At 66.2% G+C, this 54,486-nt stretch carries 55 protein-coding genes and 1 riboswitch; of the genes, 23 read left to right on the plus strand and 32 right to left on the minus strand.

Features of this window, described 5'->3' with window-relative positions; all coding sequences use genetic code 11:
- The 5 genes from ABZW16_RS19890 to ABZW16_RS19910 form a co-directional block, all read right to left on the minus strand.
- Positions 1–877: acyl-CoA dehydrogenase family protein (locus ABZW16_RS19890; RefSeq protein WP_354957402.1), on the minus strand; the 877-nt coding region annotated here is incomplete at its 3' end.
- Positions 874–3,024 (minus strand): biotin carboxylase N-terminal domain-containing protein, encoded by a 2,151-nt coding sequence (locus ABZW16_RS19895; protein WP_354957403.1) that lies wholly within the window; start codon positions 3,022–3,024, stop codon positions 874–876. The genes ABZW16_RS19895 and ABZW16_RS19890, both read right to left, overlap by 4 nt.
- A gap of 11 nt (positions 3,025–3,035) precedes the next feature.
- Complete coding sequence (locus ABZW16_RS19900; protein WP_354957404.1) at positions 3,036–4,634, minus strand: carboxyl transferase domain-containing protein; 1,599 nt, start codon at positions 4,632–4,634, stop codon at positions 3,036–3,038.
- On the minus strand, positions 4,631–5,833 hold the full coding sequence (locus ABZW16_RS19905) for an acyl-CoA dehydrogenase family protein (RefSeq protein WP_354957405.1): 1,203 nt from the start codon (positions 5,831–5,833) through the stop codon (positions 4,631–4,633). The genes ABZW16_RS19900 and ABZW16_RS19905 overlap by 4 nt, the downstream gene beginning before the upstream one ends.
- Entirely contained in the window at positions 5,830–7,542 is a 1,713-nt protein-coding gene (locus ABZW16_RS19910) for an acyclic terpene utilization AtuA family protein (protein ID WP_354957406.1), read from the minus strand. Before ABZW16_RS19910 ends, ABZW16_RS19905 begins: the two co-directional genes overlap by 4 nt.
- Before the next feature lie 183 nt (positions 7,543–7,725).
- Between ABZW16_RS19910 and ABZW16_RS19915 the strand changes: the two genes are divergently transcribed.
- Complete coding sequence (locus ABZW16_RS19915) at positions 7,726–7,869, plus strand: hypothetical protein (protein WP_354957407.1); 144 nt, start codon at positions 7,726–7,728, stop codon at positions 7,867–7,869.
- Between the two features lies 1 nt (position 7,870).
- Here ABZW16_RS19915 and ABZW16_RS19920 read toward each other — a convergent pair whose 3' ends face one another.
- The 4 genes from ABZW16_RS19920 to ABZW16_RS19935 form a co-directional block, all read right to left on the minus strand.
- Entirely contained in the window at positions 7,871–8,635 is a 765-nt protein-coding gene (locus ABZW16_RS19920) for an adenylate/guanylate cyclase domain-containing protein (RefSeq protein WP_354957455.1), read from the minus strand.
- Positions 8,636–9,162: 527 nt separating this feature from the next.
- Positions 9,163–9,921: an ABC transporter permease gene (locus ABZW16_RS19925; protein ID WP_354957408.1), complete on the minus strand. Its 759-nt coding sequence runs from the start codon at positions 9,919–9,921 to the stop codon at positions 9,163–9,165.
- On the minus strand, positions 9,921–10,865 hold the full coding sequence (locus ABZW16_RS19930; protein ID WP_354957409.1) for an ATP-binding cassette domain-containing protein: 945 nt from the start codon (positions 10,863–10,865) through the stop codon (positions 9,921–9,923). Before ABZW16_RS19930 ends, ABZW16_RS19925 begins: the two co-directional genes overlap by 1 nt.
- A gap of 405 nt (positions 10,866–11,270) precedes the next feature.
- A complete protein-coding gene (locus tag ABZW16_RS19935; RefSeq protein ID WP_354957410.1) occupies positions 11,271–11,585 on the minus strand; it encodes a hypothetical protein in 315 nt (104 codons plus the stop codon).
- 133 nt (positions 11,586–11,718) lie between these two features.
- Between ABZW16_RS19935 and ABZW16_RS19940 the strand changes: the two genes are divergently transcribed.
- Positions 11,719–12,906: a helix-turn-helix domain-containing protein gene (locus ABZW16_RS19940; RefSeq protein WP_354957411.1), complete on the plus strand. Its 1,188-nt coding sequence runs from the start codon at positions 11,719–11,721 to the stop codon at positions 12,904–12,906.
- A gap of 159 nt (positions 12,907–13,065) precedes the next feature.
- Here the strand turns inward: ABZW16_RS19940 and ABZW16_RS19945 are convergent, their stop codons facing one another.
- The 5 genes from ABZW16_RS19945 to thiO form a co-directional block, all read right to left on the minus strand.
- Positions 13,066–13,602 carry a hypothetical protein gene (locus tag ABZW16_RS19945; RefSeq protein WP_354957412.1) on the minus strand — a complete coding sequence of 179 codons (537 nt, stop codon included), beginning with the start codon at positions 13,600–13,602 and terminating at the stop codon, positions 13,066–13,068.
- 229 nt (positions 13,603–13,831) lie between these two features.
- Entirely contained in the window at positions 13,832–14,053 is a 222-nt protein-coding gene (locus tag ABZW16_RS19950; protein WP_354957413.1) for a hypothetical protein, read from the minus strand.
- A gap of 210 nt (positions 14,054–14,263) precedes the next feature.
- A complete protein-coding gene (locus ABZW16_RS19955) occupies positions 14,264–15,067 on the minus strand; it encodes a thiazole synthase (protein WP_354957414.1) in 804 nt (267 codons plus the stop codon).
- Positions 15,060–15,278, minus strand: coding sequence for a sulfur carrier protein ThiS (gene thiS, locus ABZW16_RS19960; RefSeq protein WP_354957415.1), 219 nt, complete (start codon positions 15,276–15,278; stop codon positions 15,060–15,062). Before thiS ends, ABZW16_RS19955 begins: the two co-directional genes overlap by 8 nt.
- Complete coding sequence (gene thiO / locus ABZW16_RS19965) at positions 15,275–16,372, minus strand: glycine oxidase ThiO (RefSeq protein WP_354957416.1); 1,098 nt, start codon at positions 16,370–16,372, stop codon at positions 15,275–15,277. The genes thiS and thiO overlap by 4 nt, the downstream gene beginning before the upstream one ends.
- 57 nt (positions 16,373–16,429) lie before the next feature.
- Between thiO and thiE the strand changes: the two genes are divergently transcribed.
- On the plus strand, positions 16,430–17,137 hold the full coding sequence (gene thiE / locus ABZW16_RS19970; protein ID WP_354957417.1) for a thiamine phosphate synthase: 708 nt from the start codon (positions 16,430–16,432) through the stop codon (positions 17,135–17,137).
- Between the two features lie 464 nt (positions 17,138–17,601).
- Here thiE and ABZW16_RS19975 read toward each other — a convergent pair whose 3' ends face one another.
- Positions 17,602–18,291: an NUDIX hydrolase gene (locus ABZW16_RS19975; protein ID WP_354957418.1), complete on the minus strand. Its 690-nt coding sequence runs from the start codon at positions 18,289–18,291 to the stop codon at positions 17,602–17,604.
- A gap of 114 nt (positions 18,292–18,405) precedes the next feature.
- On the opposite strand from ABZW16_RS19975, the gene ABZW16_RS19980 reads away from it, so the two are divergent.
- Genes ABZW16_RS19980 through ABZW16_RS19990 form a run of 3 tightly spaced genes read left to right on the plus strand, consistent with a single transcriptional unit; the run spans position 18,406 to position 23,149 of the window.
- The gene (locus ABZW16_RS19980; protein WP_354957419.1) at positions 18,406–19,788 is read left to right on the plus strand and encodes a hypothetical protein; all 1,383 of its coding nucleotides are present in this window, start codon (positions 18,406–18,408) and stop codon (positions 19,786–19,788) included.
- A gap of 41 nt (positions 19,789–19,829) precedes the next feature.
- The gene (locus tag ABZW16_RS19985) at positions 19,830–20,765 is read left to right on the plus strand and encodes a glutamate ABC transporter substrate-binding protein (protein WP_354957457.1); all 936 of its coding nucleotides are present in this window, start codon (positions 19,830–19,832) and stop codon (positions 20,763–20,765) included.
- Between the two features lie 5 nt (positions 20,766–20,770).
- Entirely contained in the window at positions 20,771–23,149 is a 2,379-nt protein-coding gene (locus tag ABZW16_RS19990) for a serine/threonine-protein kinase PknG (protein WP_354957420.1), read from the plus strand.
- A 285-nt stretch (positions 23,150–23,434) separates the two neighbouring features.
- On the opposite strand, the gene ABZW16_RS19995 is transcribed toward ABZW16_RS19990, so the two are convergent.
- A complete protein-coding gene (locus ABZW16_RS19995; protein WP_354957421.1) occupies positions 23,435–24,652 on the minus strand; it encodes an acetate kinase in 1,218 nt (405 codons plus the stop codon).
- Positions 24,653–24,802: 150 nt separating this feature from the next.
- Positions 24,803–26,875 (minus strand): phosphate acetyltransferase, encoded by a 2,073-nt coding sequence (pta, locus tag ABZW16_RS20000; RefSeq protein ID WP_354957422.1) that lies wholly within the window; start codon positions 26,873–26,875, stop codon positions 24,803–24,805.
- A gap of 94 nt (positions 26,876–26,969) precedes the next feature.
- Between pta and ABZW16_RS20005 the strand changes: the two genes are divergently transcribed.
- Positions 26,970–27,473, plus strand: a complete 504-nt coding sequence (locus ABZW16_RS20005) for a nitroreductase family deazaflavin-dependent oxidoreductase (RefSeq protein WP_354957423.1) — start codon at positions 26,970–26,972, stop codon at positions 27,471–27,473.
- A gap of 480 nt (positions 27,474–27,953) precedes the next feature.
- On the opposite strand, the gene fgd is transcribed toward ABZW16_RS20005, so the two are convergent.
- The gene (gene fgd, locus ABZW16_RS20010; protein WP_354957424.1) at positions 27,954–28,964 is read right to left on the minus strand and encodes a glucose-6-phosphate dehydrogenase (coenzyme-F420); all 1,011 of its coding nucleotides are present in this window, start codon (positions 28,962–28,964) and stop codon (positions 27,954–27,956) included.
- Between the two features lie 570 nt (positions 28,965–29,534).
- Between fgd and ABZW16_RS20015 the strand changes: the two genes are divergently transcribed.
- The gene (locus ABZW16_RS20015) at positions 29,535–30,290 is read left to right on the plus strand and encodes an HAD-IIA family hydrolase (protein ID WP_354957458.1); all 756 of its coding nucleotides are present in this window, start codon (positions 29,535–29,537) and stop codon (positions 30,288–30,290) included.
- A gap of 378 nt (positions 30,291–30,668) precedes the next feature.
- On the opposite strand, the gene ABZW16_RS20020 is transcribed toward ABZW16_RS20015, so the two are convergent.
- Both ABZW16_RS20020 and ABZW16_RS20025 read right to left on the minus strand, forming a co-directional pair.
- Positions 30,669–31,121 (minus strand): MarR family transcriptional regulator, encoded by a 453-nt coding sequence (locus ABZW16_RS20020; RefSeq protein ID WP_354957425.1) that lies wholly within the window; start codon positions 31,119–31,121, stop codon positions 30,669–30,671.
- Entirely contained in the window at positions 31,118–31,756 is a 639-nt protein-coding gene (locus ABZW16_RS20025; RefSeq protein WP_354957426.1) for a DJ-1/PfpI family protein, read from the minus strand. The genes ABZW16_RS20020 and ABZW16_RS20025 overlap by 4 nt, the downstream gene beginning before the upstream one ends.
- Before the next feature lie 26 nt (positions 31,757–31,782).
- Here ABZW16_RS20025 and ABZW16_RS20030 point away from each other — a divergent pair, with 26 nt between their 5' ends.
- A complete protein-coding gene (locus tag ABZW16_RS20030; RefSeq protein WP_354957427.1) occupies positions 31,783–32,010 on the plus strand; it encodes a hypothetical protein in 228 nt (75 codons plus the stop codon).
- Positions 32,011–32,025: 15 nt separating this feature from the next.
- On the opposite strand, the gene ABZW16_RS20035 is transcribed toward ABZW16_RS20030, so the two are convergent.
- Positions 32,026–32,472, minus strand: a complete 447-nt coding sequence (locus ABZW16_RS20035) for an RpiB/LacA/LacB family sugar-phosphate isomerase (RefSeq protein WP_354957428.1) — start codon at positions 32,470–32,472, stop codon at positions 32,026–32,028.
- 138 nt (positions 32,473–32,610) lie between these two features.
- On the opposite strand from ABZW16_RS20035, the gene ABZW16_RS20040 reads away from it, so the two are divergent.
- Positions 32,611–32,739: a hypothetical protein gene (locus ABZW16_RS20040; RefSeq protein ID WP_354957429.1), complete on the plus strand. Its 129-nt coding sequence runs from the start codon at positions 32,611–32,613 to the stop codon at positions 32,737–32,739.
- A gap of 102 nt (positions 32,740–32,841) precedes the next feature.
- Here ABZW16_RS20040 and ABZW16_RS20045 read toward each other — a convergent pair whose 3' ends face one another.
- A complete protein-coding gene (locus tag ABZW16_RS20045) occupies positions 32,842–33,954 on the minus strand; it encodes a HAMP domain-containing sensor histidine kinase (protein ID WP_354957430.1) in 1,113 nt (370 codons plus the stop codon).
- Positions 33,947–34,645, minus strand: a complete 699-nt coding sequence (locus ABZW16_RS20050) for a response regulator transcription factor (RefSeq protein WP_354957431.1) — start codon at positions 34,643–34,645, stop codon at positions 33,947–33,949. The genes ABZW16_RS20045 and ABZW16_RS20050 overlap by 8 nt, the downstream gene beginning before the upstream one ends.
- An 87-nt stretch (positions 34,646–34,732) precedes the next feature.
- Here ABZW16_RS20050 and ABZW16_RS20055 point away from each other — a divergent pair, with 87 nt between their 5' ends.
- Both ABZW16_RS20055 and ABZW16_RS20060 read left to right on the plus strand, forming a co-directional pair.
- A complete protein-coding gene (locus tag ABZW16_RS20055) occupies positions 34,733–35,353 on the plus strand; it encodes a D-alanyl-D-alanine carboxypeptidase family protein (RefSeq protein ID WP_354957432.1) in 621 nt (206 codons plus the stop codon).
- A complete protein-coding gene (locus tag ABZW16_RS20060; RefSeq protein ID WP_354957433.1) occupies positions 35,350–36,699 on the plus strand; it encodes a DoxX family protein in 1,350 nt (449 codons plus the stop codon). Before ABZW16_RS20055 ends, ABZW16_RS20060 begins: the two co-directional genes overlap by 4 nt.
- Positions 36,700–37,216: 517 nt before the next feature.
- On the opposite strand, the gene ABZW16_RS20065 is transcribed toward ABZW16_RS20060, so the two are convergent.
- The 3 genes from ABZW16_RS20065 to ABZW16_RS20075 form a co-directional block, all read right to left on the minus strand.
- Positions 37,217–38,431 (minus strand): O-succinylhomoserine sulfhydrylase, encoded by a 1,215-nt coding sequence (locus tag ABZW16_RS20065; protein ID WP_354957434.1) that lies wholly within the window; start codon positions 38,429–38,431, stop codon positions 37,217–37,219.
- Complete coding sequence (locus tag ABZW16_RS20070) at positions 38,428–38,844, minus strand: rhodanese-like domain-containing protein (protein ID WP_354957435.1); 417 nt, start codon at positions 38,842–38,844, stop codon at positions 38,428–38,430. The genes ABZW16_RS20065 and ABZW16_RS20070 overlap by 4 nt, the downstream gene beginning before the upstream one ends.
- 14 nt (positions 38,845–38,858) lie before the next feature.
- Positions 38,859–38,975: riboswitch (SAM riboswitch) on the minus strand.
- A 64-nt stretch (positions 38,976–39,039) separates the two neighbouring features.
- A complete protein-coding gene (locus ABZW16_RS20075) occupies positions 39,040–39,495 on the minus strand; it encodes a hypothetical protein (RefSeq protein ID WP_354957436.1) in 456 nt (151 codons plus the stop codon).
- Between the two features lie 406 nt (positions 39,496–39,901).
- Here ABZW16_RS20075 and ABZW16_RS20080 point away from each other — a divergent pair, with 406 nt between their 5' ends.
- The 3 genes from ABZW16_RS20080 (at position 39,902) to ABZW16_RS20090 (ending at position 42,711) form a co-directional block, all read left to right on the plus strand.
- Positions 39,902–41,317 (plus strand): FAD-dependent oxidoreductase, encoded by a 1,416-nt coding sequence (locus ABZW16_RS20080; protein WP_354957437.1) that lies wholly within the window; start codon positions 39,902–39,904, stop codon positions 41,315–41,317.
- 125 nt (positions 41,318–41,442) lie between these two features.
- A complete protein-coding gene (locus tag ABZW16_RS20085) occupies positions 41,443–42,315 on the plus strand; it encodes an amidohydrolase family protein (RefSeq protein WP_354957438.1) in 873 nt (290 codons plus the stop codon).
- A gap of 84 nt (positions 42,316–42,399) precedes the next feature.
- Positions 42,400–42,711 (plus strand): DUF4190 domain-containing protein, encoded by a 312-nt coding sequence (locus ABZW16_RS20090; protein WP_354957439.1) that lies wholly within the window; start codon positions 42,400–42,402, stop codon positions 42,709–42,711.
- A 94-nt stretch (positions 42,712–42,805) separates the two neighbouring features.
- Here ABZW16_RS20090 and ABZW16_RS20095 read toward each other — a convergent pair whose 3' ends face one another.
- Both ABZW16_RS20095 and ABZW16_RS20100 read right to left on the minus strand, forming a co-directional pair.
- Positions 42,806–43,288: a DUF456 domain-containing protein gene (locus ABZW16_RS20095; protein WP_354957440.1), complete on the minus strand. Its 483-nt coding sequence runs from the start codon at positions 43,286–43,288 to the stop codon at positions 42,806–42,808.
- A 267-nt stretch (positions 43,289–43,555) separates the two neighbouring features.
- Positions 43,556–44,143 (minus strand): helix-turn-helix domain-containing protein, encoded by a 588-nt coding sequence (locus ABZW16_RS20100; RefSeq protein ID WP_354957441.1) that lies wholly within the window; start codon positions 44,141–44,143, stop codon positions 43,556–43,558.
- Between the two features lie 132 nt (positions 44,144–44,275).
- Between ABZW16_RS20100 and ABZW16_RS20105 the strand changes: the two genes are divergently transcribed.
- Together ABZW16_RS20105 and ABZW16_RS20110 are read left to right on the plus strand one after the other, a co-directional pair.
- A complete protein-coding gene (locus ABZW16_RS20105) occupies positions 44,276–45,097 on the plus strand; it encodes an SDR family oxidoreductase (RefSeq protein WP_354957442.1) in 822 nt (273 codons plus the stop codon).
- A gap of 78 nt (positions 45,098–45,175) precedes the next feature.
- The gene (locus ABZW16_RS20110) at positions 45,176–45,868 is read left to right on the plus strand and encodes a CoA pyrophosphatase (protein WP_354957443.1); all 693 of its coding nucleotides are present in this window, start codon (positions 45,176–45,178) and stop codon (positions 45,866–45,868) included.
- Between the two features lie 420 nt (positions 45,869–46,288).
- On the opposite strand, the gene ABZW16_RS20115 is transcribed toward ABZW16_RS20110, so the two are convergent.
- Complete coding sequence (locus ABZW16_RS20115; protein WP_354957444.1) at positions 46,289–47,389, minus strand: CaiB/BaiF CoA-transferase family protein; 1,101 nt, start codon at positions 47,387–47,389, stop codon at positions 46,289–46,291.
- Positions 47,390–47,844: 455 nt separating this feature from the next.
- The gene (locus tag ABZW16_RS20120) at positions 47,845–49,347 is read right to left on the minus strand and encodes a PLP-dependent aminotransferase family protein (protein WP_354957445.1); all 1,503 of its coding nucleotides are present in this window, start codon (positions 49,345–49,347) and stop codon (positions 47,845–47,847) included.
- Positions 49,348–49,377: 30 nt separating this feature from the next.
- Here ABZW16_RS20120 and ABZW16_RS20125 point away from each other — a divergent pair, with 30 nt between their 5' ends.
- The 5 genes from ABZW16_RS20125 to ABZW16_RS20145 all read left to right on the plus strand — a co-directional run bounded on the left by ABZW16_RS20125 (position 49,378) and on the right by ABZW16_RS20145 (position 51,482).
- Entirely contained in the window at positions 49,378–49,725 is a 348-nt protein-coding gene (locus ABZW16_RS20125; protein ID WP_354957446.1) for a hypothetical protein, read from the plus strand.
- Between the two features lie 52 nt (positions 49,726–49,777).
- Complete coding sequence (locus ABZW16_RS20130; RefSeq protein WP_354957447.1) at positions 49,778–50,350, plus strand: methylated-DNA--[protein]-cysteine S-methyltransferase; 573 nt, start codon at positions 49,778–49,780, stop codon at positions 50,348–50,350.
- Positions 50,351–50,420: 70 nt separating this feature from the next.
- Positions 50,421–50,636 carry a type II toxin-antitoxin system VapB family antitoxin gene (locus ABZW16_RS20135; protein WP_354957448.1) on the plus strand — a complete coding sequence of 72 codons (216 nt, stop codon included), beginning with the start codon at positions 50,421–50,423 and terminating at the stop codon, positions 50,634–50,636.
- Positions 50,633–51,064 (plus strand): PIN domain nuclease, encoded by a 432-nt coding sequence (locus ABZW16_RS20140; RefSeq protein ID WP_354957449.1) that lies wholly within the window; start codon positions 50,633–50,635, stop codon positions 51,062–51,064. Before ABZW16_RS20135 ends, ABZW16_RS20140 begins: the two co-directional genes overlap by 4 nt.
- A 7-nt stretch (positions 51,065–51,071) precedes the next feature.
- A complete protein-coding gene (locus ABZW16_RS20145) occupies positions 51,072–51,482 on the plus strand; it encodes a cupin domain-containing protein (protein ID WP_354957450.1) in 411 nt (136 codons plus the stop codon).
- Between the two features lies 1 nt (position 51,483).
- Here ABZW16_RS20145 and ABZW16_RS20150 read toward each other — a convergent pair whose 3' ends face one another.
- A complete protein-coding gene (locus ABZW16_RS20150; protein ID WP_354957452.1) occupies positions 51,484–51,813 on the minus strand; it encodes a hypothetical protein in 330 nt (109 codons plus the stop codon).
- Positions 51,813–53,009 (minus strand): Rieske 2Fe-2S domain-containing protein, encoded by a 1,197-nt coding sequence (locus tag ABZW16_RS20155; protein ID WP_354957453.1) that lies wholly within the window; start codon positions 53,007–53,009, stop codon positions 51,813–51,815. Before ABZW16_RS20155 ends, ABZW16_RS20150 begins: the two co-directional genes overlap by 1 nt.
- A 198-nt stretch (positions 53,010–53,207) precedes the next feature.
- On the opposite strand from ABZW16_RS20155, the gene hsaA reads away from it, so the two are divergent.
- Positions 53,208–54,371 (plus strand): 3-hydroxy-9,10-secoandrosta-1,3,5(10)-triene-9,17-dione monooxygenase oxygenase subunit, encoded by a 1,164-nt coding sequence (hsaA, locus tag ABZW16_RS20160; protein ID WP_354957454.1) that lies wholly within the window; start codon positions 53,208–53,210, stop codon positions 54,369–54,371.
- The last annotated feature ends 115 nt before the right edge of the window (positions 54,372–54,486 follow it).

Consider the following 54,486-nt stretch of genomic DNA (forward strand, 5'->3'; position numbering starts at 1 on the left):
CCACCTCGACCTTCACCGCCGCGAGCGGATGCGAAATGCCCTGGTGCGCACCGATCGGCGTCTTCCACACCGTGCGTTCCCTAGCGTACTCGACGGCGCGTTCGATGGCATAGCGGCCCAGGCCCACGGCCATGGCCGCACCCATGATCCGCTCCGGGTTGAGACCGGCGAACAGTTGCATCAGCGCGGCATCTTCCTTGCCGACCAACGCATCCGACGGCAGCCGCACGTCATCGAGGAATAGGGTGAACTGGTGGTCCGGCTCGATAATGTCCATTTCCTGCGGCGTCTTGACGAAGCCGGGGGCATCGGTCGGCACGATGAACAGCGCGGGCTTGAGCTTGCCGGTCTTGTGATCCTCGGTGCGGGAGACGATCAGCACCGCCTCGGCCTGGTCGACGCCGGAAATGAAGATCTTGCGGCCGTTGAGGATCCAGTCCTCGCCGTCACGGCGCGCGGTGGTGGTGATCTGATGTGAATTCGAGCCGGCGTCCGGTTCGGTAATGCCGAAGACCATCTTGCCGCTGCCGTCGGCGAGTTTGGGCAGCCACTGCTGCTTCTGCTCGTCGGTGCCGTATTTGGTGATGATGGTGCCGCAGATGGCCGGTGAGACCACCATCAACAGCAGGCCCGCGCCCTGGGCGGACAGCTCCTCCATGACCAGCGAGAGCTCGTACATGCCCGCGCCACCGCCGCCGTACTCCTCGGGCAGATTCACCCCGAGGAAGCCGAGTTTTCCTGCCTCATCCCACAATTCGGTGAGCGGTTCGTGCTTGCGCGCCTTCGGCAGCACATAATCGCGGTAGCTGTACTTCGCGGCGAGCGCGGCCACCGCGGCCCGCAGCGCCTTCTGCTCGTCGGTTTCGATGAAGCTCATTGGTTCTCCTGGATTTCGGTGGGATCGACGACGGCGAGTAGGGCGCCGACATCGACCTGCTGGCCGACAGTGACATTGAGGGCACTGAGCACACCTGCGGCGGGCGCGGAGATGGTGTGCTCCATCTTCATCGCCTCCAGCCACAGAATCGGCTGGCCCTGTTCGACGGCGCTGCCGACCTCGGCGCCGATCCGGATCACGCTGCCCGGCATGGGCGCGAGCAGCGAACCGTATGCGACCTGATCGGCCGGATCGCTGAACCGCGGCTGCCTGCGCACCGAGACCGGTCCGAGCGGCGAATCGACGCAGACCAGATCCCCGTAGCGGGCGATATCGAATTGCCGACGCACCAGTCCGCGTTCACCCGGAACCGCGAGCACAACCCGGTCGGGTCCGGCTGCTACCAGTTCGAGGCCGTCGTGACCGTCCACCGTGACGCCGGTGCGGGTGAAACGGTAGCCGATGTCATGTGTTCCGCTGGTACGGCTTTCATACGACTTGTGCAGCGACTGCGACGGCAGGTTCCGCCAGCCCGCGGGCAATCCCCCGCCTACCCGGGCCGCCTTGCGATTCGCCGCGGCATCCGCGAGTGCGGCGGCCACGATCGACAGCGATTCATCGGCCTCCGAGACCAGCGGTGCGGACAGCGCGTCCAGTCCGTGGGTGTCGAAGAAGGCCGTATCGGTGTCTCCGGCGAGAAATGCCGGGTGGCGCAGCACACGGACCAGCAGATCGCGATTGGTGACCAGACCGTGAATCTTGGCGCGCTGCAATGCCGTTGCCAGCAGGCGTGCGGCCTCGGCGCGCGTCTCGGCGTAGGAGATGACCTTCGCGAGCATCGGGTCGTAGTGCACCCCGACAACCGAAGCGTCGACCACACCGGTGTCCAGTCGCACCCCCGGCCGGTCGAGTATGTCGAACTCGGTGAGCACCGACGGGATTTCGAGCCGATGCACCGTGCCGCTCTGCGGCTGCCACTCGTGCGCCGGATCCTCGGCATAGAGCCGGACCTCGATCGAGTGTCCACGCAGCGGCGGCGGGGCGGCGGCCAGGGCACCGCCCGCCGCGACCTCCAGCTGCGCGCGCACCAGATCCAGTCCGGTCGTGCATTCGGTGACCGGATGTTCCACCTGCAGACGGGTATTCATCTCCAGGAAGAAGAATTCGCCCGCCTCGTCGGCGAGGAATTCCACGGTTCCGGCACCGGTGTAACCGATCGCACCGGCGGCCAGCTCGGCGGCCTCGAAAAGCCGCTCCCGCATGCTCTGTCCATCGGCCATGCGCGCGGGCCCTGCGTGCGCGCGTACACCTTGCGGGGTACCGCTTTGACGGCCCCCACCGCGTGCCTCCGGGCCGGACGCGCGCATGGCGTCGATCCGCTCCACCAGCGGCGACGGCGCCTCCTCTAGCACCTTCTGATGGCGGCGCTGGATCGAGCACTCACGCTCGCCGACCGCCCAGATGGTGCCGTGGGTATCGGCCATGACCTGGACCTCGATATGTCTGCCGGTCTCCAGGTACCGCTCGCAGAACACCGTCGGATCGCCGAAGGCGGATTCGGCTTCCCGGCGCGCGGCCGCGATCTGGGATTCCAGATCGGCGAGGTCGCGCACCACGCGCATGCCGCGACCGCCACCACCGGCGGAGGCCTTGATCAGCACCGGCAGATGCGCGGGGGTGACCTCGGCCGGATCGAGTTCGGCGAGCACCGGAACACCGGCGGCGTCCATCATCTTCTTCGAGGCGACCTTCGAGCCCATCTGCTCGATGGCCTCCACCGGCGGGCCGATCCACACCAGTCCGGCCGCCTGCACCGAACGTGCGAATTCGGCATTCTCGGAAAGGAATCCGTAACCCGGGTGGATGGCATCGGCACCGGTGGCCAGGGCCGCCTCGATGATCAGCTCGCCGCGCAGATATGTCTCCGCCGGAGTGCTTCCCGGCAGGCGCACCGCCGCATCGGCCTCCGCGACGTGCGGTGCCGCGGCATCCGCGTCGGAGTAGACCGCGACCGTGCCGATACCCATGCGGCGGCAGGTGGCGAATACCCGGCGGGCGATCTCACCCCGGTTGGCGACCAGAACATTGCTAAGCCCACCCGCCACCCGGCCACCGCCCCTCACCGAATCGCTACGCGATGCTGTCATTGTTCGGCCCTTCACATCCGGAAGACGCCGAAGCCCTCGGCGCCCTTGACTGGGGCATTGTGGATGGCGGACAAGGCCATTCCCAATACCGTGCGGGTATCGCGGGGATCGATCACGCCGTCGTCGTAGAGCCGCCCCGACATGAACATCGGCAGCGATTCGGCCTCGATCTGCGCCTCCACCATCGCGCGCATCCCGGCATCGGCCTCCTCGTTGAACGCAATGCCCTTGGCCTCCGCGGCCGCCCGGCCCACGATCGAGATCACTCCGGCCAGCTGCGCACCGCCCATAACGGCGGATTTCGCACTGGGCCAGGCAAAAACGAACCGCGGGTCGTAGGCGCGACCGCACATGCCGTAGTGCCCCGCACCGTAGGACGCGCCCATCAGCAGCGAAATATGTGGCACCTTCGAATTCGAGACCGCATTGATCATCATCGCGCCGTGCTTGATGATGCCCTTCTGCTCGAATTCCTTACCGACCATGTAGCCGGTGGTGTTGTGCAGGAACAGCAGTGGCGTATTCGATTGGTTGGCGAGCTGGATGAACTGGGTCGCCTTCTGCGACTCCTCCGAGAACAGCACACCGCGCGCATTGGCGAGAATGCCGACCGGATAGCCGTGCAGTTCCGCCCATCCGGTGACCAGACTGCCGCCGTAGAGCGGTTTGAACTCGTCGAAATCCGAACCGTCGACAACGCGGGCGATCACCTCACGCGGGTCGAACGGAATCTTCAGATCGGACGGAACAATGCCGAGCAGCTCTTCCTGATCGTAGAGCGGTTCGATCACCTCGGCGCGGGGCGCGGGCCCCTGCTTCTTCCAGTTCAGCCGCTTGATGATGGAGCGGCCGATGCGGATCGCGTCCTGTTCGTCGACCGCCAGGTAATCGGCCAGACCCGAGACGCGCGCATGCATATCCGCGCCGCCCAGCGATTCGTCATCGGACTCCTCGCCGGTGGCCATCTTGACCAGCGGCGGTCCGCCGAGGAATACCTTGGAGCGCTCCTTGATCATGACGGTGTAGTCCGACATACCCGGGACATATGCGCCACCGGCGGTGGAGTTGCCGAAAACCAAGGCGATGGTGGGGATTCCGGCCGCGGACGCCCGGGTGAGATCCCGGAACATCCGCCCGCCGGGCACGAAGACTTCCTTCTGCGTCGGCAGATCCGCGCCGCCGGATTCGACCAGGCCGATCACCGGTAGTCGGTTCTGCATGACGATATCGTTCATGCGCAGGTTTTTGCGCAGTGTCCACGGATTCGAGGTACCGCCGCGCACGGTCGGATCCGGTGCGACGATCATGCATTCGACGCCCTCGACAATGCCGATTCCGCACACCACGCTGGCACCGACATGAAAGTCGCTGCCCCATGCGGCCAATGGGCACAGCTCCAGGAACGGCGAATCCTCGTCGATGAGCAATTCGATGCGTTCGCGCGCGGTCAGCTTGCCGCGCTTGCGGTGCCGGGCCAGCTTATCCGGGCCGCCGCCCGCGATGGCCTTGGCGAATTCGGCCTCGACCTCACCGAGTTTGGCGGTCATGGCCGTGGCCGCGGCCGCGTACTCCGGCGACGCGGTATCGAGCGTGGTTCGTAGTGTCGTCAAGACTGGTACCCCAATCGTTTCGCGGCCAAGCCGGTGAGGATTTCCGTAGTGCCGCCGCCGATGCCGAGAATGCGGATATCGCGGTACTGCCGCTCGACCTCGGATTCGCTCATATAACCGAGGCCGCCGAAGAGCTGCACGGCTTGGTTGACCACCCATTCGCCCGCCTCGACGGCGGTGTTCTTGGCGAAGCACACCTCGGCGATCAGATCGGTTTCCCCATCTGCGCTGCGCCGCACCACATCTCGGGTGTAGACCCGGGCCACATCGATGCGGCGAGCCATTTCGGTCACCGTATTCTGCACGGCCTGCCTGCTGATCAGCGGGCGGCCGAAGGTCTCTCGATTGCGCACCCATTCCAGGGTCAGATCCAGACAGCGCTGCGCTTGCGAATACGCCTGCACCGCGAGGCCGACGCGTTCGCTGACGAAGGCGCCCGCGATCTGATAGAAACCGGAATTCTCGGCGCCGACCAGATTCTCCACCGGCACCCGGACATCCACATAGGACAGTTCGGCGGTATCGGAGGCGCGCCAGCCCATCTTGTCGAGCTTGCGGCTGACGGTGAATCCCGGCGTGCCCTTCTCCACCACCAGCAGCGAAATCCCGCCGGAGCCAGGGCCACCCGTGCGCACCGCGGTCACCACGAAATCTGCACGCACACCCGAGGTGATGTAGGTCTTGGCGCCATTGACGATGTAGTGGTCGCCATCGCGGCGCGCGGTCGTGGTGAGATGGCCGACATCGGAACCGCCACCCGGTTCGGTAATGGCGAGCGAACCGATCTTTTCCCCGGCCAGGGTCGGGCGCGCGAAGCGTTCGATCAGATCCGCATTGCCCGAGGCGACAATGTGCGGCACCGCGATACCGCAGGTGAACAGGGAGGCGAACAGACCACCGGAACAACCGGCCTGGTGCATCTCCTCGCAGACGATCATGGCGTCGATGCCGTCACCGCCGGAACCGCCCGCGGATTCCGGGAATTGGATGCCGAGCAGGCCGAGCGCTCCGGCCTTCTTGTGCAGTTCGCGCGGAATCTCACCATTGCGCTCCCAGTCGTCGAGATACGGGAGGACTTCCCGCTCGGCGAAACCTCGTACAGTCGAGCGCAATTCGCGACGCTCCGGCGTATTCCACGGGTGCCCATCCGCCGCCCGGCCATCGCCCCCGGTCGAATCGCTTCGCGATACTGAATTCATAACAACTCCAACGGGATATCGATATGACGCGAGCGCAGCCATTCGCCGAGCCCCTTGGCCTGCGGATCGAATCGGGCCTGATAGGCCACCCCCTGTCCGAGTAGACCTTCGATAATGAAGTTCACGGCACGCAGATTCGGCAGCACATGCCGGGTGACGGTCAGCGGCGCGGCCTCGGGCAGCAATTGTTTGACCCGCTCGACCGTTAACGCATGCACCAGCCAGCGCCACTGTTCATCGGTGCGCACCCACACGCCGATATTGGCATTGCCGCCCTTGTCGCCACTGCGCGCCAGTGCGATCGTGCCGAGCGGGACGCGGCGAGTTTCGCTGGCGGGCAACGGTTCCGGCAGCTCGGGTGCGGCGACCTCGGCCAATTCCCTGGTATCCGATGCCGGCTCGATATCGACGCGGGTGCCCTGCGGCAGCACCGCCGCATGCGGCACCTCGGCAGCGTCGACGAATCCCGGCGTGTACACGCCGTACGGCGATCCATTGCCGGGCAGACTGGTGAAGTTGGTCCCCGGATAACTGGCCAACGCCAACTCGACCGCGACATTGGAGAAGCCGCGACCGACCTTGTTCGGATCCGGATCGCGAACCACGCAGCGCAGCAGGGCACTGGCCTGCTCCTCGGTTTCGGCATCCGGCCGGTCCAGTCGCGCCAGCGTCCAGGTCAGCTCGGCGGGCCGCACGGGCAGCCAAGACTCCAGCTGTCGTTGTGCGAGTGCGGCTTTCGCCTCGATATCGAGTCCGGTGAGGACGAACTCCACTTCATTGCGGAAGCCGCCGAGCGTATTGAGGGAGACCTTCAGCTGCGGCGGCGGCGCTTCGCCGGTCACACCGCCGATCAGCACCCGATCGGGGCCGTCCGAACTCAGCTCGATGCTGTCCAGCCGCGCGGTGACATCGGGCCCCGCGTAACGCGCGCCCTGGATCTCGTACATCAGCTGCGCCGCAACGGTATCCACGGTGACCGCTCCGCCGGTGCCCTGGTGTTTGGTGATGATACTGCTGCCGTCCCTGCGCACCTCGGCGATCGGGAAGCCGGGGCGGCCCAGATCGGCCAATTCGGTGAAGAACGCGAAATTGCCGCCGGTGGCCTGGGTGCCGCATTCGATGACATGTCCGGCCACCACCGCACCGGCCAACTGGTCGTAATCGGTTCGCCCCCAACCGAAATGGGCGGCAGCGGGGCCGACGATCACCGAGGCGTCGGTGACCCGTCCGGTGACCACGATATCCGCGCCCGCGTTCAGACATTCGACAATGCCCCAGGCACCGAGGTAGGCATTGGCGGTGAGCGGCGCACCGAGGCCGAGTTCGCCTGCCCGGCCGAGCAGGTCGTCCCCCTCGACGTGGGCGATCTTGGCGTCCAGGCCGAGATCCGCGGCGACCTTGCGCAGCTTCTCCGCCAACCCGGCCGGATTGAGTCCACCGGCATTGGTGACGATCTGGACATTGCGTTCCAGCGCCAGCCCGAGGCAGTCCTCGATCTGCCGGACGAAGGTCTTGGCATAGCCCAGGCTCGGATCCTTCATCCGGTCGCGGCCGAGGATCAGCATGGTCAACTCGGCGAGATAGTCCCCGGTGAGCACATCGAGCTGCCCGCCATCGAGCATCTCCCGCATGGCGCTGAGCCGATCACCGTAGAACCCGGAACAGTTGCCGATTCGGATCAGCTCCGGATCGGCGGCCAGCATACTCATCAGCTGGAAGGCCCTCCTGTGCGGCGAACCGTCCCGGCGCGCCGCGTTGCGCCGCCGGTGGAGTCCGCGTTCCCGGGTCCAGCATCACACTCGATCCAGAAAAAAGCAAGCACGCGTGCTTGTTAATTGGACATGTGGCCAGGTCACGGTATGAACGCCCTGGACGCCGGGCAGAATGGGCGAATGCCCTCCGTCATCCTGTTCGCCCTGGCCGGATTCCTCCTCGGCGGGGCCTACGCCACCTGGAAGACCACCCGGCCGCTTGCCATCGCCCTCGCGGTACTCGGCGTACTCGCGGCCGCGGCCGCGGCCCTGTGGTTGATGTAGATCAGCCTTTCGACAGCCGGAAGATCCGCAGGTCCTCGGGTACACCGCTCAACGGCGCCGCGAAGAAGCTGCGGCGGTACGGCTTGACCACGAATCCGAGTTCCCCCAACGTCTCCGGCGCCAGCGACTGCAACGTGGCCTCCGACAGCATGGTGTTGCCATTGCCTCCGGCCTCCATCACCCGCGCGGCGATCGTGACATCGACTCCGAGCCAGTCGCCGCCGATCTCGCGCGGTGTGCCGGTGTGCAGGCCGATCCGCATCTGCGGCCGATAGCCGCGCACGTCGACCTCGGCCAGATTGCGCTTGGCCTGCACGGCGGCGCGCAATGCGCGATCGGCCGAGGTGAATACGGCCATCACACCGTCGCCCATGCGCTTGACCACCTGACCGCCGCGATCGGCAATGGGCGGTTCGATGGCCTTGGCTACCACCCGCAACAGTTCGAGGGTCGCCTCATCGCCCGCTGAGAGCGACCAACTCGAGAACGCCACCAGATCGGTGAACATCACAGTTATTTCTTCGCTACCATGTCCGCGACCAACGCGCTCCAGCACGGCCTGCCAGACCTGCAGTGCGCCGAAGCCGATTTCCCTGGCCGCACTCGGCGCATCTCCGACCAACTTGTCCGCCGCACGCGCAACTGCACGCGCACCGCCCGGACCCGAAACCGACAGTGGGTCACCGAAAGACGGGTCACCGGGCAGCTGTTCGCGCGCCTTGCGCAGGGCACCGATGAGGTCCGGCCGCTGGTTCGCGGCATTCATCAGTGCGGAGAGCTGCCCGCGAGGAAATCCCGAACCGGAACGCCGCGGTGTGTCGTCCTCATCGGCGGGCACCAAGGGTATGGACACCTCGGGCGCTACACCGCCCTCGTCCTCCGGCTCCGACGCGGGCGCTGCACCGCCGGAAGGTGTTTCGGTCACGCCCCGAGCGTATCTCAGCCGACCAACCGTCGGCGGGTTACTTATTACCGCCATCTGCCACCCCTAGATCAGACTCAGCGGGCACTTCAGCGGGTCCACCGATAGATAACTCACTGGTTGCTGTTCCCGAGCGTAACGAGCATCGCTTCCCGATGGAAGCGACGCAAATCACAGTTTTCTGGAAATTCACAATGTCGCCCGGATTATCCCGAAATACACATCGGCCCGGTGTGGAAGGGGATTCACACACCGGGCCGATGACACCGTCCGCCGGGCAGTGGCGAACGGTGCACCGGGCGCGCGGACCTCCCGACAAGGTCGGCGCCCATCACCCGAGTGGCGAGGGAGGGCAACTCGGGTAGCCGATATCAGGCGTCGCGCTGGTTGACCACGAACAGCGCGGCGCCGAAGACGATCGCGACGAAGGCGGCGAAGTAGAGCAGGCTGCCCCACGGTCCCCAGTGCCAGTTCGCCGTCGATTCGGTGGCGCTGTAGAAATGGCTCGCGTTCGCGAAGGGCAGGAACGGCTGCACATTGCGCCCGAAGCTGCCGAAGGCGCCGAGCAGCGGCTCGATCAGCAAGGGCCACAAGACGATCAGTGAAATCGCCGCGGCCGACTGCCGCACCAGCACACCGATGCCGACCGCGAGGAGCACACTGAGCAGCGCGTAGATCGGGATGCCGTAGATCTCGCGCCAGGCATCGCCGCCGGAGAGCGTCAAATTGCTGCCCGCATCGCCGCCGACCGCCTTGGCGATCGCGAAGGCGGCGAAGGCCAGCACAATGGTGAGCACCGCGCCGTACACACCGACCAGACCGGCCTTGGTCGCGATCACCTTCGCGCGGTGCGGCGTCGCCTGGAAGGTCGTCCGGATGATGCCGAAGCGGTATTCGCTGGTCACCGTCAGGGTGGCCATGATCATCAGGACCATTACGCCGAATCCGCTGATCCCGCCGACCGCCGTGGCGACGGTCAGATCCAGTGCGTTCTCCTTGCCCGATGACGAGCGGGCCACCGCCGCGAACAGCGCGGCCAGGCCGAGGGCGAGCACCACCACAATGGCCGAGCACCACCAGGGCGACCTGGTCGAGGTGAGCTTGATTCGTTCCGCTGCCAGCACGCCCATCAGAGCGCACCTCCCATCACCTGGTCGAGACCTTCACCGTGGTACTGCACCGCGCCACCGGTCATCCGCATGAAGGCCTCCTCCAGCGAGGCCCGCTGCGGCGCCAGCTCGAACAGGGTGATGTCATTGGCGCCCGCGAGCTTGCCGACCGCGTCGCTGGTCACCCCGGCGACCACCAGCGCGGCGCCGTCCTGGCCCGCGCCGTCTTCACGAACGGTCAGACCGTTGGAGGTGAGCAGGCTGCGCAACTGCTCGAGCTGCGGACTGCGCACGCGCACCGACTGTTCCGAGGCACGCTCGATGAATTCCTGTGTGGTCGAATCGGAGATCAACTGACCGCGTCCGATCACCACCAAATGCTCTGCGGTCTGGGCCATTTCGGAAAGCAGATGGCTGGAGACCAGCACCGTCCTGCCCTCGGCCGCCAGCCGCTGCATGAAACGGCGGATCCAGAGAATGCCCTCCGGGTCCAGGCCGTTCACCGGCTCGTCGAACAGCAGCACCGGCGGATCGCCGAGCAGCGCACCGGCCAGGCCGAGCCGCTGTGACATACCGAGGGAGAAGCCGCCCGCGTTCTTGCCCGCCACCTCGGACAGGCCGACCAGCCGCAACACCTCGTCCACGCGGGACATCGCGATGCCATTGGAGGCGGCCATCCACTGCAGATGCGCGCGGGCCGAACGGTTCGGATGCACCCATTTGGCATCCAGCAGCGCGCCAACGGCGCGCAGCGGATGGTCCAGCTCGTGGTAGGGCTTGCCGTTGATCAATGCGGTGCCCGCGGTGGGCTTGTCCAGGCCGAGGATCATCCGCATGGTGGTGGATTTACCGGCGCCGTTCGGCCCAAGAAACCCCGTCACCTGTCCGGGTCGAACGGTGAAGGAGAGATCTTGAACCGCGACGGTCTGCCCGTAATGCTTGGTCAGGCCTCTCAGCTCGATCATGTTGACCAGCTTTCCTCATCGCGCGGCCACGCGCGTCATTAAATGGTGCCTAGTTCAATCATCCTCGAGGATGACGAAGGATCCGACCGGCCCCGAGCCGCATCAGGGAATCCCCCTGACCAATGCCCGTGTTAATGCGCCGGGCGCGGCGGGTCTTCGAACGGCCCGCCACGTACCAGCCGCTGTACGTCAGCGGATGCTGGCGCTGGCCGGTTTCGCGATCCGCGGCAACTGTGAGCCGCAAACCCATCGTTGTGTCCGGAGCCAACACCATGCCGTAGTCGACGGGCCTTGTCTACTCGTCGTCCTCGTCATCGCGGCCATTGGTCGGCCAGCAAACCGCGCCGACAAGCACCGCCAGCGGCAACCCAACCGCCACAGCCAATTCGAACGCAACCGTCCCGCTCACCGAAGCCATCCGGCAGGCGCGATCTCCGCCCAACGATGAAACGACAACCGCGGCAGCACGATCTCCACATTGGCCACACTCATGATCGCGTTCACCGCAAGCACATTCAGATGTTCGAGCGACGGTGTGATCACAGCATCTACATCAGCGCAGCGCACTTGGTCGATCAGCGGAAGCGGCGACAACTCCGGCGGCCAGACCAGCGCGTACCCCAGCCGCTGCGCCAGCCGCCGCACCTGCGCCACATCCCAGTCCGCCGCCGAACTGGTTTCGAGGTCGACCCATCCCAACGCAGTCGGCTCGTCTCGCATCGCATACCCCCTCATTCGCATGGTCGGCACCCGCCGCCGGGGACCGGAAATGTCAGCCCAACGGCGGGGTTGACCAGTAGCGTCGCCCCTCCGAGCGGCTGCGAAGCGCCACAGCGTGTGGCACTGTTGGGGTATGGATGAGATGGGGGTCGGCGCTCGCACCTCCAGGGCACGCAAGCTCGCGCGGCTGACGCAGATCCAGCTTGCGCAGAAGGCCAACGTCTCGCTGTCGCTGCTACGCAAAGTCGAACAGGGCGACCGGCCCGCGTCACCCGCGTTCATCGCCGCTATCGCCCGCGTGCTGGGAGTGAGCATCGGCGACTTGACCGGTCAGCCGTACACGCCCGACCACGCTGACGCGGCGGCACATGCCACCATTCCCGAGCTGCGGCGCGCGATCGTGGCATTCAACGACGAACCCCTCACCGGGCCAACCACATTCGAGGACCTGTCCGCTGCGCTCGATCGTGTGCGCGAGGGTATGCGCCGAGCCCGATACACCGATCTGACCGCAGATCTTCCGGACGTCATCCGTGGCCTGCACATGCTCGCCGACAACGAGAATCCCGGCCGCGAACTCGAAGCCATTCACTCGACGTTGGCCTACGCCTACAGCAAGGCCATGCTGTTCGCCTACCAGTACGGCTACCTCGACTTGGCGGGGCTGGCCGCGGAACGCTGCCGCTGGGCAGCCGAACGCAGCGGTGACCCGATCTGGCCCATCGCCGCCGAGTACAACCAGGCGTTGATCCTGCTCTACTCCGGCGCCTACGTCGCGGGCTCGAAAACGATCGAACGCGCCTACACCGCCAGCGAGCAACTGAACACCACACCGGATCTGCTCGCAGTGCGCGGCGCGCTGCACCTGCGCGGGTCGATCCTGTCCGCCCGCGCACTCAACGGCGATGCCGCAGATTCGCACCTACGAGAAGCCCGCGATATCGCCGAGGCAATCGGCGAAGACCGGTACCGCAACTACGGGACCGGATTCCGGCCCTCGAACGTCGCCATCCACTCCGTCGCTGTACCGGTCGAGTTGTCCGATGGGACCACCGCTGTGTCGCGGGCCGAACGCATCCACCTACCTGCCTCGGTGGCACCCTCTCGCGCCGGACACCACCTGATCGACGTGTCGCGCGCATGGCTGTTGCACGGCGACAAGCAGCGCGCACTCGGCAGTCTCGAGCAGGCGCGGATGGTGGCTCCGGAATTGACTCGCAACCACCCCCAAGTTCACGAAACCGTTCGCGTCATCGCTCACGCCCGACGCGGCACGGACACACTCGCGCGCTTCGCCCGCTGGGCCAACGTCAAGATCTGAGCTCGGCTACAGCCACAGCCGACCGCGACACCGAGAAGTTCGACAAGCTCCCGCTGCGTCAGGCCGCGCCGCTTCCGAACGATTGCAGGCGTTCCCCGAGATCCGCGCCCATGCCTCCAAGCCTACGGCGGCCGTACGAGTATGTGCGGCCTCCGGCGCTCAATTCATGCGCCTGAGTTGCGAATACCCGCGCGACGGGGCCGCCCCCCGATTCAGCGTTTGACGAGGCCTCGGCCAGAACCGCTTGGGAATGCGACCGGCCTGGCGAACCAGGTGACCGGCATGCACCGCAGCTAACTCGCCGAGCAGTCCCGGCATAAATTCCCCCTGCACTGCGTAGTCGCCGGTGCCCTGGCCTGGTGCCGCTCCCCAGCTAGCTCCTGCCGTATCGCCCCCTGGGTCCAGGGTGCGGTCGAAGGTAGTCGAACGGTGGTCGCCCAGGCCGTATTCGACCGCCGAATGACTACGCTCGGCGAGCATCTTGCCCTCGACGTAGGCACCGCATGCCATCGTGTCACCGACAATTAGGCCCTGCACGTACGGCGACAGCTGCAACGACCAGATCAGCCGGTTACCGCCGGTCGGGTTGCTGGCTCGCATAGACAGCGCCCCACGAACGTTCCACATCCCACCCCAACCAGCCCAACATCCGTCGAGAATGCGCTGATGCAGGCCCTTCTCGGTGTTTGCCTGCACCAGCGCATGGTGATCAAACGTCCAGGTGCTGGGGGGCGGGGCGGAATATCACCGCTGTTGTCTGCTTCGATATGGAAAGTCTTGCAACGCAACCACAGCCAGTCTTCACGCCGGAAGCTGCGGGCCTGCCTACGTAAGTTGCGGAAGAGAAAGTCGGGTACGTCACTCGTCGCGCCCAGCACGGCCCCAGCAAAACCCCTGTACGGCATCCATTCCTGGACAGCCAGGATCACTCTCTTCGGTACACCGACTTTGCGCGACATGTGCACTCCCCCTGCGGGATCGGCTCGACATCGACATCGACCGGTAGTCCCTCGGCGATCGTGGCTATATCGAGATCCCCGCGAGCGTCCGACAGGTGGAACCAAACAAGCGTGCTGTCGGTGTCATCGAGTTTGATCACGCCGGTGCCGTTACGCGGTTTCCAGCGCCACACTGTGCCGGTTTCCATCTTTTGCCCCCTCCTGTCGCGGCCTACTCGGTCGCATTCAACGATCGCTTGAAAGCACCTCGCGCCGAGACGGTCGTGACTACTCACCGAGCCTTTGCCGCCAAATCACCCGGGCATCGGCTGCGGCCACTGCGTCATTGAACAATGGTCGGATTCAGAGCTGACCGCGACACCGCAACCCGTGCGAGCGCCGAACCCTGGGCGATGGGGTCACTCCGACTCAGCGCGCGCCGGTGAGGAGGCCTGGGCCCAGAAGCGCTTGGGGATGCGACCGGCCTGGCGGGCCAGGTGACCGGCGTGTACCGCATTGCGCATGGCGGCCGCCATCAGGGCGGGGTGGCGGGCGCGGGTGACGGCGGTGGCGAGCAGGACCGCGGAGCAGCCGAGTTCCATGGCCAGGGTGGCGTCGCTGGCGGTGCCGATACCTGCGTCGAGGATCACGGGTACACCCGCACCTGCCACGATCATCTCGATATTGTGCGGGTTGCCGATGCCGAGTCCGGTGCCGATCGGGGCGCCCAGCGGCATGACGGCGGCGCAGCCCGCGTCCTCCAGTCGGCGGGCCAGGATCGGATCGTCGGTGGTGTAGGGCAGTACGACGAATCCGGCATCGACCAATTGTTCGGCGGCGGTGAGCAATTCGATCGGATCCGGGAGCAGGGTGCGCTCGTCGGCGATCACCTCGAGCTTGACCCAGTTGGTGTCGAGTGCCTCGGCCGCGAGCTGCGCGGTGAGCACGGCCTCGGCGGCGGTGCGACAGCCGGCGGTATTGGGCAGCGGCATGATTTCCAGCCGTTTGAGCAGGTCGAGTACGCCGGTGCCGCCGACCGCGTCGACCCGGCGCATGGCGACCGTGGTCAGTTCGGTGCCCGAGGCGAGCAGCGCCTCCTCCAGGACGGCAAGGTTTTCCGCGCCGCCGGTGCCCATGATGAGGCGAGAGCCGAACCTTTTGCCCGCGATCTCCAGTGCGCCGATTTCTGCCGGGGTGCTTGCGTTTTCCCGTGTGTCAGCCACCCTGAACCGCCGTCAGCACTTCGATCTGCCAGCCGCGACCGACCGGCTCGTCCCAGCGGGACTTCGGGAACACCGCACCGTCCACCGCGAGCGCGACGCCCTTGGACGGCAGCCCGAGGCGATCGAGAAGTTCACGCACCGTGAGCGATCGGTCGAATTCGTGGTCCTGCCCGTTCACGGTGACACCGATGGGGACCGAGGTCGAGGTCATCGAACTCCTCCTGCAGATGTGGCGAGCGACGGCGGGTGCGCCGTCGAAAAACGTTGGGGGTCGGCGGCTTTCGCGTCATCGAGAACTGCGCCGTCGAGCAGGCTCTGCACCGCGTCGACGGTGAGCGGGACCGCGAGCATGCCATTGCGGCCGTGACCGGTGGCGGTCACGATCCGGTCGGTGAGTCGCCCGATCAATGGGAGATTGTCGGGGGTGCCCGGCCGGGATCCGGCGCTGGCCTCGGCCAACTCGTATTCGCCGATGCCCGGCAGCACCGCCTCGGCGTCGGCGATCAGATCGCGGACCCCGGCGACGGTCACCGTCGTATCGAAGCCCGCCTCGTATTGTGTTGCGCCCACGACGATTCCGTCCGCACGCGGCACCAGGTAGACCTGCCTGCCGTGTACCCGCGCGCGGATCACCCGCCGCGGCGGCGGTGTCGCGCCCGGACGATGACGCAGGCGCAGAATCTCGCCCTTGACCGGGCGGACCTGCAGCTGCGGCCACAGCCGCGCCGAGGCCGCGCCGGCGGCGAGCAGGATCTGATCGTGTGCCAGCGCGTCCAGCGACTCGACCGTTTCCGCGCGCATTTCGACTCCGGCTGTCCCACAGGCCGTTTGCAGCGCGATGAGCAATTGCCGATTGTCGATGGCGGGTTCCGCGGCGGCGCGCAGACCGGTGCGCACGGTGCGCGCGAGCGCGGGCTCCAGCGCGCGGACACCGGCCCGGTCCAGTACCTCGAGTTCGTGGCCGTGGCCGCCGACCCATTCGGCCACCGTGCGCAGGTCCGCGGCGTCGGCGCCGTCCAGTGCGACGGTCAGGGTTTCATCGGCCACGAACACCGACATACCGGTCGCGGATTCGAGCCGGGCGGCGAATTCGGGCCAACGGGCCAGCGAGGCGGCCCCGAATTCGAGGACCAGATCCTCCCCCGGCCAACCCTCGGACAGCGGTGCGAGCATTCCCCCGGCAACCCAGGACGCTCCGGATCCGACGGCGGGATCGAATACGGTGACCGACCATCCCGCCTCGGCCGCCCGCCAGGCGGCGGCGAGTCCGATGACGCCGCCACCGACGACGGCCAGAGTCCGCATTGATTCCACCTGCCTTACTATTTTCATCCCCACGGTAGCGCGACTACGGTCGAGCACGTGCAACCCTCCCACCAGTACCGGCCGCTACCACCCAGGGAGCGTTTGGCTACCGCCCGGCTGTATCTCTGCACCGACGCCCGCAGGGAGAAGGGCGACCTGGCCAGGTTCGCCGAGGCGGCGCTCGCGGGCGGTGTCGACATCATTCAGCTCCGGGACAAGGGGTCGCCCGGTGAGGCGAAGTTCGGCCCGCTCGAGGCCAAGGCCGAAGTCGGCGCGCTGGCCGAACTGAAGGCCGCGGCCCGCCGACACGGTGCGCTGGTCGCGGTGAACGACCGGGCCGATATCGCATTCGCCGCCGGTGCGGATGTGCTGCACCTCGGCCAGAACGATCTGTCGCCCTGGTACGCGCGGCGCATCCTCGGACCCGATGTGGTGATCGGCCGCTCGACGAGCAGCCGGGCCCAGGCCGGACTCGCCGCGATCGACGAGCACATCGACTACTTCTGCACCGGTCCGGTATGGGCAACGCCGACCAAGCCCGGACGTCAGGCCGCTGGCCTGGACCTGGTGCGTTCCACCGCCGACGCCCATCCGGTCCGGCCGTGGTTCGCGATCGGCGGCATCGACGCCGAGCGGCTGCCCGAGGTCCTCGCGGCCGGAGCCGAGCGCGTTGTGGTGGTGCGAGCGATCACCGAGGCCCGCGACCCGGAGGCCGCGGCGCGTCAGCTCAAGTCCGCACTGTTGCAGAACGCTCACCTCGGCTGAGACGCGCTCAACCCGATCCCAGTGCGGCGATGATGTTCGATTCGGCCAACTCTCGAAGGATGATCCCGAGCAGACACCGCTCGGGAATGCTCAACGCGGCCGAAACCCACCGAAACCGCGATCTCGCAGCCCCGCGCTGCCCATCACTCGACACAGCCGACCTACAGACAGCGACCTCGAACCGACACCGCTCACGAACACTGAACGCGGCCGAAACCCGCCAAAAGCGCAATCTCCCCGCCCCGCGCTGCCCATCACCCGACACAGCCGACCTACAGACAGCGACCTCGAACCGACACCGCTCACGAACACTCAACTGGGCCGCGGCCCGCCGAGCACGCTGTCGTCACGACATTGCTCCGGGCTCGACCGCAGATCCGCTGTGTGGTGCGCGCGGGCCCGAGACCGCACTTGTGGCGACTTCCACGGCATGTTCGCGGAAGGTGTGCGCTGCGGCCGATCCCTCAGGACAGCAGTTGCACACGGGTGAGCGACAGGATCGGATCGACCGCATCCGGCTGCTCGACCGCCGCCGAATCCAGCTCTTGGTCGACAATTCGAGCGAACGTGCCCGGCCCGTCCGGTTCGGCGTGCAGCCAGACGAATCCCTGGTCGGCCAGGTCGACGGTGCGCGGCAGTACGGCCGCGACCGCATCGGCGTCATCGACATGCACCTCGTCGAGGCAGACGCGCGCCGGAGCCGCACGCAGCGCCGGCCAGGAAGCGGCGAATCCGGGGTGCAGCGGATGGCTGTCGACCTCGTCCTCCGGAACCCAGGCCAGCGCACTGCTCTCCCGGTTGCGACTGGTCGGCAGCGTCATCGCGGCATCGGCCACCACGGTGACGTAGGTCCAGCCGCTCAATGCGGTCGCGGTGACCCGCTCGCCGCGCACGCGCACATCGGCGGGATGGATACCCGCCTCCTCCCATGCCTCGCGGACCGCCGCGTGCACCGGGGTCTCGTGACTGTCGCGGGCGCCGCCGGGCAGCGCCCAGGTGCCGCCCTGATGACTCCACGGCGCACGGTGCTGCAACAACACCGCCGAACCGCCGCCGGTGAGCGGCGCCCGCAACAGCAGTCCGGCAGCGCCGAAGCGGCCCCAATGCCGCTGTCCGTCCGGACCGCGGGACCAGCCGTCACCGTCACCACGCATCTGGTTACCATCCTCATCCAGCCGAGGCGGGGGTATTGCACACGCCACGCCGCCGGTAAGACCACAATAAGCTCGCAGCAGGAGCACACGTGCGCACCAACCGGGGAGGTGGAGATGGCAGCGCTCGATTCGACAACGGCGGCCCGGCCGACGTCGGTCACCGCGGATACCGCGCCGGAGCGGCTCGATGTGCCGCGAGAGGCCGGACTGCGCGCTCATTTGGACCCAGCCAACCTACGGTCATTCGCGCTATCGACGCCCGGTCGGCTCATCGCCATCGGCTTGCTGCTGATCGGACTCTGTCTGGGCGCGGGCTTGGTGACCGCGGCGACTGTCAGCGACCGTCAGCAGGCACTGGACACCCTGCTCGACCAAACCGAGCCGGACGCAAACTCCTCCCATCACCTCTACACGTCGCTGTCCATCGCGGACGCCGCCGCGAGCACCGCGTTCATCTCGGGCGGCCTGGAACCGCAAGCCGTGCGCGACCGCTACAGCCAGGCGCTCGGCGAGGCGTCCGCGGAGCTGGTGACGCAAACAGGCCACGCGGCCGGACGGGCCACCGGCAATGACGATCCGGATACCCGGCTGCGCGCGGGCATAGCCACCGGCCTGCCGGTCTATTCGGGTCTGATCGAGACCGCCCGTGCGAACAATCGCAATGGCTATCCGGTCGGCGCGGCGTATCTGAGCGAGGCGTCGAATCAGATGCAGACCGTCCTGCTGCCGATGGCCGCCCAGCTGCAGAGCCATCGCTCCGATGCAGTCAGCACGGCCCAGCGCCATCACGTCCAACCGCCATGGCCCGCGATCGCCGTGCTGATCCTGGCGCTCGGCACGCTGGTCTGGGCACAGTTCGATCTGTCGAAACGCTGGCACCGCGTGCTCAATCCGGGACTGCTGCTCGCCTCCGCCGCGATGCTGGTCCTGTTGGCGTGGACACTAACCGCCGGATCGGTCTCGGCGGCGGAGATGATCGGCGGGCGGGACAATGGAGCGGTGCCCGCCTCCCGATTGACCGAGAGCCGGATCCTGACCCAGCAGGCCCGTTCGGCGGAGACGCTGAAGTTGGTGCGTCGCGATGCCAGCGGCGACTACGACCGGACCTATGAGGCCAGCGTCACCCGGCTCAACGAACTGCTCGGCGGCTATCCCGATGACGCGCCAGCGGCCGGAGAGATCGCCAATGCCCGGGCGGCACTCGGGCGTTGGCGGGCGGCTCATCAGCGGATGACCGACGCACTGGCGCACGGCGATTTCACCGGGGCGGCGACGGTGGCGACCGGACCCGGTTCGGCCGATGCCGCGGCGCAGGTGGACGCACTGGACCGGGCGCTCGGCCAGGGCCTGGACGAGACCCGCGATACATTGCGCGACGACATCTCCGGCGCGGCACTTGCGCTGGACTTCCTGGCCCCGGGTGCCCTGGTGCTCGGCATTCTCGCCGCGGCCTATGTCGGCCTCGGTATCTGGCCACGGCTTCGGGAGTACCGGTGAACCGGGCGCGCGGACTGCTCGCCGCGCTCGCCGCGACGGCCCTGCTCGCGGGTTGTACCTCCGGCTCGGATGCGACGATCACCCCGAAGACCGTCAAGTACACCGAGCCGCCGCTGCCCGCCCAGGCCGTTACGATACCGACGGATGCACCGGTCGCGCCGGAACGCGATGCACTGTGCGGCGATCCGACCGCCAGCCTGCGGCCCACCGGTGCCGGCGCGAGCGCCCACGGCCCGACCATCGACGCGATCCGAGCCCGCGGTCGCCTGGTGGTCGGATTGGACACCGGCAGTAACCTTTTCAGCTTCCGTGATCCCGTGAGCGGCAGCGTTGTCGGCTTCGACGCCGATATCGCCAGAGAGGTCGCCCGCGATCTGTTCGGCAGTCCGGATCAAATCGAATACCGCAGTCTCGGTTCGGCCGAGCGCGAGTCCGCGCTGCAGAATCACAGCGTCGACCTGGTCGCCAAGACCATGACGATCAACTGCGAACGGCGCCAGCGGGTCACCTTCTCCACCGTCTATCTGCAGTCGTATCAGCGCGTGCTCGTGGTGAAGAACTCCGGTATCCGCACGCTGGCCGATCTGGCTGGTAAGCGGGTGTGCATCGTCTCGGGCACCACCTCGCTGGACCAGATGCGTCGCAGCCAGCCCGCCGCGACCATCCTCACCGTGCCCACCTGGGCCGACTGTTTGGTCGTCCTGCAGCAGCGCCAAGTCGACGCGGTCAGCACCGATGACGCCGTCCTCGCGGGTCTCGCCACACAGGACTCGTCCTATACCGAAATGGTCGGCCCCAGCATCAGTTCCGAGCCCTACGGCATCGGAATACCAAAGGGCAATGACGACCTGGTCCGCTTCGTCAACGGCACGCTGGAGCGCATCCGCAACGATGGCACCTGGGTTCGGCTGTACCAGCAGTACCTCACCGCCCTGGGCCCGGTCCCAGCACCGCCCGCGGCTACCTATCAGGACTGACGGCGATGACGCCACCGCACGATGTCCCTTCCGAGGATTCCCCCGATTCGACCGAAACCGAGCAAAAGGAACCCGCCGAGCCGGCCCCGGAATCGGTTCCGAACTACCGCGCATCCGCCGAGCCGATCTGGCGCGAACCCGAGTCCAGCGAAACCGTTCGCCGCGACCACGTGGCCGCGGAACTCACCGTCGGCGTTTGGAACCCACCCGCGGAACCGACCTCCGCCGCAACCGTCCGCACCTCCGGCCGCAGCGCCCGCACCGCGCGCTCCCGGCCGACGACACGCAAACTCGGTGCCGGACTCGTCACGATCCCAGCGGTCCCGCCCGCCGATCCACGGACCGCGGTACTCGTCGATCCCGTTGTCGCCGAGGGCAGACGCTACTGTTGGCGCTGCGGCAGCCCGGTCGGCCGTGCCACCGCGATCCGACCGGCGACGACTGCGGGCACCTGCCAAATCTGCTGTGCGCCATATGATTTCCGCCCGTCACTGCACGAGGGTGATATCGTGTCGAGCCAGTACGCGATCCAGGGCTGTATCGCACACGGCGGGCTCGGCTGGGTTTACCTCGCGATCGACCGCAATGTCAGCGACCGCTGGGTGGTCCTGAAGGGTCTGCTGCACGCGGGCGATGCCGAGGCGCAGGCGGTGGCCGTTGCCGAACGCCAATTCCTCGCCGAGGTGGCACATCCCAGCATCGTCAAGATCCACAACTTCGTCGAACACGCCGGTCCGCATGGTGAGTCGATCGGCTACATCGTCATGGAGTACGTCGGCGGTCGCTCACTGCGCGACATCCTCGACACCTACCCGCGGCCGGAGCGGATGCCGGTCACCGAGGCCATCGCGTATCTGCTGGAGATCATGCCCGCGCTGGAGTATCTGCAATCGATCGGGTTGACCTATAACGACCTCAAACCCGACAACATCATGGTCACCGAGGATCAGGTCAAACTCATCGATCTCGGTGCCGTCGCAACCATCGGCGCCTACGGAAATCTCTACGGGACCAGGGGATTCCAGGCGCCTGAGATCGCCAGGACCGGTCCGACGGTGGCCACCGACATCTTCACGGTCGGGCGGACGCTGGCCGTGCTGACGCTGAACATGCCGATGGAGCGGGGACGCTACCTCGACGGCATTCCGGACCCCGCCGACCAGCCGATACTCCAGCGCTACGAGTTCTTCCATCGCGTACTGCTGTGTGCGACCGATCCGGATCCCGAGCGCCGCTTCCCCTCCGCCCGCGCCATGTCCGCCCAATTGGCCGGAGTACTGCGCGAGATCATATCCACGGAGACCGGCATCGAACATCCACAGCTGTCCACAGTCTTCAGTCCACAGCGTGGCGACTTCGGCACCGAGGAGCTGATCAGCCAGACCGACGCCTACGCCGACGGCATCGCCAGGAGCAAACTACTGCGCGCGGGCGAAGTAGCCACGGCCCTTGCGATTCCGCTCATCGACCCCGCCGACGCGACGGCCCCGGTACTCGCGGCCGCCGCACCGGTCGCGCCGCGGGATGCGCTCGCCGTATTGCAGGAGGCAAGGACGCGCGCCAAGGCCGATCCCGACGATGCGCTGGGCGCACTGGATCTGGAGCTGACCCTGGCCGAGGCCCGGCTCCGACTCGAACTCGGTGAATCGGCCGTGGTACGGCAGATGCTGTCGCGGGTCGCCGGCGATCACGACTGGCGCATCGACTGGTATCTGGGCCAGGCCCAACTGCTGGAATTGGATTTCGAGCGGGCCTACACCAGTTTCGATGCGGTACTCCAGGTGCTGCCCGGTGAGATTGCACCCAAACTCGCCCTCGCGGCCACCGCGGAACTTGTCCTGCAGCACTGGGATTCCGAGGATCCGCAGCAGTGGCACGCCTGCGCGGAGAAGTTCTACAGCACCGCCTGGCGCACCGACCACGCTGCAGTGAGCGCCGCCTTCGGCCTGGCCAGACAACTCGCGGTGGCAGGCCGGGTCGACGATGCGGTGCGCGCCCTCGACGAGGTACCTGCCGCCTCCCGGCACTACACCACGGCCCGGATGACCGCCGTGCTGCTGCTGCTCACCGCGGCGCCGAGCACTGAACTCCCCGAATCCACCCTGCACATTTCGGCCTCACGCATTCTCGACCTGCCGGCCGGCGAGGGCCGCGCGACCCAGATGCGCGTGCTCGTCCTCGGCACCGCGCTGGCCTGGCTGCAAGCAGGCAACACACCCAGAAGCGACGCAGCGACTCTCTTCGGCGCCCCCTTCACCGAGCGCGACCTGCGCGCGGGCATCGAAGCCGGACTGCGTGCCCTCGCCCGCACCGCCCCGGGCCGCAACCACCGCTACGCGCTGGTGGATCTCGCCAATTCGATTCGGGCCAAGACCTGGATGTGAAGGCCGCGAACAAAATAGAACCCGGCCGGGAGGGAAGTCCGGCCGGGTTCGGATCCAGGTTCGCAGAGCAGTCGGCATACCGACGATCCGGGAATCCGCGTGCGTCCCGCCCGCCCCGGGGGCAGCCGGAGCGGACACATCGAGAGTGGCGAGGGCATCGCGGTCCCGATCGCGGCGGATGGTCCGCCCCGGCTTCGGTGTCCGGTGCGAACCTGATCCGACACTCATCCTGACCGATCGAGTGTGAGGATTTCGTGAGGTTTTCCAGAGCCCGGGCCCGACCCCTCAGCCAGCACCCTGGGCTGCGACAACACGTTGCGCGGCGCGGGCGATCGCCAATTCCTCGTTGGTCGGCACGACCAGTACGGCCACCTCGGCGCCGGGTGCGGAGATATGGCGGGCCGTGTGTTCCCCTGCGGTGTTGCGAGCCGGGTCGACCTCGATACCGAACCGGGACAGCCCGGCCAGCGCGTCGGCACGCACCTGCGGACTGTTCTCGCCGACTCCGGCGGTGAAGGTGATGGCGTCGACGCCGCCCAGTTCGATCAGGTATGCGCCCAGGTAGCGGCGTAGCCGGTGGATATAGACGTCATAGGCCAGGCGAGCCGCGGCGTCGCCCGCGTCGATGAGCCGCTGCAGTTCACGGAAGTCGTTGACGCCGGACAGGCCCTTGAGTCCGGAGTTGCGGTTGAGCATTTCGTCGATCTGGTCGATATCCATATGCGCCGCGCGGACCAGATGCGCAATGATCCCGGGATCGAGATCCCCGCCCCTGGTACCCATCACCAGCCCCTCCAGCGGCGTGAGCCCCATCGTGGTGTCGATCGGGTGGCCACCGCGAATCGCCGACGCCGATGCGCCATTGCCGAGATGGAAGATGATCTGATTCAGCTCGGCCGGATCCCGCTCCAGCAGTGCGGCGACCCGGCCGGAGACGTACTCGTGCGACGTGCCATGAAATCCGTACTTCCGAATGCCCTGCGCGGCAGCGATTTTCGCATCGATGGCATAGGTTTTGGCGGCGTCGGGCAGGCCGTGGAAGAACGCGGTATCGAAGACCGCGACCTGCGGTACGCCCGGCAGCAGTTCGCGCGCGCTCTCGATACCCGCCAGATTCGCCGGATTGTGCAGCGGTGCCAGCGCGGACAGCTCGGATATCGCCGCGACCACGGCGTCATCGAGCAGCGTCGGCCGGTAGAACACCTCGCCGCCGTGCACCACCCGGTGCCCGACCGCGCGCACACCCGCGGCGGCCAGATCGTGGCCGGTTTCGGCGAACATGCCGAAGACCAGCCGCAGGCCCGCCGTGTGATCGGCGATCGGCCCGCGATGTTCGATGGTCCGGCCATCGACCTTGTGCTCGATCCCGGCGTTCTCCTCACCGATCCGATCGACCATGCCGGATGCGGCGACCACACCCGACTCCGGGTCCAGCAGTTGGTATTTGATCGATGACGAACCGGAATTGATCACCAACACCAGGTCATCGGCATCCTTGGTCATCATGCCTCCTGCATCTCGCGCGTTCCCCGCACGCTGTTGGCAACCACGGCGATGACCGCGCTCTTCCGCATCATGGCGCCCGTGTGTCGCGAACCACTGGTGTGGGAGCGGTGCGAGGCCGAGGTGCTCGCATCGAACGACGGCACCGGATCAGCCCTCCTGCGCCTGGATCGCCGTGATCGCAACGGTATTCACGATATCGGCGACCAGCGCACCACGGGACAGATCATTGACCGGCTTGCGCAGCCCCTGCAACACCGGGCCGATCGCGATCGCGCCGGCGCTGCGCTGCACCGCCTTGTAGGTGTTGTTACCGGTGTTGAGATCGGGAAAGACGAAAACCGTTGCTCGCCCCGCCACCTCGGAGTCGGGAAGTTTGGTGGTCGCGACGGTGGGTTCGATCGCGGCGTCGTACTGGATCGGGCCCTCCACCAGCAGATCCGGCTCGCGCTCGCGAACCAGTTTGGTCGCGACCCGCACCTTGTCCACATCCACGCCACTGCCGGACTCACCGGTCGAATAGGACAGCATCGCGACGCGCGGCTCGATGCCGAAGCGGGCCGCGGTGCGCGCCGAGGAGATCGCGATATCGGCCAGCTGCTCCGAGGTCGGATCGGGGACGACCGCGCAATCACCATAGGCGAGCACCCGATCGGCCAGACACATGAGGAACACACTGGAGACGGTTGCGACGCCCGGCACGGTCTTGATGATCTCGAAAGATGGCCGGATGGTGTGCGCCGTGGTGTGCACGGCACCGGACACCATGCCATCGGCAATGCCCCGGTGGACCATCATGGTGCCGAAGTACGAGATATCGGCCATGGTTTCGCGAGCGCGGTCGAGCGTCATGCCCTTGTGCTTGCGCAGTTCGGTGTACTCCGCGGCGAATTCGTCGAGATAACCCGAGGTGCGCGGATCGAGTACCCGCGCGGACGAGATGTCGACGCCGAGTTCCGCGGCGCGGGCGCGCACCGCCGCCTCGTCGCCGAGGATCATCAGATCCGCGATCTTGCGCTGCAACACCCGACCGGCCGCGCGCAGGATGCGGTCGTCGTCGCCCTCCGGCAGCACAATGGTCTTGCGATCGGCCCTGGCGCGTTCGATCAGCTGATATTCGAACATCTGCGGTGTCACCACCGAGGTATCCGGAATCTCGATGTGCTGCAATAACTCCGACGCGTCGACGTGCTGTTCCATCAGCGCCAGCGCGGTATCGACCTTGCGCGGACTGCCCGCCGACATCCGCCCGCGGGTGCGGTAGGCGGCACTCGCGGTGTCGTAGGTGCCCAGCTCGGTGGTGAGGATCGGCAGCTTCGGTTTGAGGCCGCTCATCAGCCTGGCGATCGCCGGATGCGGCAGCATGCCACCGTTCATGATGATGCCCGATAGCGACGGAAAGCCCTCCGCCTCATGTGCATTCACCGCACTGAGCAATACGTCGGAACGGTCCCCTGGTGCGACCACCACGACGCCGTCGACCAACCGCTCCAGAATATGTTCGGCGGTCATGCCGCCGACCATGACCTGCAATGCCTCGCGCTGCAGCAATTCCACATCGCCGCTGTACATTTTGCCGCCGATCGCGGTACACAGCTCGGCCACGGTCGGCGAAATCAGCAGCGGCACCTCGGGCAATGTCCACGACGGCACATCGAAGCCGCCCAACACCGCGCGGACCTCATCCAAATGCTCCGGATCGCAACGATTGGCAATAATGGCCACCAGATGCGCATGTTCGAGCGACAGTTCGCTCGCACACAGCTCGGCCAGCTGTTTGACCTCGTCCGGTGTGCGGCCCGAACCGCGGACCACCAGCAGCACGGGCGCGCCGAGGTTCACCGCGATGCGGGCATTGAAGCGCAGTTCGCTCGGGCTGGCCACATCGGTGTAGTCGCTGCCGACGATCACCACCGCGTCGCACAACTTCGCGACCTCGTGGAAGCGCATGACGATCTCACTGATCGCGGCATCCGGATCGGCATGCACCTGCTCATAGGTGACGCCGGTGGCCTGCCCGTAGTCGATATCGGCGGTGCTGTGCTCGAGCAGCAGCTCCAGGATGTAGTCCGGTTCGGTGGTCGAGCGGGTGATGGGCCGGAAGACGCCGACCCGGGCGGTGCTCGCGCACAGCATCTGGAGCATTCCGAGCGCCACCGTCGATTTTCCGGTGTCACCCTCCGGAGATGCGATGTACACAGCGGATGGAGCGGAATCGGCCATATTCGAGAGCTTAGTGAACCCGCGGCTACCTCGACGGTCCAGCGAGATCGCGATCACTCATGCTGTTGGCGACGCACCCGGATATAGTCCGGGCATGGCCGAGCAGTTCCCGAACCACCAGTGGGGTTCGAACACCAATCTTCTTGCCCGCGTGGCGAGTAAGTTCGCTGCCACCAAGCCCGGTTCATGGTTCATCCGGCAGATCACGCCGCTGGATCGGGCTGTGCTCGAGCGCACCGACGCCAAGTACACGATCCTCGGCCCGATCGGCGCACCGGTCATCCTGCTGACCACCATCGGCTGTAAATCCGGCCAGCCGCGCACCCAGCCACTGCTCTATGTGCACGACGGCGCCATGCTGTATGTGATCGGCAGCAACTTCGGCCAGGAAAAACATCCGGCATGGTCGGCCAATCTGCTGGCGAATCCGAAGGCCACCGTCGCCATTGCGGGTCAGCGCATTCCGGTCCGGGCCGAACTGGTCGAGACCGACAAAGACGCCATATTCGCCCGCTTTGTCGAGGTCACCGGCGCATACGACGCCTACCGCACCCGCACCACCCGCGACCTCCGCATCTTCGCCCTCACCCGGGGCTAGTCCGGGCCCGAACACAGCCGCACCCTTTACACCCGCACGTGCGTGCTAGAGCGAGCGCGAAGGCCGACAAAGAGTGCCGGAATCCCCGCGACCTGCGCAATCCAGTGCGGTCAGCACGGCAGCCTAGGAAGTCACACATTCTCGGCACGCCCAATCGACCGGGCCGAGCAACAGCCGAACCTCTACACCCGCACAAGTCCAGAAGCAATCGCGAAGGCCGACAAAGAGTGCGGGACCTTCGCAATCCAGTGCGGTGAGCACAACAGCCTGAGCGAGTCGCACGTTTATCGGCGCGGCCGATCGACCGGGCGGAACACGGTCGCACCATGTACACCCCAGCACAGGTGTCAGAGCGAGCGCGAAGGCCGACACAGGGTGCGGGGGGACCGCCGCGACCTGCGCTGTGTTGTGGGTGAGTGCGGCTCGGGCGAGTCGCGCGTCTCGGCGCGCCCATGGAAGCGGGCGCGCCGAGGCGATGGCTCAGCCCAGTGCGCGCAGACGGGGGGCCAGGTCGCGCTGGAAGAGGTCCAGGAAGCGACGCTGGTCGTGGCCGGGGGCGTGGAAGACCAGATGGTTGAGGCCCGCGTCGAGGTAGGGCTTGATCTGCTCGACGGCCTGGTCCGGATCGCTGGCGACGATCCAGCGCTTGGCGATCTGCTCGATCGGGAGGGCGTCGGCGGCGGCCTCCATTTCGATCGGGTCGGTAATGGAGTGCTTCTGCTCTGCGGTCAGCGAGAGCGGAGCCCAGAAGCGGGTGTTCTCCAGTGCCAGTTCGGGATCGGTGTCGTAGGAGATCTTGATCTCGATCATCCGGTCGATCTGCTCGACGGTGCGGCCGATCTTGGCCGCGCCCTCGGCGACGGCGGGCATCAACTTCTCGGTGTAGAGGTCCATGCCCTTGCCGGAGGTGCAGATGAAACCCTCACCCGCGCGTCCCGCATAGCGTGCCACCAGCGGTCCGCCCGCCGCGATGTAGATCGGGATGCCGCCCTTGGGCACGTCGTAGATCGAGGCGCCGACGGTCTTGTAGTACTCGCCGTCGAAATCGGTGCGCTCGCCGGTCCACAGTGCGCGCATGAGATCGACGGATTCGCGCAGCCGGGCGAAACGCTCCTTGAATTCCGGCCATTCGCCGGTGTAGCCGGTCGCGATCTCATTGAGCGCCTCACCGCTGCCGACACCGAGCATGATGCGGTCCGGGTACAGACAGCCCATCGTTGCGAAGGCCTGCGCGATGACGGCTGGGTTGTAGCGGAAGGTCGGGGTGAGCACCGAGGTGCCGAGTTGGATGCGCTTGGTGCGCTCACCGACCGCTGCCATCCAGGCCAATGAGAACGGTGCGTGCCCGCCCTTGTGCCGCCACGGCTGGAAATGGTCGCTGACCGTCGCGCTGTCGAGGCCGTGCTCCTCGGCCAGCACCGCGATTTCCACCAGTTCCCGCGGCCCGAACTGTTCCGCCGACGCCTTGTATCCGAGCTTGAGATCACCCATATGCGCCACTCCTGTCGCTTCGCTCAACGGTCGGTACGGGAGGTTCCGCACACCGTCGGCCGCATGCGTCCCGCGACCGCATCCCGGTACAACCGCAAGGGCGACACGGGAGTTCCCGCACCTCGATCGGCGTACCTGGGCGCTGCGCGATCGCTTCTCACACGGCCTCCCCTCGACCATAGTCAGCGCGGCTCGACCTGTGTGCAGGGCCATACCAAAGGCACACACCAACTCGACCGCCATTCCCGACGGGGCCACATCGAAAGCGGCAAGTCACGCAACCAATGGCACCCGCCATCGCCCGATAATTCGCTCATGCATATCGAATAGGCATCGCGCACAACCCACACCGTGTGCGGGATGCCCAGTGACTGTGCGTCGGCGGCAGACTCTCATGTTCGATGTGCGCGCCTCGATGGTGCGGTGCACGCGGTAGCTCGGTGGCGGCTCACTGCGGGATGGTGTGGGGATGGTCGCATCAGGATGGGTATTCGCCCGGTGGGCTGGCCGATAGCCGACAATTGACTCGTGACTACACCGGCTGAACCGATCCTGTCCTACCTCACCGATATGGATGGCGTGCTGGTGCACGAAGACCATCTGGTGCCCGGTGCCGATAAGTTCCTCGCGGAGCTGCGGGCCAATGAGATCCCGTTCCTGGTGCTCACCAATAACTCCATCCGCACTCCGCGCGATCTGCAGGCCCGCCTGCGCCACACCGGACTCGATATCCCGGAGGAGGCGATCTGGACCTCGGCGCTGGCCACCGCGACCTTCCTGAACGACCAGCGCCCCAACGGAACTGCCTATGTCGTCGGCGAATCCGGACTCACCACCGCACTGCACGAAATCGGGTATGTGCTGACCGATAGCGATCCCGACTACGTGGTGCTCGGCGAAACCCGCACCTACTCCTTCGAGGCGATCACCACCGCGATCCGCCTGGTCGAGCGCGGCGCGCGGTTCATCGCGACCAATCCGGACGCGACCGGCCCGTCCCGCGACGGTCTGCTGCCCGCGACCGGTTCGGTCGCCGCGCTGATCACCCGCGCGACCGGCAAGGAGCCGTATTACGTCGGCAAGCCGAACCCGCTGATGATGCGCTCGGCACTGCGCCGAATCGGCGCCCACTCCCAGTCGACCGTCATGATCGGCGACCGCATGGATACCGATATCGTCTCCGGCCTCGAGGCGGGCATGCGAACCATCCTGGTCACCACCGGCATCTCCAGCCGCGCATCCATCGAGCAATTCCCCTACCGCCCAACCCTGGTCGTCGATTCGGTCGCCGACCTGGTCGGCCGCACCGACAAACCCTTCGACTGATCCGGGCGGCAGTCGCACCCTTTGCCTCGATCCCCATTTCGTGCCGGCGTCCACAGGGGTGCGCCTATCGCGCGGGGTGCAGGGTGTGCGCGAGCGCATTGGACGGTTACGCGAGAGCAGGTCCAGCGGCCACCCGCGAGCGGCTCAGCGGTTACGCGCGAGCGGGTTCAGCGGTTACGCGCGAGCGGGTTCAGCGGTTACGCGCGAGCGGGTTCAGCGGTTACGCGCGAGCGGGTTCAGCGGTTACGCGCGACTACATGGCGCGGTTGCGCAAGTTGAGCGCGAGTGCGTTGCGCAGTTGCACACGAGCGCGCTCGGTTGTCCGATCACTGACGCGCCGGTCACGGGCTGATTGCGCGCGGAACTGCGACTGGGAGTTCAGGTTTCGTCGGTGATGGTGTCCAGGGCGGCGGAGAGTCGGGTCAGGACCTGGACGGTCAGGGTGAACTGTTCGGGGCCCAGTTCGTCGGCGAGGCGTGCGGCGAGGACCGCATGCTGTGGGTTGATGCGTTTGATCGCATCGCGGCCGGCCTCGGTGACCGCGACGAGTTTCGCGCGACGGTGCGTCGGGTTGGGCCGATATTCGGCAAGTCCCTTGTCCACCAAGAGATCCGCGATGCGCTGCACACTCTGGCGGGTGATGCCCATCGCACGGGCGACCCCGGAGACCGGCAGCGGTCCGCGCAGCACCGCGCCGATCACCTGCCACCAGGCGGCGGTCAGCCCCGCCGGACCGGCCAATTCCTCTGCAATGGTAAGGAATTGGCCGTTCAGCCGGAACGAGGTGATCGCCGCGGTGCTGAACAGCTCTTGTTCGGGCGTATCGCTCATGTCTGCGACGATGCCATCTCGTATTCGGCGAGTTCGGCATAGCCCGTCGGATCGCCGTGCCCGTACAGCCGGTACCAGGCGTCGAGGATGCGCGGCTCGTAGACGCCGAGCAGGTCGAGCACCGCACGCGCGAATTCGAAGGGCGCCACCGCGCTGGCCGTGATCACGTTATCGCCGGTCACGGCGGGTTCGGCGACATAGTGCGCGGCACCCGAATATCCGCTGTACTGAAGAACTTCGACCGCATTGCTGGTGTGCGCCCGGTCATCGAGCAGCCCCTCCTTCGCCAAACCGAAGGTGGAGCCGCAGATCCCCGCGACCGGTACCCCCGCGTCGACGAACTCCCGCGCCTTGTGCGTGAAGGGCGCCAGTTCTTCGCCGGTCATCCACAGATCGGCCCCGGGCAGGATCAGCATCGCACTGTCGGCGGGGGTGAGATCGGCGAGCGCCACATCCGGCACGATGCGGACTCCCGCCATTGTGGTGATCGGATCCCGCGTCGGCCCGACGGTCCGCACCCGGAACGTCCCAGGAGCGACCTGCCAGCGCGGATTGTTGATATGCGCGGTCGCGGCACCGACCTCCCAGTCGGCGAGCGTGTTGTAGACGGCCTGATGGACAGTTCTCATCGTCATGACAGCATGCTGTCATATTTGACAGCATGCTGTCAACGAGCCCGACAACGACCACCCCCAACCTCGCGCTCACCCCCAACCTCGCGCTCACCCCCAACCTCGCGCTCACCCCCAACCTCGCGCTCACCCCCAAGGCTCTGGCTCTGGCTCTGGCTCTGGCTCTGGCTCTGGCTCTGGCTCTGGCTCTGGCTCTGGCTCTGGCTCTGGCTCTGGCTCTGGCTCTGGCTCTGGACGGATCGTTACAAGCGGTGTAGGCGGACCAGGACCGATCAGTGACCGCGTTCGATCTTCGAGAGATGGGCGATATTGGCGCGGTCATCCGGATCCGTACTCGCCTCGCCGCTGAACCAGGCGTCCAGAATCTCCGTCAGCACCGCGCTGGAAGTCGAACGCAGGCTCAGCGCAAGCACATTCGCGTCGTTCCACTTCCGCGCACCGGCTGCCGTCACGGCATCACCGCACAGCGCGGCCCTGATCCCCGCGACCTTATTGGCGGCGATCGACGCACCCGTTCCGGTCCAACAGCACACGATCGCCTGGTCGGCCCGCCCCTCGATCACATCCCGCGCCGCCGCCGCACTGGCCCAGGCCCAGTCGTTCCGCTCGATATCCGATAACGCCCCGTGCACCAGGGTCTCGAGCCCCCGCCTGTCCAGTTCCACAACGAGCTGCTCGGCCACACCCACCCGCTCGTCCGCCGCAACTGAAATTCGCATACCCCCAGCGTAGTGAGGCAGACCTCCGCATAACGACGTAAATCCTGACGGGTTGCCGGTAAGGATCGTGTCACCTGGTACATGAAGCCGTAGTAAAAGCGGCTCGGTGCTGGTCGGCGCGGGTGTAGCTTGCCGCGGGTGATAAGGGAGCTGGACCAGGACGAGCTGATCGACCGATGGACGCTGCTGGGCAAGGAACCGGAGCTGGTCGCTACCAAGCGGGGTGCGGCGAAGCTCGGGTTCGGGCATGGCGTAATCCACTGGTAGAGAACGGTTTTCGATCTTGCCTGTCGGTGGCGCGTGCTGGTCGGCTCAGAGGCACTGGGCGATCTCGGCCGGGTCGGAGCCGTGCGGCGTTCCCGCTGGTCGTCAGCTCCGGGTGTGCGGTGGCGCGGCGGGTAGTTGCACCGTGACACACAGCCCCCCAGCGGCCCGGGGGGTGAGGGTGAGGGTTCCGTCGTGTGCTCGGGTGATGCTTTTGACGATGGCCAGGCCGAGGCCGACACCTGCGTGGTCACTGCGGATGCGTTCGGTGCCACGCTGGAACGGTTCGGTGAGTGTCGAGACGAGATGTGGGGTGAGTTTGTCGCCGGTGTTTTCGACAGTGAGCATGACGGATTCGGGGCCGGTGGCGGTGTCGACCTGCACGGTGCCGTGTTCGGGGACGTTGTGGACGATGGCGTTGTGCAGGAGGTTCGTGGCCAGCTGAAGCAAGAGCGCGGGTGAGCCGACGGTGGGGCTGATGTCCCCGGAGGTTTCGATGGTGAGGCCGTGCTTCTCTGCGAGGGGAAGCAGTGTTTCGGTGGCTTCTTCGGCGATGAGGGACAGGTCGACGTGTTCGCGGGTGAAGGATCGCTGGTCGGCACGGCTGAACAGGAGCAATGCCTCGGTGAGTTCGATCGCTCGGGCGTTGACAGCGCGGAGACGTTCGGTGAGCTCGCCACTATCGCGGTTCGGATCGTTGCGGGCCACATCGAGGAGGGTCTGGGTGATCGCCAGCGGGGTCCGCAGTTCGTGGGAGGCGTTGGCGGCGAACCTCTGCTGTTCGGCGACATGTGCTTCGAGCTGTGCGAGCATGGCGTCGAAGCTGTCAGCAAGTTCGCGGAACTCATCTCTGCGGCCCGGTAGCCGGATTCGGTGGGAGAGCGATCCGTTCGCGGCCATGCGTGTGGCCTCTTTGAGGCGATTCAGCGGGGCGAGCATGCGGCCGGCGAGAATCCACCCGCCCAGCAGACCGAACACCAGCAGGAACGCCAGCACAACGGCTGCCGCTGGAACGAAGACGACTGGGCCGAAGTTGCTGCTTGGGTCGAAGACGCGCAGGAGATTGGAGAAGCTGGGAACGAGACTGCCGGCTGAGGTACGCCCCCGCAGCAGGAACACCCACACAGCAGCGAGCAGCAAGACGCCTGCGAGCATGAGGAACCCGGCGTAGCTGAGGGTGAGTTTGAGGCGAACGCTCAACCCGGGCGCCCTATCCACGAGCCACTCCCGCACGCCCGGTGCTGGGTGCTGTGTTGTCGATGCGGTAGCCGACGCCGGCGACGGTAGCGATGATCCAGGGTTCGCCGAGGCGTTTGCGCAGTGCCGAGACGGTGATGCGCACGGCGTTGGTGAACGGGTCGGCATTCTCATCCCACGCCCGCTCCAGGAGCTCTTCAGCGCTGACGACACCGCCTTCGGCGGTGACGAGGACTTCGAGTACGGCGAACTGTTTGCGGGTGAGCGCGATGTAGCGGCCGTCGCGGTAGACCTCGCGGCGGAACGGGTCCAGCCGCAGGCCCGCGATCTCGCGCACGGGCGGTCTGTTGTGTGCGCGCCTGCGGTCGAGTGCTCTGAGCCTGAGCACGAGCTCTCGGAGTGCGAACGGCTTGGTGAGGTAGTCGTCGGCGCCGAGTTCGAACCCAGTGGCCTTGTCATCCAGACGGTCGGCAGCAGTGAGCATGAGGATCGGCATGCCGCTGCCGGAAGCGACAACGCGTTGGGCGATCTCGTCGCCGGAGGGGCCGGGGATGTCGCGGTCGAGGACAGCGATGGTGTAGGCATTGGTGCTCAGCAGTTCCAGAGCGGTGTTGCCGTCACCGGCGATGTCGGCGGCGATCGCTTCCAGGCGCAGCCCATCGCGGATGGCTTCTGCCATATAGGGCTCGTCCTCGACGACCAGCACACGCATACTCCCGATGCTACGAACCCGCGCATATCGTCGGCATACCGAAAACCACATACGGGCTGGCAACATCACGCTGCCTTGACTGGCAGCATGAGTCGAACAACCGCCACGCGAACAAGGTCCCCCAGGACTCGCAGGCCCACCGGCGTCGGCCTGGGCGCCGTCACCGCCGCGATCGTCAAAACCCGCGTCCATCGATCAGCATGGTCATGGGTGCCCTCGTTCCGCGAAGTCCTTCGCGGCGGACCCAGCGGCAGGGCTACCGAGGAGGACGGTGCCCTGCCCGGCGGCGTAACAGTGTTCGATGACGAGTATCCCGGCATAGCCAACCTCGACTCCGCTCTGCTTCACGCCTTGCGCGAAGCGGCGGCGGCTGCCGCTGGCGAGGGCATCGAGTTCTATGTCAACAGCGGATGGCGTTCCCCGGCCTACCAGAATCAGCTTCGTCGTGAAGCGGTCTCGACGTACGGCTCGGAAGCCGAAGCGGTCCGATGGGTCGCCTCCGCGGACACCTTTGCGCACGTGTCCGGCAACGCGATCGACCTCGGCTTCGACGCCAGTATGTGGCTGTCCGGGCACGGCGCCGAATACGGACTGTGCCAGATCTACCGCAACGAGCCCTGGCACTACGAACTACGCTCCGAGGCGAACGAGCGTGGTTGCCCTCCCGTGTATCCCGACCCCGCACACGATCCGAGAATGCAGCAGTGACCGGCGTCCTCGGGCGAACCGGTCCCGAGCCGGCGGGGTGGAAACCGCTCACCCGCATCGCGTTCCGGTTCTGCTTCCTGTACTTCGGCTTGTTCTGCTTACTGACTCCGCCGATCGTCTTCGTGCTGACCGGATGGTTCGGCCGCTGGCTGGGCTACGACGCGCAGTACTGGCATATCCAGAAAATGCAGCCCGCCCTGAACTGGGTGAGCCAGCACCTGTTCGGTACCACCGCACAGCTGTATCCGAACGGCGTCGGTGACCAGACCATTTTCTGGGTGCTGTTGTTCTGCATCCTGGCCGTCGCTGTGGCCGGGACGGCGGTGTGGTCGGTGCTGGACCGGCGCCGCACGCACTATCGCACGCTCGCAGGCTGGTATCTCCTCGTCATCCGGCTGTTGCTGGCCGGCCAGATGTTGAGCTTCGGCTTCGCCAAGGCGATTCCGACGCAGATGCCGCAGCCCTCGCTGACCACGCTGCTGACCAATTACGGTGACCTCACGCCGATGGCCGTGCTGTGGTCGCAGGTAGGTGTGTCGAGACCGTACGAGATGCTGCTCGGCGCCGCGGAACTCACTGCGGCGGTCTTGCTGTTCATTCCGCGGACCGCGCTGCTCGGCGCGCTGCTGACCCTGATCGACACGCTGCAGATCGTCGTACTGAACATGACCTTCGATGTGCCGGAGAAGATTTCATCCACGCACTTTCTGCTGATGTCGCTGGTGCTGCTGACTCCCGAGGCGCCGCGGCTGATGCAAGCTTTGCTGCTCAACCGCACCACCGGCCCTTCCACCGTGCCGCATCCGTTCCACACCACGAGATCTCGCCGTATCGCGGCATTGGCGCAGGTCGCGCTCGGCATCTGGATTGCGGCGGCGCTGGTGCACGGTGGCTGGCACGCCTGGCGTGGTGGCGGGCCTGATCGACCCAAACCTCCGCTGTACGGCATCTGGTCGGTGTCGCAGTTCACCCGCGACGGCGAGGCGGTGCCGCCGCTGACCACCGACGAAACCCGTTGGAAAACGGTGGTGTTCGACTATCCCAATACGATTACCTACCAGCGGATGGACGACACCCTGGTGACCGTACCCGCCGACGTGGACGCCGCCGCCCATCGGATCCGGCTGACCGCCGGGACGCTGCAATCCGGATCGGCGGTGAAGCCCGGCCGCACTCGGAATCCGTTGGGCACACTCACCTTCCAGCAACCCGCCCCCGACAAAGCCGTGCTGACCGGCGAACTGGACGGCCACCAGGTAACAATCGCCCTCGACCGGATCGACCCGAACAACTTCCCGCAACGAAGCACGCCGTTTCACTGGGTGCAGAACCGTCCGAATCTGTGACAACACCGCAACGGCACTTGCTCGAGTCGGCGTTCGTAGATCTGACGCGTGATATTGGATCGAGTTGTGGCCGAGCTGAATTCGTCGATACCGGAGATCGGGAACAGGTTCGTGCGTGCCGAGCCACTAACCGATGGGCTCATGTACCAGGTGACACGATTCTTACCGGCACCCCCCGGACCGCGGCGCTCATCGTCGGCAGCGACATCTTCGGCACGACACCCGACGCAGGCCCGGCGGCGCAGCAAGCCGACAGCCGTCACCCGCACGAACGAAACCCGGAACGACTCATCGTCGACAGCCACACCTGCGACACGACACCCCACGCAGGCCCGGCCACGCAGCCAACCGTCAGCCATTCACCGGCGCGAATGAGACCGGAACCGCTCATCGGCGCCAGCCACATCTAATGGCACGACACCCGACACTGCAGCGAGCCGACAGCGACTCACCGGCACGGTTGAGTCCGAACGCCAAGCGGGCGCACGATGCCACCGCGCCCCGTTTCGTCGGATTACTAGCTCAGCGCATGGTCCAAATCGGCCAGCAGATCCTCGACATCCTCGAGCCCAACCGAGATGCGCACGACACCGTCGGACAGGCCGATGGTGGCGCGGCCCTCGGGGCCCATGGCGCGGTGGGTGGTGGTGGCGGGATGGGTGATCAGGGTCTTGGAGTCACCGAGGTTGTTGGAGATATCGATGATGCGCAACCGGTTGAGCACCTCGAAGGTGCGCTTCTTCGCCTCGTGCGCCGGCGCGTTCAACTCGAAGGTGACCACCGTGCCGCCGCCGCTCATCTGACTGGTCGCCAGCTCGTGTTGCGGATGCGACTCCAGATACGGATAGCGCACCCAGGAGACGGACTTGTTGCCCTCGAGGAAGCGCGCGATGCGCAATGCGGATTCGGTCGAATGACGCACCCGCAGCGGCATGGTCTCCAAACCCTTGAGCAGGGTCCACGCATTGAACGGGCTCAGCGCCGGACCGGTATGGCGCATAAGATTCTTCACCGGACCGTCGATGTAGTCGTGCGGGCCGAGAATCGCGCCGCCGAGCACCCGACCCTGACCGTCGATGTGCTTGGTGCCGGAATACACCAGCACATCCGCGCCGAGTTCGAAACCGCGCTGCAGCAGCGGGGTGGCAAAGACGTTGTCCAGCACCACCTTCGCGCCCGCGGCATGGGCGAGTTCGGTCACTCGGCGCACATCGACCAGCGTCTGCATCGGGTTGGCCGGCGTCTCGAAGAACACGGCCTGGGTCGGCACCGACAGCGCCTGCTCCCACTGGTCCAGATCATCGCCGTCGACGAAGACGGTCTCCACACCCCAGCGCGGCAGGATCTCATTGCACACCACGAAGCACGAGCCGAAGAGGCTGCGCGCGGCCACCAGTCGATCGCCCGCACCCAGCAGCGCGCCGAGCGCGGTGAATACCGCCGACATACCGCTCGCGGTCGCGAAACAGGCCTCGGCGCCATCGATCAGGCGCAGTCGCTCCTCGAACATGGCCACCGTCGGGTTGCCGTAGCGGGAGTAGACGAAATGCTCGATATCGCCGGTGAACGCGGCCTCGGCCGCCTCGGCGCTCTCATAGACGAAACCGGAGGACAGGTACAGCGCCTCGGCGGTCTCCTCGAATCCGGAGCGGCGCAGGCCGCCTCGGACGCCGAGCGTCGCGGGGCCGACCCCCTTGGGCAGCGGTTTGTCGAACGCACCCCCGGTGATCATGACTGCCGCCACGGCAGACCGAATGCGCGCCAGCCGGAGCCGCCGCGGTGACCGAACTCGTCGATGGGGCCCTCGAAGCCCTCGAGCACGTTGTACGACGGTTCGATCCCGACACCGGTCGCGGCGACCGCGGCACCGATGGAACGCTGCCCGGAGCGACACAGAAAGACGACGGGCGCCGCCGGATCGCGCCCCTCCAGCGCCGAGGTCAGCTGTGCGACGAACTCACCGTTGCGGGCGCCACTGGTGTCGACCCATTCGATCAGCACCGTCGGCCGATCGATCGAACTCGTATCGGGGACGCCGACGAAGCGCCATTCGGCCTCGGTGCGCACATCGACCAAGACGGCCTCGGGATTGTCGCGCAACAACTCCCACGCCTGCTGGGGGGTGATGTCACCGGCATATGTCATGCGATCCTCCTGTGAATCCACGCTTGCCGCACCTGGGTTTCGGTGCGCGGCCAGGTCGTCACCCGGAGCACCCCACCGTGGAGGAGGGTTGCCGACCAGCCAGCCGGGGCTTGACGCTGGTTCTCATGACCTGTGTCCGAGATTGCCTGGGCAGGGGCCGCCCTGTCAAACCCAGGTCAGCGCCACGCCGGGTAATCAGTTGCAGACGATCCAGCGGTCGCCGGAGCGAACCAAATTCCACGTCGCCGGCGTCTCCCGGCCGTCGACCGCGATGGTCACGTTCGCCTTCGCCCTATCGCCATCGACCATGGCGTTGTCAATGTTGGTGACCTTGATCGACTTTCCGGCCACAGCGCCACCGAACTGGGCGGCCAGCGGCGACTTGCTCTCGTCGAATCCTTGGCAGGCCACCGCGGGTGGCGGTGTGTTGTCGGTGGTGCCCCTGGCCTCTGCATAGCGATGCACCGCGGCCGCGATCTTGTCCGATTCTGTGACATTTTTCTCAGCGGGCGATAGCACCGCGCCCAGCACGATGGCGACCAGGACGACGGCCGCGAATACGGCTGCCGCGATGAACGGCGCCATCGTGCGCCGATCGGTCTGGTCGACCTCGATCACCGGTTCGTCATCGGCGCCCTGCTGCTCTGTCATGGGTCGATCATCCCTGGTGGGCAGCGGTATCCGACAGGCGCCCCCGGACCGGGCGCGACCCCGCACGGCAGCGGCACAGCAATAATTCGATAGCCAACCGGACAGTGGGTACTCGGGTAAGTGAGCCCGGGTGGCAACCATCCGGTTCACGCACCGCCCGCAGGGTGCGCCATGCGCCACCGATAGAATCGCGAGACTGCGGCCTGCTGTCATAGCCATATGCCAGCTCACCAACGTAGCGACTGCGCAGCCGCGAGCCGCCTGTCCGCATCGTCAGGTGCAACCAAAAGGTGCGCCAAGTTAGCCTAAGCTAAGACTGACGCCATAATTGTTTCGACCATAAGGGTGCGCGTAAGAGATGACCGAACACAGTGCAGAGTCGACTAGCGGTGCGCGCGAGCCCTCCGTGGTTACGCAAGCTGCCACCTCCGGGCCTGACGCGCACACCGCCGGGACTCGCCCGCTTCGCATCGCGATCGTAGGCGCAGGACCGGCCGGTATCTACGCCGCCGACGCGTTGATGAAGTCCGATGCCGAGGTGAGCATCGACCTGTACGAGCGCATGCCGGCGCCGTTCGGTCTGATCCGCTACGGCGTCGCGCCGGACCACCCGCGCATCAAGGGCATCATCACCGCCCTGCACAAGGTGCTCGACAAGCCGCAGGTCCGCCTGCTCGGCAATATCGACTACGGCACCGACATCACCCTCGACGATCTGCGCACGTTCTATGACGCGGTGATCTTCTCCACCGGCGCCAACGCCGACCGCGCGCTGGACATCCCCGGCATCGGCCTGGACGGCAGCTACGGCGCCGCGGACTTCGTGTCCTGGTACGACGGACATCCGGATGTGCCGCGCACCTGGCCGCTGGAGGCCGAGAAGGTCGCCGTCCTCGGTGTCGGCAATGTCGCACTCGATGTCGCGCGTGTGCTCGCCAAGACCGGCGACGAACTGCTGCCGACCGAGATACCGCCAAACGTCCACGCCGGATTGAAAGCCAATAAGGCGGTCGAGGTGCACGTCTTCGGCCGCCGCGGCCCGGCGCAGGCCAAGTTCACGCCGCTCGAGCTGCGCGAACTCGACCACTCCCCGACCATCGAGGTCATCGTCGATCCCGAGGACATCGACTACGACGAGGGCTCCGAGGCCGCGCGTCGGCACTCCAAGCAGGTCGACATGATCGCGAATACGCTCGAGCAGTGGGCCATCCGCGATGTCGGCAACCGCCCGCACAAGCTGTTCCTGCACTTCTTCGAATCCCCCGCGGAGATCATCGGTGAGGACGGCAGGGTCGTCGGCCTGCGCACCGAGCGCACCCAGCTCGACGGCACCGGCAATGTCAAGGGCACCGGTGTCTTCAGGGACTGGGACGTCCAGGCCATCTACCGCGCCGTCGGCTACCTGTCACAGAACCTCACCAACCTGCCGTTCGACGATCAGGCCGGTGTGGTCCCGAACGAGGCCGGACGCGTCATCGCCGACGAGGACGCCGATGGTGCACAGCGCTATCTGCCTGCCACCTACGTCACCGGCTGGATCAAGCGCGGTCCGGTCGGCCTCATCGGCCACACCAAGGGCGATGCCAACGAGACCGTGGCCTGCCTGCTCGACGACAGCGTGAACTTCACCCCGGCCGAGAAGCCGGAACTGGACGCCGTCACCGAATTCCTCGAGGGCAAGGGCATCCCGTTCACCACCTGGCAGGGCTGGTACCGCCTCGACGCGCACGAGCGCGCACTCGGTGAGCCGGAGGGCCGCGAGCGCGTCAAGGTCGTCGAGCGCGAGGACATGCTGCGCGCCAGCGAACCGCACAAGGTCTAGTGCCGGTGCCACAGGGGGTGCACGTCACCTCCTGTGGCACTCGACAATCCGATACGGCCGCAGCAGTGCAAAATCCTGTCGGGTCTACGGCAGCGGAAAATCCTTTACTGAGGCATTCTGTACAAGTGTTCGATGCCCATCTCCACATCTTCGACCCGGGGTTCCCGCTGGCCGAGAACGAGGGCTACCTGCCCGACCCGTTCACCATTGCCGATTACCGAAAGCGCATGTCTCGCTTCGATGTCGGCGGCGGGGCCGTGGTCAGCGGATCCTTCCAAGGCACCGATCAGACCTACCTGAAGGCGGCACTCGCGAAACTGGGCGAGGGCTGGGTCGGTGTCACCACACTGGACCCCGATGCCACCGATGCCGAGATCAGCGAACTCGACCGGATCGGCGTGCGGGCACTGCGGTTCAACGTCAAGCGCGCGGCCGCGGATATCACCGCGATGACCCGGCTGGCGCTGCGGGCGCACGAGCTGGTCGGCTGGCATGTCGAGGTCTATATCGACGGCACCATGCTCACCTCGCTGCAACCGGTGATCTCGAAACTTCCGGTGCTCTCCATCGACCACCTCGGCATGTCCGAGGAGGGCCTGCCCTACCTGCTCGATCTGGTCGATGGCGGCGCGCGGGTGAAGGCGACCGGTTTCGGGCGGGTGCACATGAATGTGGCCGATACGCTGCGCCGCATCCACGCTGTCAATCCCGAGGCGCTCATGTTCGGCACGGATCTGCCCGGCACCAGGGCGGGACGGCCCTTCGTGGACTCCGACGTCGATCTGATCTGCGATGTGGTCGGCACCGATATGTTCAAGGTGCTCGAGGACAACGCGCGGGCGTTCTATCGACTGCCCGCCCGCGCACGCAAGATTCCGACCGATCCCGCACCCACCCTGCCGATCCCGCGCACCGAACAGCCGACCCTGCCGCTGCGACGCGATGAGATCCCGAAACTCGAAGCGGCGGATACGATTCCGTTCCCTGCCATCGAGTGAGTGCGACCCGGCCGTAGGCGGGTGGTCGCCGCGGAGCGACACAGATTCATCCCGCTTCAGGGCGGTCTGTCATACGCTTCCTGCATGACCGAAACTCCAGCGGGGGCCGGTTACCCAGGTTATCCACACCTACCGGCGGATCATCCCCAGGCCGTGTTGATATTGATCCTCGGAATTCTGAGCCTGGTGGTGTGCACCCTGATCGGCCCGTTCGCCTGGTTCATGGGACGGCGCGCCCTGGCCGAGATCGATCGCTCCGACGGCACAATCGGCGGCCGAGGCTTGGTGATGGCAGGCTACATCTGCGGAATCATCTCCTCCGCATTCATCATCCTGGCGGCGGTAGGAGCCATCATCGTGCTGATCGTCGCCGTCATCGCCTACGTCACCTCGTAGCCACGCCACCGATGCCGTAGCTGGCCCCGGTGTCGATCGGGTTTTGTAGTCGTAGGTGTAGGTCTCGCGCTGCCCCGACGGAGCCCGCCTCGACTCAGGTCACGATGGCGCCGATGACCCACACCCCGGTCGCCAGCAGTGCGCCGAAGAGTTCGATGAGCATCGACAGACCGACGCCCTTGAGCGCGTGAACCGTTGCCTGCCAGGCGGGTTGGTTCTCACGGAGGCGGTGGAGTTCCGAAAGGTACACGCCAAGAACGAATCCCACGAACAACCCGACCACCGGGATGATGAAGAAGCCCACGATGCCCAGTACCGCCCCCACGAACAGCGCCCGGTTGGAAACCCCCGCATCCTTCATCTTCCGCCCCGGCCACGTGTACTTGATGATCCCGGAGAGCACCAGAAACGCGCTACTGATCGCGAATACGACCCAAGCCGTCGCCCCACCGGTCACAAACGCCCAGACCGCGATCGCCCCGAAGATCAGAATGACCCCGGGCAGTATCGGCACGATGATCCCGAGCACCCCGACCAGAATTACCAGGCCGACAACGACCTCACCCCAAGCTGACACTCCCGGTCCCTCCGCTCTCCGCGCCCAGTCACGCTGCCTGGATTCTCACCTACCGACCGGCTCGCCGCACACGGGAGCCTCCAGCCGCCCGCCCCCCACCGGAACCCGTCCACGCTCATGGATCACAACGAGCCCCTTCGACTCCGACCCCACTGCAACCTCCGCACTGCCCAGCACACAAGTCAGCAACCACACCTGGACGAGCGATCACCATGCGCTGATGCAGGTAAACGTCGAGAAGCACCTGCACCAGCGCATTCTCGGCTGCTAATGGCGTTTGGGGCCGACGCCGGAGAGGAGGGTGGTGATCAGGCGGGTGGCTAGGGTGTCGGGGTCGGTGGTGGCGTCGAGGTCGGGGGTGCCGTGGACGGTTTCGGTGATGAGGGCTAGGTAGACGCGGCGGACCCAGAGTAGGTCGGCGTCGGGGGCGATGATGCCGGCGGATTGGGCTAGGGCTAGGGCGGCGTCGCATTTTGCGAAGACGCGGGCCTGTAGGTCGGCTACCTCGGGGGCGGATTCGTCGGCTCGGTCGAGTGCGTATGCGGCGCCGTATTTGATTTCGATGACATTGGCGGTGGCCTGGTGTAGGGCGACCATGGGGGGTGCGGTTTGGGGGCGGGCCGCGTCGACGGCCGCGTCGATGCGGCGCCAGGCGTTGAGCGCCATGGTGTGCAGCAGCTCTTCGCGGCTGGCGAAGCGGCGGTGCACGGTGGTTCGGGCGACTCCCGCGGCTTCGGCGATCTGTTCCAGTGTCGCGTTGGGGTTTTCGCTCAGCACTCGTTCCGCGGCGTCGAGGATGGCGCGCATGGTGCGTTCGGCGTCGGCGCGCAGCGGGCGGGCGGATGTGGGCGGCATGGGCTCCTCTTCGCTGAGATCTTCTGGACATAGTACAGCTGACGAGCGGTTTTTCGATTAACTGCAACATGAATGTTGCAGTTCTAGAAAATATGGCTACTCTTGTGTCGCATCCGATCGAAGGAGTTAGATATGACCCACTCGGGAAGAACCGCCCTCGTCACCGGCGCCTCATCCGGTATCGGGGCCGAGTTCGCCGCGCAGCTCGCGGCGCGCGGTGACAATCTGGTGCTGGTCGCCCGCTCGCTGGATCGCCTGGAATCCCTTGCCGCCGAATTGCGTAACCGGCACGGCGTCCGGGTAGATGTCATCGGCCAGGACCTGACCGATGTGGACGCGGCGAGCCGGATCGCAAATGAGCTTGCGGCCCTTGAACTTTCGATAGACGTCCTGATCAACAATGCCGGATTCGGCAGCGCGGGTCGGTTCGAGGAACTCGCCGCCGATCGTGAGCAGGACCAGCTGATGGTCAATGTCGTTGCGCTGGCCGGTCTTACGCGCCGGTTGATCCCGGGCATGCTCGAGCGCGGCAGCGGCGAGATCGTCAATGTCGCCTCGATCGCCGCCTTCCAGCCCTCGCCGTACTTCGCCACCTATGCCGCGGGAAAGGCCTTCGTCCTCAACTTCAGCCTTTCCCTGTGGAGCGAATACCGCGATCGCGGCGTCAAGGTTCTGGCCTTGTGCCCGGGGCCGACGGAGACCCAGTTCTTCGACGTGGTCGGCACCCGCAAGGCCGCGATCGGCCCGTCCATGGACAGCGCGGCGCACGTCGTCCGGTCGGCCCTGCGCGCCCTCGAACGCAACAGGGGCTATGTGGTCCCCGGTGCTGGAAACTTCGCTTCCGCGCACCTGATGCCCCGTCGCCCACGCACCCTCGTCGCCCGAATCGCCAAGCTGGTGACCCGCGGCGTGGCCGATGCGGCAAACCAGGGTGCGGCGCGCACAGCGGCGTGAGGTCGGCCGGAGCCGAGAGCGTGCCGATGTGTGAGAACCGACGACACCGAAGCCCGGCTGCTGGGGCAAGATCGAAGGATGGGCCCCACCACGGGACCTCGCGTCCCCACCAGCATCGCCGACTTCCGCGCAACGGCCAGCACCCGGCTCGGCGGGTTTCCACACACCGAGGTCCCGGACGCGCCGGGCCTTCGTCGCGCCGCGGTGCTGCTCTGCGTGGTCGATGAACCGGACGGCCCGTTATCGGTGATCATCATCAAACGGGCATATCGCGGGCGCAATGCCGGGCAGTGGGGGTTGCCGGGTGGGCGGGTCGATGCGGGCGAAACCACCGAACAGGCCGCGATTCGCGAGCTGCACGAAGAGCTCGGTCTGACCGCGACCCGGGCCGACGTCCTCGGCAGACTCGACGACTTTCCCGCCACGTCGGGTTTCGTGATCACCCCGATTGTCGCGGCCCTCGACGATGCCGGCGAGCTGCGGCCCAATCCGGCGGAGGTCCACTCGGTCCATCTCGTGGATCTGGACAGGCTGGCCGCCGATGATGTCCCGCACTGGGTGTCCCCGAAGGACGTTGCTCTGCGCGCCGACGCGCCATCGACCACCCTCGAAGGCGCCGGCCTGCTGCAAATGCGCCTCGGCGAGAATATGACCATCCACGCCCCGACCGGTGCGATGCTCTGGCAGTTCCGCGAGGTCGTCCTACTCGACCGGGACGCTACCGAAGCCCGCATTGCCCATTTCGCCCAACCGGAGTGGACCCGCCACTAGGGCACGTTTGCAGACCGGCAGCGGCATGCCGGTGGGTGCGGTGCTGCTCGCCAGTTCGACACACTCGCAGGGACGCAGGATATGCGGGCCGCGCAGGCGAATTCGGCCAGTACTGCTGGGTCCTGCTCCCGTGCTGTATGAAGAGCAGTTCCGGACCGAATCCGGGCTCGGATTCGGCCATACTGCGCCGCAGCCAGCGGCGGCCGCCTCGAAGTCGGAGCGCGCTCCAACGCGATCGTCGCGTCCTCGGCTACGCGGCCGAACTGCGACTGCCGCCGGACAGTTCGCTCGAGCGACTGTCGGCTGAATCAGCTCGCAGGCCAATGGCTCCGGAGCTGATCAGAGCATCTGAAGCGACACAGGCCACGGTAGAAACCGGGGCCTGTCGGCATCGCGACGCTCTTCGTCAGAGGTGAATCATCAATCCGCCCAGACGGATTCGATCGGCGTCGCCTCGCTGGGCGGCGGGGTGGGCGTGGCGGTGGGGGTGCGCGAAAAGCGTGGGGCCGGGGCGTGCTGGACGACGCCGTCGATCTCGATGAGTCCGGTACGGGCGACGATGTGCGGATTCTGTTCGGCCTCGGTGAAGGTCAGCACCGGTGTTGTGCAGGCGTCAGTGCCGTCGAAGATCGCGGCCCACTCGTCGCGGGTCTTGGTCTTGAACTTCTCCGAGAACAGTTTCTCGAGCTGATCCTGACCGTTCGGGTCGATCTGCATCGGCAGGCCCTCGGGATCGATCTCCAAGCCCTGCAAGAGTTCCGCGTAGAACTGCGGTTCGATCGCGCCGACCGCCATGTACTTGCCGTCGGAGGTTTCGTAGGTGTCGTAGAAGGCCATACCGGTGTCGAGCAGGTTGGTGCCGCGCTCATCGGACCACAGGCCCATACCGCGCATGCCCCAGATCATGTGCGAAAGGGCAAGCGCCCCATCGATCATCGCCGAGTCGATGACCTGTCCCTTGCCGGAGCTCTGCCGCTCGACCAGCGCCGCGAGAATGCCGAAGACCAGGAACATCGAGCCGCCACCGAAGTCGCCGACCATATTCAGCGGCGGTACCGGCCGCTCCCCCTTGCGCCCGATCGCGTGCAGCACACCGGTCAGCGAGATGTAATTGATGTCGTGTCCGGCGCGATCGGCCAGCGGTCCGTCCTGCCCCCAGCCGGTCATCCGGCCGTAGACCAGACGCGGGTTGCGCGCGAGCACGACGTCGGGGCCCAGGCCCATGCGCTCGGTGACGCCCGGACGAAACCCCTCGATCAGCACATCGGCCTTTTCGGCGAGTGCGAGCACCTTCTCGATATCCGCCGGATCCTTCAGATTCGCCTCGACAATGGTGCGCCCGCGCCACTGCGGCCGCTCCATGAAACCGGGCAGCATCCCCGGCCGCTGTACCCGAACCACATCGGCGCCGAGGTCGGCGAGCAGCAGTGCCGCATGCGGACCCGGCCCGATCCCGGCCAACTCGATGACCTTGATGCCCGCAAGCGGACCCTGCTTGGTGGCGGTGGATGGTGTACTCACGCCTTACCTCGGTTCGTCGTTGATCCAGCGCACCGCCGACGCGGCGCTCCCGGGAGCCACCCCCGGACTGTATTGACAGTACGACAATAAGTTGCGGATCGACCATCTGGGCACCGAGGGCTCGCGCATATCCAGTTGTCATACCGCATACCCCACGGTGCCTGTTACCGAAGACGCCGAACCTGCAATCGTGCCACCACACCGCCGTCACGGCGACCGACCAAATCACCTAGCGGCGGGCATGATTGCGCCTCAGCCGTCCACATAGGCACGTCACCTGTGCCACGGCCAAAAACCGCGCCAATTCGGCAACAAGACTCCACAACATGTGCGAGGTAGTCACTCGCTCTGCGGGAGCCCATCGCGGCCGATGAACTCGGCGCCAGTGGACTGGGCACTGGACTGCTCAGGACCGGCGGACCTTGATGGGAGGCGGGGCGCGACCCGGACGGGCCTCAGTAGCAGGTGAGGGGTTGGAGGGGGTCGGCGGCGCGGGGGGTGAGGGCTTCGTAGGCGGCGGCTATGGATTTGACTGCTAGGCGCAGTTCGGGTTCGGGGTGGGTGAAGGGGAGGCGGATGAAGCGTTCGAAGGCGCCCTGGACGCCGAATCTCGGTCCGGCGGCGAGTAATACGCCGTGGTTTGGGGCGGTGGCGGCCAGAGCGGTCGAGACGGGGGCTGGCAGCTGCGCCCAGACGGACATGCCGCCGTCGCCGACGATGGCGCGCCAGTCCGGGAGTTCCTCGGCGAGGGTGGTGAGCAGGGCCGCGCGCTGGGAGTGGAGTTGGTCGCGGCGGCGGGTGAGGATGGTGTCGGCGTGCTCGAGCAGATGGATGGTGGCGAGCTGGTCCATGACGGGGGTGCCGAGGTCGACGGTGGAGCGGATGCCGAGCAGTTTCGCGATCAACGATTGACCGGTGCGGATCCAGCCGACGCGCAGACCGCCCCAGAAGGATTTCGAGGCCGAACCGATGGTGACGATCTCGGTGCCCTTGGCGAAGGCCGCGACCGGGGGTGGGGCGGTCCGGTCGGTCAGACTCAGGTCCACCATCGACTCGTCGATCACCACGGTCATCCGGGTTTCGCGGGCAATGGCGGCCAGTTCGGCACGGCTGTCGGCATCGAGCAGCAGGCCGGTCGGATTGTTGAAGTCCGGCACCAGGTAGGCCAGGGTGGCCGCGGTTTGCCTTGCGGCGCTGCGGATTCCATCGAGATCCCAGCCGGACTCCGGGGTTTCCGGACGCAGCGGCACCGGCACCGGCCGGGCGCCGACGTCCCGGATAGCCTCGATGGCATTGGGATAGGTCGGATGGTCGATGAGCACCCGGGCCGCTGGCGCCGTGAGCACATTGAGCAGCAGGCGCAGCCCGTGCTGGGCGCCGAGGGTGACCAGGATCTGGTCCGGTTCGGTGGGCAGGCCACGCTCGGTGTAGCGGCGGGCCAGCGCCTCGCGCAGTGCGAGCACACCGACGGGGTCCATGCCGTGCGTGCCGAGATAGGCCGGAATACCTTGCAGTGCAACGGAGTACGCATCCTGCATCTCCAGGGGCGCGGCCATCGCGGCGTAGGTCATATCGATGGTCGGCAGTTCCGGCTGCGCCATCATCGCCAGGATGCTGCGGGCAGGTTTGGTGCCGTCGTGCTGCACGTCGCGCGGGAGGGCGACGGTGCTGCGTGAGCCCTGGCGGCTGATCAGATAGCCGTGTTCGCGCAACAGGCTGTAGGTCGAGGTGATGGTGGTGCGACTGACGCCGAGGGTGCCGGCGAGGTCGCGCTCACTGGGCAGGGCGACGCCGAGCGGTGCGCGACCGTCGTGGATGAGCAGTCGGATGCCTTCGGCGAGGGCCAGATAGGCCGGGCGCGTCGACCGGCGTTCGCCCGGTTCGCCGTTCTCATCCGCATGGCGCCAGCGCCCTAGATCGCGGGCCAGGCTGGCGGCACCGATCACTCTCGTCGACATAAAGTCCAGTATTAGCGAATTGGATATTTAATGGCAAGGCCAGTTCGGCGCACGCTGTCCATTATGAGCGCCCTCGCCACCGTCCTCGTCATCGCCTTCTTCGGCTACCTCGTGCATCGGTACGCACCGAGGCAGCCCGGTGCGGTCTTTCGCCTCGAGCGGTTCCACACACCGGGACCGCTGGCCGACCGGTCGCCCTCGTACTACGAAAACCAGCGCCAATACGTCGATCTCGCCGCAATCTACGGCCGCGGCGATGTGCCGGATCCCGATGCGGCGGCACTGCCGCGCCCCGAGCGGACCGCGCGGCAGCGGATCTCGAACCCGAGTTGCGGAGCGGTAAAGCCGACCGCCAGTGGATTCCAGGCCAGTTTCTGAGAACTGGACTGGACTGCTCGAAGATGTCGGACCCCGCGTGCACACTGAGCGTATGAGTGCTTCCGCGCGCCCGGTCACCGGGTCGGCGCTGTTCGACACCGCGATCGGCCCCTGCGCGATCGCCTGGACCGATGACGCGGTATTCCGGTTCCGGCTGCCGGAGGCGAGCCCCGCCGCGACGCGGGCCAGGATCGTGCAACCGAGCAGCCGGATTCCGGGCGCTGATGCCATCCCCGAGGCCGCACCAACCGACCCGATCGCCGACGCCATCGCACGCATCCAGGCACACCTCGCCGGAGAACTCGACGATCTGCGCTGGATTCCGGTGACCACCAAGGGAATTCCGGAATTCCACCGCGCCGTCTACCAGGTGACCCGCGCCATCGATCCAGGCCACACCCTCAGCTACGGCCAGGTCGCCGAGCGCATCGGAGCCCCCAGCGCGGCCCAGGCCGTCGGACAAGCCTTGGGCCGCAATCCGATCCCCCTGATCATCCCCTGCCACCGAGTCCTCGCCGCCGACCACACCCTCAACGGCTTCTCCGCCCCCGGCGGCATCACCACCAAACAGCGCCTGCTGGAAATCGAACGCACCCCGGGCTTCGGCGAACCCACCCTGTTCTGACAACAGCTCGACCGTTGTATATCTCTGCTGATACCATTGATATACGGCTAGATATCAAGGGGGTTTGACCGTGGCTCGGACCGTGATAGATCTCGATGATCAACTGCTTGCCGACGTATCGAAGACACTGGGTACCAGCACGAAGAAGGACACGGTGCACGCGGCGCTGCGCGAGGTGCTGGAGAACCAGCGCCGAGTTCTTGCGCTGATCCGTCTGCAAGATGCCGCCTCCGATGGCGCCTTCGATCTGGACCTGCTCGAGGACAAGCGGAAATACCGTCGATGAGCGCGGCCCAATTCCTCATCGACACCAGCGCCCTGATGCCGATCATGAAGCAGGACCCGGATGCCTTTGCCTGGCAGCGCGCGGCCGCGGCTGGGCTGATCGCCATCTGCCCGATTGTCGAATTGGAGTTCTTCTACTCGGTGCGTTCTGCCGCCGATCGGGCGCAGACCATCGAGGACATGCGCGTGGTGTTCGGTTGGGAACCCATCGCTGATCGGGCCTTCGACCGCGCCTGGGAGGTTCAAGGGGAGCTCACCGAGCGAGCGCAACATCGCAGTGCAGGCCCGGTTGATCTCGTTCTCGCAGCCACCGCGGAGCTACGCGGGTTGACCCTGCTGCACAGAGATCACGACTTCGAATGCATCGCAGCGGTCACCGGGCAGCCGCATCAGTGGCTCGGACCCCGAGGGCGGGTGGATCGGGCATAGTCGGGGCATGACCGACGAACGACCGCCGCTTGCCGTCGCACTCGATCTGGAACCGCATCCAGAGGGTGGGTGGTATCGGCAAACCTGGCGTAGTGCTGCGGAATTCACGCCGGAGGGCTATCCGGGGCCGCGGGCCAGTGCGACGGCGATCTACTTCTTACTGATGCCGGGCGAAAAGTCGGCGTTGCATACCGTGCGCTCGGACGAGCTGTGGCTGTGGCATCGAGGTGGGCCGCTGGTGCTCGACATCGGGGGCGAGGAGATCGTCCTCGGGCCCGATGTCGAGCGCGGGCAGGTATTGCAGGCGGTCGTGCCGGGTGGGGTCGGTCAGGCCGCGCGTCCGGCTGGCGCCGAGTACGTGCTGGTGAGCTGCATTGTTTCGCCGGGATTCGACTTCGCCGACTTCACCCTCGACTGAATCAGTCGATTTCCAGCACACCCTCGTCGACGGCCCATTTGATCGTCTTCTCCAGTTGCGCACAGGATTCCGGTCGTCCCGGGCCGTAGCCCTGCGCACTGAGCTTGGCGAAGACCGGGCAGCGCGCGGCCGGATTCTCCGTCCACTGCACCGAGGTCTGGTGCGAAGAACTCTTGCGCACCAGCACCTCGATCTGGCAGGACTGACACCGCAGCGGCGTCAGCCCCTCTTCCAGATAGCGCTGCTTATCGACCACGGTCTGGGCCTGCACCGCGGCCCGCCGCGCCGGTTGGTCGGCGAAGTCGGGTGCTTTCGCCCAGGTCGCCGCCATCAGACTCCCGCTTCCGCTTCCGCTTCCCGCTTGCGCCGCAGGTTTTCGGCGACCTCGGCCTCCCATGCCTCATTCGCCTTGGTGGTATCCACCTCGAACTCGAAGCGCTGGGTCATCTTCTCGGTCACATCGGCCAGGTCGACATAGAACTGGTCGTACCAGCGACGCAGCTGGTAGACCGGCCCGTCCTCCTCGCAGAGCAGCGGATTTTCGACCTTGGACTTGTGCTTCCAGATCTCCACATCCTGCAGGAAGCCCACGCTGATGCCCTCGGTCATCTTCGCGGCCAGCTTGTCGGCCATATCGCCGTCGACGCCCTTCGGCTTCTCCAGCGAAACACCCCACTGCAGGACGAAGGAATCCTGAGTGACCGGGTAGTGGCAGTTGATCAGGACGCTCTTGACCTCGTATCCGCTGTAGATATTGACCAGCGGATTGATCATGTACGACGGTCCGAAGTACGACGCCTCCGACTTCAGCAGCGTATCGCCGCCATACTTGGAGGCCATGCCGATATCGGGACGACCCTTGGTCTCCAGGAACTGGGTGGCGATATGCCCCTCGAAAACGTTCTTGAAGTACGTCGGGAAGGCGAAGTGGATGTAGAAGAAGTGGGCCATGTCCACCACGTTGTCGATGATCTCGCGGCAGTTCGCGCCCTCGATCAGCAGCGAGTTCCAGGTCCACTCGGTCCACCCGCTGTCGAGCTGTTCGCTCGGATTGCCGTCCGCGTCGGTGTACGGGCCCACAATGTGCGGAATGGTGACCTCGGGCGGGGGCTGGCTGCCCTCGACATCGTGCCAGACGAACAGCTGTCCGTTGCGTTCGAGCGTGGTCCATTTGCGGGTGCGCGCCAGCGGTGGCACGCGCCGCGCATAAGGTATCGCCGTGCACTTACCGTTGGTCCCCGACCAGCGCCAGTCATGGAACGGGCAGGCGATATCGCCGTTCTTGACCTCGCCCATGCTCAGGTCGCCGCCCATATGCCTGCAGTAGGCGTCCAGCACCCGGAGTTCGTCATTGCTGTCGACCCAGACGACGAGCTTGGTGCCGAACACTTCGACCGCGTGTGGCTTGCCGTCGCGGAACGTCTTCGCCAAACCGAGGCAATGCCATCCCCGCGCATAGCGGGTGGGTGCGGAGCCCACATCGAGCTCACGGATCTTCGCACCGCTCCCCTGTGGGGTAACTGCCATCGCGATTCCTCCTCCTTCTGTACTAGAACACGTTACAAAAATGTCGCGTTCCACGCCAGTGATTCGGTCGACCACCTGCGAATCGGCGATGAATGCCACCAACGGTCACCCGTTCTCGACAGAAATAAGAACCTGTTCTAGTCTCAGAGGCAAATGAGTACCGGTTACCAATCCGACCAGGCAGGAGCGGGTCCCGCGATGACGCAAGAAGTGACCGAACGGGTCGAAGCACTGTTGCCGACCCTGCGCGAGCGCGCGCAGGAGGCCGAGGACCTGCGGCAGATCCCCGACGAATCGATCAAGGCACTGCAGGAGACCGGATTCTTCCGCCTGTTGCAGCCCAAGCAGTGGGGCGGGCTCGCGGCGGACCCCGTCGTCTTCTACGACACCGTCCGCAAGATCGCGAGCGCGTGCGGCTCAACGGGCTGGGTTTCGGGCATCATCGGCGTGCACAACTGGCACCTCGCGCTGTTCTCGCAACAGGCGCAGGAGGAGGTGTGGGGCGAGGACACCGAGGTCCGTATCTCCTCGTCGTACGCTCCGATGGGCGCGGGCACGGTCGTTGACGGCGGCTACATCGTCAAGGGTGCATGGAACTGGTCCTCGGGTTCCGAACACGCCAACTGGGTGATGGTGGGCGGCCCGGTGATCAAGAATGGCAAGCCGGTCGACTTCGGCAGCTTCCTCATCCCACGCACCGAATACCGCATCGATGACGTGTGGAATGTGGTCGGCCTGCGCGGTACCGGCTCCAATACCGTTGTGGTGGAAGACGTCTTCGTACCGACGCACCGATTCCTGAGCATGCGGTCGATGAGCGACCTGACCGCCCCCGGCCTCGAGCACAACACCGATCCGGTCTACCGGATGCCTTGGGGCACAATCCATCCCACTACGATCTCGACTCCGATCGTAGGTATGGCCTACGGGGCATACGACGCGCATGTCGAGCACCAGGGCAAGCGGATCCGCGCGGCCTACGCCGGCGAGAAGGCGAAGGACGATCCGTTCGCCAAGGTGCGAATCGCCGAGGCCGCCAGCGATATCGATGCCGCATGGCGTCAGCTGTCGGGCAATGTCGCCGACGAATACGCGCTGCTGGTGGCGGGCAAGGAGGTTCCGTTCGACCTGCGGGTGCGGGCACGCCGCGATCAGGTACGCGCCACCGGTCGGGCGGTTGCCGCCATCGACCGGCTGTTCGAGAGCTCGGGTGCCACCGCGCTCGCGAACGGCACTCCGCTGCAGCGCTTCTGGCGTGACGCGCACGCCGGTCGGGTACACGCGGCCAACGATCCCGAGCGCGCCTACGTCATGTACGGCACGCACGAGTTCGGGCTGCCTGTCGCCGACACAATGGTGTAGCTGTGACCGAGCGCAGCGAGGGCACCATAGACACAGCACCAACGGTCGCAGCGGAACCGAGCGGATCGAAATATCATAGTGTAGTAAAAGAGTGTTATCCGATAAGAATAAAAAT

Source organism: Nocardia sp. NPDC004604 (assembly GCF_040609795.1).
Lineage (GTDB): Bacteria > Actinomycetota > Actinomycetes > Mycobacteriales > Mycobacteriaceae > Nocardia.

Excerpts from the sequence above, each read along its gene's own strand:
- ABZW16_RS19895 (WP_354957403.1), bottom strand. The coding sequence starts at position 3,024 with ATGACAGCATCGCGTAGCGATTCGGTGAGGGGCGGTGGCCGGGTGGCG.
- ABZW16_RS19905 (WP_354957405.1), bottom strand. The coding sequence starts at position 5,833 with ATGAATTCAGTATCGCGAAGCGATTCGACCGGGGGCGATGGCCGGGCG.
- ABZW16_RS19910 (WP_354957406.1), bottom strand. The coding sequence starts at position 7,542 with ATGAGTATGCTGGCCGCCGATCCGGAGCTGATCCGAATCGGCAACTGT.
- ABZW16_RS19915 (WP_354957407.1), top strand. The coding sequence starts at position 7,726 with ATGCCCTCCGTCATCCTGTTCGCCCTGGCCGGATTCCTCCTCGGCGGG.
- ABZW16_RS19920 (WP_354957455.1), bottom strand. The coding sequence starts at position 8,635 with ATGAATGCCGCGAACCAGCGGCCGGACCTCATCGGTGCCCTGCGCAAG.
- ABZW16_RS19925 (WP_354957408.1), bottom strand. The coding sequence starts at position 9,921 with ATGGGCGTGCTGGCAGCGGAACGAATCAAGCTCACCTCGACCAGGTCG.
- ABZW16_RS19930 (WP_354957409.1), bottom strand. The coding sequence starts at position 10,865 with ATGATCGAGCTGAGAGGCCTGACCAAGCATTACGGGCAGACCGTCGCG.
- ABZW16_RS19935 (WP_354957410.1), bottom strand. The coding sequence starts at position 11,585 with ATGCGAGACGAGCCGACTGCGTTGGGATGGGTCGACCTCGAAACCAGT.
- ABZW16_RS19940 (WP_354957411.1), top strand. The coding sequence starts at position 11,719 with ATGGATGAGATGGGGGTCGGCGCTCGCACCTCCAGGGCACGCAAGCTC.
- ABZW16_RS19950 (WP_354957413.1), bottom strand. The coding sequence starts at position 14,053 with ATGGAAACCGGCACAGTGTGGCGCTGGAAACCGCGTAACGGCACCGGC.
- thiS (WP_354957415.1), bottom strand. The coding sequence starts at position 15,278 with ATGACCTCGACCTCGGTCCCCATCGGTGTCACCGTGAACGGGCAGGAC.
- thiO (WP_354957416.1), bottom strand. The coding sequence starts at position 16,372 with ATGCGGACTCTGGCCGTCGTCGGTGGCGGCGTCATCGGACTCGCCGCC.
- ABZW16_RS19975 (WP_354957418.1), bottom strand. The coding sequence starts at position 18,291 with ATGCGTGGTGACGGTGACGGCTGGTCCCGCGGTCCGGACGGACAGCGG.
- ABZW16_RS19980 (WP_354957419.1), top strand. The coding sequence starts at position 18,406 with ATGGCAGCGCTCGATTCGACAACGGCGGCCCGGCCGACGTCGGTCACC.
- ABZW16_RS19990 (WP_354957420.1), top strand. The coding sequence starts at position 20,771 with ATGACGCCACCGCACGATGTCCCTTCCGAGGATTCCCCCGATTCGACC.
- ABZW16_RS19995 (WP_354957421.1), bottom strand. The coding sequence starts at position 24,652 with ATGACCAAGGATGCCGATGACCTGGTGTTGGTGATCAATTCCGGTTCG.
- pta (WP_354957422.1), bottom strand. The coding sequence starts at position 26,875 with ATGGCCGATTCCGCTCCATCCGCTGTGTACATCGCATCTCCGGAGGGT.
- ABZW16_RS20005 (WP_354957423.1), top strand. The coding sequence starts at position 26,970 with ATGGCCGAGCAGTTCCCGAACCACCAGTGGGGTTCGAACACCAATCTT.
- fgd (WP_354957424.1), bottom strand. The coding sequence starts at position 28,964 with ATGGGTGATCTCAAGCTCGGATACAAGGCGTCGGCGGAACAGTTCGGG.
- ABZW16_RS20015 (WP_354957458.1), top strand. The coding sequence starts at position 29,535 with ATGGATGGCGTGCTGGTGCACGAAGACCATCTGGTGCCCGGTGCCGAT.
- ABZW16_RS20020 (WP_354957425.1), bottom strand. The coding sequence starts at position 31,121 with ATGAGCGATACGCCCGAACAAGAGCTGTTCAGCACCGCGGCGATCACC.
- ABZW16_RS20025 (WP_354957426.1), bottom strand. The coding sequence starts at position 31,756 with ATGACGATGAGAACTGTCCATCAGGCCGTCTACAACACGCTCGCCGAC.
- ABZW16_RS20030 (WP_354957427.1), top strand. The coding sequence starts at position 31,783 with ATGCTGTCAACGAGCCCGACAACGACCACCCCCAACCTCGCGCTCACC.
- ABZW16_RS20035 (WP_354957428.1), bottom strand. The coding sequence starts at position 32,472 with ATGCGAATTTCAGTTGCGGCGGACGAGCGGGTGGGTGTGGCCGAGCAG.
- ABZW16_RS20050 (WP_354957431.1), bottom strand. The coding sequence starts at position 34,645 with ATGCGTGTGCTGGTCGTCGAGGACGAGCCCTATATGGCAGAAGCCATC.
- ABZW16_RS20055 (WP_354957432.1), top strand. The coding sequence starts at position 34,733 with ATGAGTCGAACAACCGCCACGCGAACAAGGTCCCCCAGGACTCGCAGG.
- ABZW16_RS20065 (WP_354957434.1), bottom strand. The coding sequence starts at position 38,431 with ATGATCACCGGGGGTGCGTTCGACAAACCGCTGCCCAAGGGGGTCGGC.
- ABZW16_RS20070 (WP_354957435.1), bottom strand. The coding sequence starts at position 38,844 with ATGACATATGCCGGTGACATCACCCCCCAGCAGGCGTGGGAGTTGTTG.
- ABZW16_RS20075 (WP_354957436.1), bottom strand. The coding sequence starts at position 39,495 with ATGACAGAGCAGCAGGGCGCCGATGACGAACCGGTGATCGAGGTCGAC.
- ABZW16_RS20090 (WP_354957439.1), top strand. The coding sequence starts at position 42,400 with ATGACCGAAACTCCAGCGGGGGCCGGTTACCCAGGTTATCCACACCTA.
- ABZW16_RS20100 (WP_354957441.1), bottom strand. The coding sequence starts at position 44,143 with ATGCCGCCCACATCCGCCCGCCCGCTGCGCGCCGACGCCGAACGCACC.
- ABZW16_RS20105 (WP_354957442.1), top strand. The coding sequence starts at position 44,276 with ATGACCCACTCGGGAAGAACCGCCCTCGTCACCGGCGCCTCATCCGGT.
- ABZW16_RS20110 (WP_354957443.1), top strand. The coding sequence starts at position 45,176 with ATGGGCCCCACCACGGGACCTCGCGTCCCCACCAGCATCGCCGACTTC.
- ABZW16_RS20120 (WP_354957445.1), bottom strand. The coding sequence starts at position 49,347 with ATGTCGACGAGAGTGATCGGTGCCGCCAGCCTGGCCCGCGATCTAGGG.
- ABZW16_RS20125 (WP_354957446.1), top strand. The coding sequence starts at position 49,378 with ATGGCAAGGCCAGTTCGGCGCACGCTGTCCATTATGAGCGCCCTCGCC.
- ABZW16_RS20130 (WP_354957447.1), top strand. The coding sequence starts at position 49,778 with ATGAGTGCTTCCGCGCGCCCGGTCACCGGGTCGGCGCTGTTCGACACC.
- ABZW16_RS20140 (WP_354957449.1), top strand. The coding sequence starts at position 50,633 with ATGAGCGCGGCCCAATTCCTCATCGACACCAGCGCCCTGATGCCGATC.
- ABZW16_RS20145 (WP_354957450.1), top strand. The coding sequence starts at position 51,072 with ATGACCGACGAACGACCGCCGCTTGCCGTCGCACTCGATCTGGAACCG.
- ABZW16_RS20150 (WP_354957452.1), bottom strand. The coding sequence starts at position 51,813 with ATGGCGGCGACCTGGGCGAAAGCACCCGACTTCGCCGACCAACCGGCG.
- ABZW16_RS20155 (WP_354957453.1), bottom strand. The coding sequence starts at position 53,009 with ATGGCAGTTACCCCACAGGGGAGCGGTGCGAAGATCCGTGAGCTCGAT.
- hsaA (WP_354957454.1), top strand. The coding sequence starts at position 53,208 with ATGACGCAAGAAGTGACCGAACGGGTCGAAGCACTGTTGCCGACCCTG.